A 57,671-nucleotide genomic window follows, 5' to 3' on the forward strand; every position below is an offset into this window, starting at 1 on the left:
CTCCCCTTGGCCACGCTGGAGCATTACCTCCAGCAGGCGCTGGTGGATGAGTTGCTGGCCGAGTCGCGCGACTCGGTGCCTGACTTTGCCGGTCTGACCCAGAATGTGGACAACAGCTTTTCGAGCATCCAGCTGGGCACGAACAGCAAGGATGTGCCGAAACAGATCATCGACGATGCGCAGAAAGCCTGGGTGCAGGCACGTCCATCGATTCGCCGCCTGGTTGAACAGGTGCGCGCCCAGCGCTTCAGTGGGGCGGTAGCCAGCGCGGACACGCGCACCGAGCTGGAGCGCGCCATAAAAGATATATCCAGCGCGCGAGCGAGCCTCTCCGGCGTGCTCAAGACGCGCTACGAAAATGCTGCTGCCCAGCGCAGCCGTCAGTTGCACTGGCTGACGTGGAGTTGGCTGATCACCTTGACGGTGGCCGCGGTGCTGATCGTGATCTTCCTGCGCTCTCTCCTGCGCCCCCTGCATGCGTTGACCCAGGCCGCCCGGCACATCGAGGAAGGTCAATCCGGTGTGCGTGTGGACGTCGACGGCCGCGACGAGCTGGCGGTGCTGGCCGACTGCTTCAACCGCATGACGGCCAACTGGGAGGCCACCCAGAGCCACCTGCAGACCGAGGTGATCAAGGACCCCCTCACCGGAGTGCTCAACCGTCGCGGCATTCTTTCGCAGTTGGGCACCGAGCTGGACTCGCATCGGCTTCGGCAGCGACCGCTGAGCGTGCTGGCGATGGATCTGGATCGTTTCAAGTTCATCAATGATCACTACGGGCACAGCACGGGTGATCGCGCGCTGACCTGGGTGGCCACCACCATGCGCGGCCTGTTGCGCGAACACGATCACCTGGGACGGCACGGTGGCGATGAATTCATCGCGGTCCTGCCGAACACGAGCCATGCCGTTGCGCTGGAAATTGCCGCATCAGCCAGCTCGTGCGCGAAGGAGCTGCGCGCGAAGCGGCCTACCCGGAGATAACCATCGGCGTCGCCACCGCGCCGGAAGATGGCGACCAGGCAGCATCCCTGCTGGAAGCCGCCGACGCCAGGCTTTACATGCAGAAGAAGCATCGCCGCACGACCGGGCCTGCGAGTGCAGCGTCTCCCACGACGGAGTAGCACGAGAAGATCAGTCTCGCATCGGCTTTCCGTCCGTCGCGGTGCGTGTCGAGACCGCAGAATGCCCAACTCCCTCCTGCCTGAGAACGTGTAGCAGAGCCATCGGTTTTGAGCGCATCGACGATGGTCTGGGGGAGATCATCAAATGATCGCAAAAGCATGGGTCGGGCTTTTGCCATACCACGCGATGGCCCAGAGGGCGCCAGCCGGCCACTGGCGATGACCAGAAGTTCCAGGCCTTTACGCACCTAGCTGGGAAGGGCCGTATACGATGGCTGCCTTCACAAACGGATGGTGGGTCGCACCGGGGCATGGAAGCAGCTTCGGGTGCGATTTGCTCAAAGTGGTCGCTGCCGACGAGGCGGCTTCCGTCGACTCAAGGACCTTTCATGGCAGATGTTCCCGTCGATCTTTATCGTTCCTGCAAGTCTTCCCACTGGGGCAAGACCGTGAGCAAGCGGGAACAGGCCTTCAAGTCCGCGCAGGGCAAGGGCAGCCTTCTCCCCGCCTATGTGGGTTTCACTCGCGGTGACGGCTCGTTCCGGGCGCCCGATGTCACGACGTTCAAGGACAGCGCCGGGACGGTCTGGGTACGTGGCGTCGAGGACAGGGACGCGCGCAATCGTGCCGAGGTGAGCTGGAAGGAAGGCGTCTCCGTAAGCACGTCGCCCGGCGGCTTCGGATACAGCGGATGGTTTTACTTCCTCGTGCCGGAGGGAACACCCGTACCGGATTCGCTGGACGTCAAGGCGACGCCCACGCGCAAGGACCCGGGCCATCACTCGATCCGGTGCCGCAACCTGATGCGCCAGGACGCCTACGAGGGCGCCCTGGATACGCTGGCCCGCGCGGCGCTGGCCAGGGCCGTCGAGGCGGGCAAGCAGTCGTTCTGTCATTCCTAAACTTCTATAGGGCAAGGCCTCATGCGAGCTATCAGTGAACGCGACCTGGCGGTGGTGATCCCGCTGCTGGCGGCCAAGATCCGCGACCTCACTCTCGAGTTGCGTGCGAGCCAGGCACGCGGAGGGGAGGCGTCGGATGATGTGGTGGAAGACCGCATGCAGATCCAGGAGATGCTCGAGCAGTACGACGGCATCCTCGATTCACTGCGCGACGAGTACGAAGAGGGCTTGAAGGAGGGCATCCAGTTGCCCGCGTTCGATGACCTGGTCCGGCCATTCCAGCTCTAGGCAGACTCAATGCAGGGAGGCTCCAGCTTCTTCAGGCCGGGCCAATGGGGGGCGTCTGGCCCACAAGACGAGCTGAGCAGACCCGCTGACCTCCGTGATGCGAGTTGAGCGTGCGCTTGACGCGCGTGATAGCGCTCGCTGATCAGTCAGGCGTCAGCGTGCGCGTTCCCGTCTGTCCCCTTTGAAAGTTCTGATCAATCTCAATGAGCCCAGCCAAGGCCATCGGGCGAGCCATCCGGATGCGCGAACCAGCGCACGCGATTGATGTCGTGCGGGCAGTCAATGCCCTGCACGTCGGTATCGATGGCACCGTCATGCGTGATCAACGCATGTTCGTAGCAGCTGCCCAGGTTGTCGCCGAAGCGAACCTCGCGGAAGCTTTTCCAATGGGTGTCTGGCGCGCCAGTCAAGAAATTTCGCGCGCGGCTCCCGCCGAACACATCGTCCAGGTTGGTGATGTACCGCACGAGTCCTGCCCGATAGTGGTCGCCATCGAGAAAGCGTCCTTGATGCGCCCCCATGCTGGCCTTGGTTGGTACAAGGAACGCGCGGTCGCCCTGGGCTACCGCGCCTTCCACTCGGTAACTAAAGCGCAGGGGATAGGACACGCGTTCTTGATCGAGGCTGATGGTTTTCCCGCCCACGGTGCGGCGGCTGGTGCGATGGACCGTGCTGGACAGCCAGATGTTCTGTTCGTAGAGGCGAGGAACCGACGATTCGTCCGGGTCTGCCAGTCCACGCAACAGGAAGACCTGCGTGTTGGAGAACCTTTGGCTCTCGGCGACGCTCGAGTGGACTTGCCCGTGCGAGGTGTTGACGAAGCCTCGGATCTCGAAGTCGCGGTCCAGCCGGGTGGTCACCCGGCCTCGCAGCACGTCGCCCGACGCACTCAACGTGTTGTTCACGGTTGGCGTAGCGCTGCTGCCGGCCAAGGTGTTGAGGGTGACGCCGCCGACGACGAGCGCGCGGCCAGGGTCGAGATAGAGCAGCAGCTGGCCATCGGCAGTGGGGTAGAAGATCTGCAACCCCAGCTGGCGTATGGCCAGCGTGTGGGTACCGGCATCGTTGAGCACGCCGGCAAACGGTGTGAGATCGACTCGATACGGCACGAAGCTGAGCATCTGCGACGGCGTGGTCGGCTGATTGACGGTGTTGGGCAGGGAGGGATTGAAATCCGCGCTCAACAACGGGAACGCGGGGACGATCCCGGCCGGGGTGCCGTCGATGATCACCTCGTGCTCCACATGGCTGACGCCGCTGCAGCCCTGTTCCCTGGCGAAGTTGCCCTGCCGCGGCAGGTCACCGGGTGCGAGCCGCGTGTGCAACGCACGAAAACGGTTGAACGATTGATCGGGCACGCAGGTAAACCACCACGGAACGGCGTTGAACACATCGAGATAGGCGCGCTCGATGTTGTGCGGCAGGTTCAGGGCGGTGGTGCCTGCATGGACCGCGAGGACAACATCGGGTGAGAGCGGCGCGGGCGTTTGCTCCGAGGCCCGGTAGAAAAGCAGTTTTGCGCTGCCGATGAATCGTGTCTCGGGAGAGGGTGATTCGTCGGAAAAGTAGTAGAAGATTTGCCCGTCGTTCGGCTGTCCCAGCAGCGAGACATCGTCGGTCAGGTCGCGCTCGACGTGCCAGCTGGCCTCAGCGTCGTATTTTGGTGATATGCCACGAAACACGGGGATGCCTGCCAGGTCGACGACCAGGCTGTACGCCGGTGCATGCCGCGAGCCGGATATATCCAACTGCAGGATCACTTTTGCCCAAGGCTTCGGACAGTCCGGTGGGGGCATGTAGGTGAAATGGAGCGGGCCGGATTCGTCCGGAAACGCCTGATCGTGGAAGAGCGTGACCGCGCACGGTGCTCCCAGGCCTCGCGGCACCGCTGGGTCGGCCGTGGTGATGACGGTTGCCGCTGGCGGCTCAGGTGAGGACGCTGGCGCCCGCGCGAGCGCGATTGCGGCAGGCAGACAAAACAGCAACGCCACAGCGAGTCCGCGACTCGCAGGTTGCGCAAGGTTCATGGTGCTTCTCCCATGCACTGTCCCCCGTCCGGGAGGGGACCATGAACCTCTGTCTGTTATCGACTCGCGATGGAACGGGAAAAATTTTTCGGCGAGGTGCACTTTCTGGCCGCGCAAGTCTGCAGAAAGGGCTTCAGAGTGCTACTTGTTGAGGCGAGGGTGGTGAAAGGTCGGAGCTGTCCTGTGCGTGCTCAGTCGAGCAAAGAGCAAACGAGGTCAGGTTCACTTATTCCTGGGTTGGAAGTGAACCCGACCTCGGTTGGTTTAGCCAACGCAGGGGCGGGGGGCACTGCCTTGAAGCGAGCGCGGTGAACGATTGACACGACTGCCTGTTCCGCGGGGAGGCAGCGAACCGGTGGCACTCAGCTCGCTTCTTCGCCCGCCGAGCGTGCGCGCGCCAGGCTCTCGACCCAGCCGCGGGTGGCGTGACAAGCGGCCATGGCACGTCGGTAGCCTTGGCGAGCGGTGCATCGCGCGATGTACGCGCGCTCGCTGTCGCCGAATCGGAAGCCGCCGCGCTCGGCGTACTCCAGCGCGTAAACGACCGAGATGTCTGCGGCGGTGAAATGGTCGCCTGCCAGGTATTGCGAATGCGTGAGTTGCCGCGTCACGAGCCCCAGCCGAGTCTCGAAGATCTCGCGTGCAAAGCGGGCGCCCCAGTTGTTCCTCTCGTCCGGCGGTGCCAGGTTGGCGCTGCAGTTGACCACGTACCACGCCATCGCGAGTCCGGCCTCGCCCAGGTGAAGGAATTGCTGGTAGCGGCCATAGGTCGGGTCGTGCGGGGGTGGTGCGAGGGGTGTCGGGCCGTGGCGCGCGAGGAGGAACTCGAGGATGGCGATGGACTCGACCATGGTGACTGCGCCGTCGACCAGTGCCGGAATGAATCCGGCCGGGTTGATCGACCCAAATTCCGGATCATGCTCCAGGCCCGACAGCAGGTCGACGTCGCGCAGGCGGTAGGGTAGGCCCATCTCCTCCAGCAACCAGATCACGCGAAAGCCTCGGCCTTCGCCATAGACGGTGATCATGCTCGACGTGTCCTCTTTGGCAGGGTTGCACGGGTCGACGTTCGAGCAGGCGCCTGTTCGACCCAACAGGGCAGAAGCTGGGTTGGATCTCACTTTCCTGCTGAGCGCGGTATCTGCGGTCGCCCCTGCCCCGGTTAGGTTCGCTGTTCCGATCCCTGCCGCCAAAGAAAGCGCCGCCGCGAGTCCTGTGAACTCGCGGCGGCTCATTACGACGTTTGCCCTCCGAACTTGCGTCAGTAATCCCACTGCACCGGCACGAAGCGGAAACTCTCGCCGTTCTTTGCCACGTGACCGATGGACGGGAATGCGATGTGCGCCGCGGCCAGCAGGGAGCCGGCTTCAGCGGCTTCGTTGAGCAGCGCGATGCGCGCGGCCATGGCCACTTCGGGCTCGTGCTCGAAGCCGTTCTGCCAATCGGGATGGTCGAAGCCCACTTCGAAGATCATGTCGCCGACGAATGTCAGCTTGTCGCCCTTTGAAGCAACGTCCACGACGCAATGCCCCGGCGTGTGGCCACCGGTCACGCGTGCGGTGACGCCAGCTGCAACTTCCACGGTCTGGTCGAACTGCACGATGTTTCCGCGGTAGAGCTCCATGAACCTTGCTGCCGCCTTGCGCAGCGCGGGCGGCACCGCTTCGGGCATCACCGTCCTGCTGAAATCAGGATGCTTCCAGAACTCCACTTCCGCCGCCGCCACGTGGATGCGCACGTCCGGGCGCAGCTTGGCCTTGACGCCATCCACGTTGAGCCCACCCACATGATCCATGTGCATGTGCGTGATCACGATATCGGTGATGGCGGCGAGGTCGATGCCAGCCGTTTCCAGCCGCAACACCGAGCGACCGGCGCGCGAGAAGTACTCGAAACCATCGCCCACGCCCGAGTCGATCAGTACCAGGCGGTCGCCGCTGCGCACCAGCGCGATATTCAACGCCCAATCGAACATGTCACGTTGGAGGAAACGATGGTCGAACCATTCGTTGCGGTCGGCGTCGCTTACGTTGGTGGACAGCGTCGAGGTGGGTAGCGGCAGAATGCCATCGCTGATCAGCACGACATCGAGGTCGCCAATGCGCACCGCGTAGCGGGAGGACACGAGTTCGCCAGAATCATCCTTGCCAAGGTTGGCGGTAACCGGCTGAGTATTGCGGAGTGTTGCGCTCATTTTTTGGAGTCCTGTGAATTGCGTGGGGGAGCCGCATGGAGGGGCGCGGTGCGCGAGCACGACCGCGAATGCCTCGCGTTTTTGTGGCGCTCGCGCTTTCGACTGAGCGTGATTGAGTCTAGTCAGGGGAGCGCACGGCAGAAGTACCGTGAAGGCGCTCAGCATGTTGCCCTTGCGGCAACAATCGACGACGGCCTGAAGCTAGCCGGGTCGGATTCATTTGATTCTTCGGGTGGAGGTGAACCTGGCGCCCGTTCGGCGCGGCGCTGCTGCGCCCTCGGTCAAGGTCCGAGCCCCATCACCCGAGTCCCACAAGCCACGCCCAAGGCCGGAAATCTGCCCGTCGAGCTCTCAGCGCTACCGCCGAGCTGCCAACTCAGCGCCCCGAGCTCCATCCACCGAACTCAGCACGCCCTCGTTTTTTTCTAGCTCGGCGATGGAGCCGAGAGGGCGTGCGCAGTACTTTCTCCATCGATCTGCTCTGGCTTCGGCTTCTCTCCGGCCTGATCAGATCGGCCGCCGCGGTCCGCACTACTTCAGGGGGAGCCACGGATCGAGCCATGGCAGACATCGTCGGTGAGAAAAAAGCAGCGATGAGGGTGCTCTTTTGCGTCGCCTCGGATGCGTTGGGGCTCTGGACAACGCAGGCGGGCGAGCAAAGTCGACGCTGATCCCCACTATTTCTTCATAAGGAGAGTGAGCATGTCGTTTCAGTCAATGGCAGAGGCGGGCACGGGCTTCTTCCATCCGTGGAGCCAGGACACGTATCTGAATACACAGGGCATGGAGGACAGCTCTGGAATCTGCTATGCGGTTTGCGCCATGTGGATTGAGCAGAGGTATCTGGCGGCCAGGAGCGGTGAATCTTCCCGTGACGCTTTCAAGAGACTGTTCGCGAGCACATCTGGCAAAAGGATTGCCACCGATTTGCAGGAGGAGCATCACGAAGCGCTTGCGCAGAACGCGGGAGCTGAGCCGAAGAAAATTGTTGCCGCCAAGATGACCCCGGCCTTCCGTTATCTCGGCAACTCGGGTCTCGTGCACAAGGGGGCGACGGTGACGGACGATCTGCGGGTCATGTCCGATTTCATTGAATCGTCCCCCGGCTTTTATTTCATCGGTGCGCATGGACCGCACGGGGGACATGCCTTCGCGGTTCATCATCGCGCAGCACCGATACGGTCCATGACGCTTTTCGATCCCAATCACGGCGAGGTGGCGTGGACCTCGGAGCTCTACTACAAGCAAGAGTTCTGCGCTTTTTTCTCGCTTGTCCGATCGCTTATCTACAAGGGCGATCTGGATGGATTGATGGTCGTGTTCAGGGTCGGCGCCAGCGGTTGACGCGCCACAAGGGGACCGGGAGTAGGGGGACACTTTCGGAGTTGGTTGGAGCCTTGCGCGGGATCCACGCCGAAATCAACAATCAGAACATCCCGAAACGACGCCGCTGGCATTTATCCATGGAGAGGTGATGGCTTCAATGAAAAGGATGGCGCTTATCCCGATGCTTTTTCTTGTGCTCGGCCCTGCCGCAGCACAACACGCCACTGTCTGGTACAACGACCGCGCGCTACGCCAACAGCTGGATACCTCCGTTACATCCTTCTTTGGAAGCGAGAAGGGGCAATTTGTCGTGCTGAGAGGCCATCATGTCCCGGGTGTCGACCGGGGGCTCCTGGCCACGCAGTTCCTTGGCGTCTTCGACGGCGTTCCGCAGGATCGCGAGGCCACTGGGCACGGCTACACGCTGTATGGCGGGTGTCAGCCGCACAATTGTGCGGTCACCGCCGCCGTGCTGACCACGCCGAACGGCACGGTGATCGACGCAGCGGCGTTGATCCACTGGCGATGCGGAAGACCGGATTTGCCGATGGATAGCCCTCAAGCAGCGAAGGGCGAGCCGTTCCGGGTAGGGGGCTGCGATGACCTTCAACATCCGACCGTCACGATGTTCTTTGCTCGCAGGGCCGCGGTAGATGAGCAAAAGGTCCAGGACCTGAAGGACTGGGCCGCGAAGCGGCTGTCTGATATCGGGGGCTACCGCAAAACCCGGTACGTGACCGTGGCTTTCAAGTGAGTCAGGGTGAGCTGCGCTTGTTTCGCCTTCGGAGCGTATCTGCACCAGTTCAGTCGTTCCCACGTCCAGCATGGCCACAGGGAGTTCGCGCCGTGATGATCCAGCGCACATGGATAGCCCACCCGTCGAAAAGGCATGTCGGGCACAAGTTCACAGTTGCTCGTATCGGTGCCCCGCTCGCCGCCGACTTAGTGCCACCAACCCAGGCTGTCCGGTGAACCGTCGGGGTGGGCAAACCAGCGCACGGAGTTGCGTTCGTCCGGGCAGCCGATACCTTGTGACGTCGCCCAAACCGCTCCGTTCAAGGCGCCAACCGCAGCGGTGTAGCAGCTGCCGAAGTTGTCGGTGAAACGGTGCACCGCGACGCTGCGCCAGTTGCTGTCGCGCGACGGACCCCGCAACAACGCGCCCCAACTGTCATAGGCGTGCGTGCGGGTGCCGGCAAAGTAGTCGACCATGCGGGTGGTGTAATGACGGCGCCCGGGCCGGTAGTGATCTGCACTCTCCACGCGGCCTTGCGTGGCGGTCACGGTGCCATTGCGCAGCGCGATGTACCAGCCGTCGGCTTCTCTTGCGTTGGTGGCCATGTGATAGCGGTACGTGAGGGGATAGCTCACGTGCTCCACGTCTGCGCCGAGTAGGGTGCCGCCGATGGCCCAACGGCTGGCGCGGGTCGTGGTGCTGCGCAGTGACAAGGTCTGCTGATAGAGCTTGTCCACCGCCGTCGGGCCCGGCTCGATCGGGCCACGAATATCGAAGGATTGCACGTTCTCGAACGCGCTCGACTGCCTGACCGCTGAGTCGACACGGCCCAACGAGCTGTTCACGAATCCACGGATTTCGAATTGTCGCGATTGCCGCGTGGTGATCTTGCCGCACAGCGCCTGGTCGCGATCGGTGAAGGCGCTGGCGAACGTGGGTGCCGCCTGTGCGCCGGCCAGCGTGTTGAAGGTGACGCCGCCGCTCACCGTGGAGCGCTTGCGGTCCAGATACACCAGCAGTACGCCGGGAACCGAGACCAGGTGCGGGCCGGCGGCATCGAGCTGGCCCGCAAAGGGCGAGAGGTCGACCCGATACGGCACGATGTTGAGCATCTGCGGCGTGGGCGTGGGCATATTCAGCGCGTTGTGAAAATAGTTGATGCTGGGGTCAGCCGGCAGCAGGGGAAACACGGGCGCGATCCCGGCAGGCGTACCGTCCACATCCACCGCGATCTCGCGGAAGCTGCCGCCGGGGCACTCTTGCTCGTGCGGAAAGATGGAGTTCTTCAGCCGGTTGCCGGGGGCGAATACGTCGAACAGGGCAGGGTGGCGGGCCACGTCCGCATCCGGCACGCAGAAGTACCACCACGATTGCGCGTTATCCACGTCCAAATAGGCGCGCACGATGTTGTGGGGAAGTGCCAGCGGCGTAGCGCCGTCCAGCGCGAATACTGCATCGGGAACGTCCTGCGTGGGCGCTCCGGCGGTCTGCGGGTAGAACAGCAGTCGCGCGGTGCCAGTGAAGGCCGACGTGAAGCCATCGGGGTCGCGGGTGTCTTCGGCGACGGTTGTCCAATACGAGCCGATATGCGGCGCGGTGAGCAGTGCACTGTAGTCGGTGAGATCTCGCTCGGCGTGCCAGCGGGTGGGAGCGTCATAGCGTGGCGCTGCCTGATGGAACAGGGGAACCCCTTCGAGCGAGATGCCAATGTCGTCCACCACCGTGTGGCGGGAGCTGGTGATTTCCACCTGCAGCACGACCTTGCTCCACGGTGGCTTGCATGCAGGCGGCGGCATGTAGGTGAAATGGTTGTCGGTCTGGTATTCGTCCTCGCCGGAGAACGGTTGGTTGTCTATCAGCTGCACGATGCAGGGGGTGCCGGTCGGGTGCGGCACGCGAGGATCAACGGTCACAATCTGCACGGGAGCACTGGCCGCCGCGGTTGTAAGCACGGTGGCCCCCGCGTGGGCGGTTCCGACGACTGTGAGGGCCAGTGCAACGGCTACCCGAGTGGGGATTTGGAGCTTCCAGATGCGCATGATCTTCTCCTCCTTGTGCTGTCTCAGAGGTTTGTATGCGGGAGGGGACTTCTACGCAGTCCAGCGCGTCAGCGATTGATCACGATCAACAAGCCGTGCCCGGTTTAGTCACCAAGGTTTATCCGGTGGGCGCGGAGCGACAGACGAGTCAGATGCCGGCCAAGCAAAACGGGGGCAGGTTCACCTTTCCGGCCTGCTGAGGATCTTGCGGGGCCGTCTGATCTTGAACGGCCCGGCCGGTCGGGCGAGCTGGGCTTCAATGGCGGCGCGGATGCGATCGGATCCGAATGCATGCTGGCTTTGAAGGTGTAAGCGGATCGCCTCGATGTCCTGATCGGAGGCCGTGCCTGACCAGCGGGTGGAAGTGGTTGTCCATCAGCGCGCCGGCATGGAGTGCGAAGCGGGTGTCGAGCAGTGCCTCGCCGAGTAAGTGCAGGTAACGGTGCCGGCCCGCTTCGTCGAGAAAGCAGGGCCCGCGGTTGTTGCCGCGCTGGATGAGTGCTGGGGAATGCCTGGAAGGTCGAGCACGAAAGGCAACAGAGCCGCTGTCGCGGAGCCGGCCGCCTGACTGGCTCAGGGGGTGCGCACAGTAACCTGCGCAAGACTGAACTTGATCCCGCTGTTGTGCACGGATCCTCCATGACCGCCACCCTCCCATCGTCCAGTGTCACCGGCTCGCTCGGCGTCCCCCATCTGAAGCGCCTCTGGGCGGCCGCCCAAGCTGCACGGAGTGGGCTCGCAGCCCGCCTGCACGACGAGGCGCGCCTTGATCGCCAGGTGCTCGATGCGCTTGGGCTGGGCTTGCATCAGACATGGGATCATCTGATGGACAAGGCGCCGACTTTCGAGGACTTCGAGGCGTGGGTGGTGGCCACGGCGGGGTGGCCCGATCGCCGCTGCGTGGAGCGGTTGCGGGCCGCGGTGGCCGGAGCGCCGCCTCCCGATGACGCGCGTTCATGGCTGGAGTCCGTGCAGGCGAGTCCGGCCGTGCTCACGGATGACGACCTGGCTTTCTGGGAGACCCATGGCTACGTGGTGCTGCGACAGGCCGTCTGCGAGGAGGTCCGGCGCAACGTGGAGCAGGTGATCTATGCCCACGTCGAGGCCACGCCGGACGACCGCGAGTCGTGGTACCGGCGCGGGGGACGACACAGGATCATGGTGGAGCTGATTCAGCATCCTGCACTGGAGGCCGCGCGACGCTCACCGCGCATCCACAAGGCTTTCGCCCAGCTCTGGAACACGGCCGACCTGTGGATAAGCGCGGATCGCTGCGGCTTTCATCCACCGCAAAGAGCGGACCACCCCTTCCCGGGGCCGGATCTGCATTGGGACGTGAACTTTGCCCAGCCGCTTTCGTTCGAGACGCAGGGCATCCTGTACCTGACCGACACCCCGGCGGAGCAGGGGGCATTGACGCTGGTGCCGGGGTTTCACAAGCGCTTGCCCGACTGGCTGGCGGCGCTTCCTCCCGGCGCGGACCCGCAGCAGCAGGATCTGCATTCGCTGGGATCGATGCCTGTGGCAGCCGGAGCTGGAGACATGGTGATCTGGCACGCCTGGCTGCCGCACGGCAGCCGTCCAAACCTGGGCGAACGGCCACGCGTCGTGCAATACATCAACATGATGCCCAGCACCTTCGCGGTGGCGTAACCCCCGAATGGTGACCGTGGTTTTTACCTCTCGCGCTCTCAGACGCGCTGACGTATGCCAGCGAAGGTCGACCAGGTGACCAGGCCATGTTGGCGGGCCATGCGCCGGTAGTAGATGGGGTTGGCGATGGCCATGCAGGCGGCGGTGAGCGGGGCTGCCCACCACAACATCGCGAGCGTCGACGGATACCGAAACGGGTGGAGCAGGGCCATCAACCCGAAAACCGAACGGGGTCAACCTGGCCCGGCTCGGTATGCGCACACCCCGGGCACGATGGTGCCCGGGGTGCACTCCCATTACCTAGCGACGCCGACCACGGTCGTCGAAGCGAGGGTGTTCAGATATGAGATCGGCTGCGTGTATGGGCCGTTGGGGTTACCCGGTGCGACACGGAAAACGTAGCTGGAACCGGCAGCGATCCAGTTCAGATTGGTGGTATAGGTGTTGCCCGGATGTTCGCACTGAACCACATGCGCATTCGGCTCCCCATTTCCGCTCACCCACAAGCAGCTGTATTGCGCTACCGGCTGTGATCGCGATTCGTCCCAGGTCCAGCGAATGGACACGCTCCCCATGCCGCCGGCGGGAGCGTAGACAATGGACGGCGATGCGCTGATGCTGCCGACCGGCAGGGGGCAGTTGTAGACACAGCCCGGTCCCGGAGACCAGTTGGCGACAGGCCCATTGGTCTGCATGCCCTGGAGTGCTTGGACCAGCTCCGCCTGCTGCTTCAGGTTCGGGGTCGATGCGTCGATCCTGCCGTCTACGGTCACGGTGGTTCCCTGCACCGCGGCGGCGAGCTGATGCGTGTTGTCGGCCGCATTGGCGACGCCAGTGAACATCATGAGCGCGGCGAGCGCTCCATAAACAATCTTCATCCTTGATCCTCTTTCGATATGTAGGTGAACTTCGGCTTTCCATGGAAAGACATGCCAACGCCGCACCAAGCCTGCTTGCGCATAGACAACGACGCGATGGGGCTGGCGTGCGAGAAAGTACCCGGAGTGATCCAACGCCGATATCGGCGAATTCTTCGGAGCGTGTAAGCCGAAACTCCCGGGACGAAAGGCATGAAGTGGTTTGCTTTCCCACCTTAAAAAGGGGGGGGCAGGTTCGAGCTCCCGATGCACTTCGGATTTTGCGGGGCGCCCGATCTTGAGCGGGCCCGACCGGTCGGGCGAGCGGGGCCTCGATGGCGGCGCGGAAGCAATCGGATCCGAGTGCGTGCTGGCGTTGAAGATGCAGCCGGATCGCCTCGATATCCTCGTCGGAGAGTGTTTCCAGTTCGATGGCGCGGTAGGCAGCGTAGCGATCTCTGCGCGTCGCGCCGAGGCTCTGGTAGATCGGGTGCGCATGGACGAGTGAGTTGTCGTGACCCAGGGCGCTCGCGCCGTGGCTAGACCAGGAAGTAGTCCGCCGGATCGGTGCACATGAGTGCGGACCGGGTTCAGCTCGATGTAGCGGTAGCAGCGCAACAGATCGGTATCGCCATCGATGAGAGAGGATCTGCAGCGTAAGTGGTTGGTCATCAGCACGTAGGCGTGGATGGTGCAGCCTTCGCGCAGAGCGATTTCCCTTAGATCCTGAAGATAGCGATGCCGGTGGGCATCGGTGAAGAAGCAGGGCTGGCGATCGTTGCCGCGTTGGACTACGTGCTGGGGAATGCGGGGCAGGTCGATGCGCGGCCTGCGTGTCATGGGTGGCTCCTTGCCAAATAAGCCACCTTGCCTGCGGTCCAACACGCTGTCTGTCGCTGCAAGCTGACGAGACACCTCGGAGAAGTGCACTCTGGCCCCGACTTTTCGCAGTTCTTTGCGCTGTGTGCGCGGCGCGCTGCATCCGGATGCCTCTGCGGCACGTACACGCCCTCGCCCCCGCATCGTCACGACCAGCGCAAGCATTCGCCAGGCACCGCGCAGCATCACAGGCGCGGAGTAGTCGGTGGACGCTTTTCAACGCATCGATACCCCGCACTGGCACCGGTGTCCCGTTTTCCCCTGATTGAAGGAACTGTTGTGGTCAAGCTCGCGATCCTGCATCAAACGTTGCCGACGTACATGGAACAAGATCCGCCCGAGGAGAGTAAGCATCTCGATGTGGTGCTCAAGGCATCGGATCTGGAGTCTTTTCGAGAGGGCCTTCGGCACGTGCAGCCGCGCGTGCTGGTGCTGGACCTGCCGCTGCTCGGCAGTGATCCGCAAGCCGTGGTGAAGGTGCTGGAGGAGACCGTCAGGCCCGAGCTGACGATGATCGTGTACGCCTTCGCCAAGTGGGATCTGGTGGAAGCATTGCGGGGCGACAAGCGGCATGTGCTGCGGGCACCCATCAGCGTGCGCGCCCTGCGCGCGAACCTGATCCACCTCATCGTTCGCAGCCTGCTGGGCGAGCCGGAAAAGGCACCCGAGCCGGCCCCGGTCGCCCGTCAGCCCACGCTACCCACGGAGCCGGCCCCGGCACGCCGTTTCGACGATGTGCAGCTGGCGCATCTGCAGGAGATCATTCCCAACGTCGACTGCGAATGCCCCAACCAGGTGGCGGACCTGGTGCTGGCCCTGAACGCGTTCGAAAACTATTCGAACGAATGCAAGAACCGCAACGCGGACGACGCCAAGGTGCACGCCATGCTCGCCCGCGCCACCGGGCATGCCCGCGCGCTCATGGAATTGGCGATGACCGAGCTTTGCGAATTCGAAAAGATTGATATCAAGCAGCTCTCACACCGCGAAAAGATCGCGCCGACGAACGGGAAGTAGCCCATAAGCGATCACCTGATCTGCCCCGGAAATCCGAGCAGGTTAGGTTCGACTTTTCGGCGCGCCAGGCGCTCGTCGTTTTTTCTGGCCGCTCGATCCTGAGCGGCCAGAAAAGCGCGTGCGTCGGGCATCGATGGCCGCGCGCAAGCGATATGCCGGAAGGTTCTTTGTCCGTATCGCTGCTGACCACGAGTCGCCGTGTTCCATGCGGTACCGGGACCACGCCGGTCACCTCGGCCGTCGTCCGCCTCTCGCGCTCTCAGACGCGCTGACGTATGCCAGCGAAGGTCGACCAGGTGACCAGGCCATGTTGGCGGGCCATGCGCCGGAAGTAGATGGGGTTGGCGATGGCCATGCAGGCGGCGGTGAGCGGGGCTGCCCACCACAACATCGCGAGCGTCGACGGATACCGGAACGGGTGGAGCAGGGCCATCAACCCGAAAACAAGCCAAAGGACCAGCACCAGCAAGGCGCCCGAGAGTGCCGATACGGTGATCATGGCCGGCAACATCAGAAACGGAGGCGGCGGCAGGAAGATGCCAAGGGACCACAGCGCCTTCCATATCGGGGGTGCGAAGTTCTTCCGCGGGACGCCGCGGCCGTCCATTTACTGCAGGTACGCCTCGATACGTTGCTTCGGCTGCATGTTTGGGTCCGGAAAGGAGCGATCCCGATTGCTGTGGTTGAACCGCGCGAAACCGCTCTCGGCCTCGGGATCGTAATGACCCGGCGGTTACTGCACAGGTCAGGCCGCCGCAGCATGAGCCTCGCCGGGTACTCAGAGGACGAAAGTGGTAGAAGAGTGCGGCAGCCTGCACGACCCATCACCCCTACCCGCATGAGGGCACATCCGTGAGCAGACAAATCTTCATCAACCTGCCGGTCGCCGACCTGCCTAGGTCCGTGGCCTTCTTCGCCGCGCTCGGCTTTGCGCCTAACCCGCAGTTCACCGGTGAAGGTGGCGGCTGCTTCTCCATCACCGACACGATCATCCTGATGCTGTGTCCCCATGCCAGGTTCCGTGACTTCACGCCGAAGGAAATCTGCGACACGAGCAAGGCGGTCGAGGTGTTGCTCTCGCTGAGCTGCGACAGCCGCGAAGAGGTCGACAGCCTTGTTGCCAGGGCGCTTGCCGCCGGCGGCACGACCTACGACGAGCCGGAGGATTTCGGCTTCATGTACACGCACAGCTTCGTCGACCCGGACGGCCACGGCTGGGGCGTTCTGCACCTCAGCGGCACGCCGGCACCGTAGTGCCCCGATGAAATCTCCTATCCGTTTCGCGTCGAGGACACCCATGAATTCAATCGCCCGTTCGCTGCGCGGCGCGGGGTGGAGCGTGTGCATGACGCTGGCGCTGGTCCGGCCGGCGAGCGCTGCCGACGCCACCGACACGCGCTTGCAGCAGGTTCTGGCGCATCTGGCCAAACAAGCCGAACCCGGCGTGCTGGGCGTGACCGTGCTGGATCTGGATACGCACGCGCGAACGCGCATCCACGCCGATCGCGCCTATCCCATGATGAGCGTGATCAAGGTGCCGGTGGCCGCGGCGGTGCTGGCACAGATCGATGCCGGGCATATCCGCCTGCAGCAGGAGGTGACCATCCACCGGCGGGACGTGGTGGGCGGCGCCGCCGTGCCGTCCATCGGCGCGCACTTCACCGGCGAGCAGATGCGCTTCACGGTGGATCGCCTGCTGGTGGCCACCGTGAGCGAGAGCGACAACACCGCGGTCGATGCGCTGATCCGGCTGGTGGGCGGGCCACAGGTGGTGACGGGCTTTCTGCGTGCGCACGGCATCGAGGGTATGCGCGTGGATCTCGGCGAGGCCGGGGTGGATCGCATCTTCGAAGACACGGAGCACGGGCGATCCATTCCAACGGGAGAAAACGCCCAGGCGACGCTGGCGCGGGAACGGCGCGGCTATCAGGCCTATCTGCGCGACCCGCGCAACCGCAGCACGCCGGATGCGGCGGTGGAGCTGCTGGACAAGCTGTGGTCGGGCCAGCTGCTCTCCGCCGATTCGACCCAGCGCTTGCTTGGCCTGATGTACGGGCAGGCCGTGCCCAATCGCCTGCGCGCTGGGCTGCCTGCCGGCGCCCGCTTTGCGGACAAATGCGGCACCTCGTATTCGCTGGAAGGCCAAACCGCCGCCTACAACGACATCGGCATCCTCACCAAGCCGAACGGCCACACCGTCATCGTGGCCGCGTTTCTCACCGCCTCGCAGGCCGACAAACCGGCACGCGACGCGCTGTTTGCCGAGATCGGCAAAGTGGTGAGCGTGCCGTGATCATGCCGGCCGTGCATGGCAATGCTTCAGCCTCGTCGCCAAGGCTCTCGCCGCGGGTGGTTCCACCTATGACAGGCCGGAAGATTTCAGCTTCATGTACTCATACAGCTTCGTCGACCCGGACGGCCAAGGCTGGGGGCTGCTGCACATGAGCGCCATGCCGGAACAGTAGGGTCGACTTTCCGCACTCCCCGGCCTGGGGAACGTCGGACAAGCAGCGGCCAGGCACTCCCTTGGCTCCCATTCAAACGACAGTCAGAAGGGTCGGGCAGGCTCACTCCACCCCCTCATTTTCGGCGGCGAACCGGTGCTCCTTGTCGATGGCGTAATAGGCCTCGGCGAGCTGCGCCCCGGCGCGCTTGAGGCTCGCCTCGGATTCCCCGGCGTAGCTGAGCACCAGCGTGACATGATCGGGTGGCATCCGGTGGAAGCGTTCGGCAGAACGGATACGCACACCGCGTGCCTGTGCCTCGGCCATCAAGGCCCCGGTCGCGCTGCGTGGCAACCGGGGCAGGTGCACGAACAGCGACCCTCCGGCCACCGAGTCGGTCACCGCCATGGCGCTGCCGAGGCGCGCCCGCAGCGCGTCGTGCAGGGCCCTATGGCGGGGCGCCAGGCGGTGGGCAATACGCCGCAGATCGCGCAGGTACTGGCCGCTGGCGATGCATGCGGCGAGCACATGCTGCTGCATCGATATGCTGCCGCGATCGGCCAGCCACTTGATCGCCAGGAACCGCTCGCGCAGGGGGCGGGGCACCAGCATGTAGCCCAGCTGCAGCGCGGGGAACATCGAGCGCGCGAAGCTGCTCAGGTGGATCACCCGGCCGTAGCGATCCAGCGACCACAGCGACGGCGAGGTACGCACGCCGAAGCGGTGCTCGCAATCGAAATCGTCCTCCACCAGGCATGCGTCGTGCGCATAGGCCCATTGCAGCAGGGCCCGGCGCCGCTCCTCGGGCATGACCACTCCGGTCGGGAACTGGAAGGACGGGGCCACGTTGACCAGCCGCACGCCGTCCAGCGCGGCGGCATGCCGGTCCAGGTCGATACCGTGCGGGCCCACCTCGCACGGCACGACCCGCGCGCCCATCGCTTCGTAGGTATGGCGCACGCTCCAGTGGCAGGGCTCCTCCACCACCACGCTGTCGCCTTCGTCGAGCAGCACGCGGGCTATCAGGTCGCGCGCCTGCTGGGCACCGCTGACGATCAGGATGTCGTCCGGGTCGACCTCGATCGCCCGCTCGACACGCAGATAGCCGGCCACGGCCTTGCGCAGATCGATGGCGCCCTGCAGTTCGGGGAAGTGCGGGGTGTTGCGACGGCGCAGCAAGGCCATCAGGTTCTGCTTCCAGGCCTTGATGCTGCGCGTGTCGGACCCGACGCGCGGCTGCGCGAGGTCGATCACATCTCCCTGAAGTGCCGGTGCCTGCGCTTCGGGCAGGGCGGGCAACACGGCCCGCCGGGCCAGGCGGGACAGCCGCGGCTCGCCCGGCGCCACGATCTGTTCCTCCGCGTGCGTCTCGCCCGCGGATGCGCCGACGGGGCGCGTGCCCACGTAGGTGCCGCTGCCCGAGCGCGAGTCAAGGTAGCCCTCGCTTTCAAGCTGTTCGTAAGCCATCAGCACGACGGTGCGCGACACCCCCAGCGCCACAGCCATCGAGCGGCTGCCGGGCAGGCGTGCGCCGACCTGGACGCGCGCCGAATCGATATCCCGCCGGATCGACTCGGCGATCTGCGCGTACATCGGTTCGTCGGTTTGCCGCCTGTTTGCCATCCATGTTCTCCGGGGCGGCGCAAAGTGGTTACATCGAAAAAGCCGGCGACCGGTCATTTACGGTCCTGGCCCCCTGACGAATGATCATGCCACGGCTTGTCGGACGCCCATCAGGCGCGCCCGCCGCCGCGACCGCCCGTTTCGGGCAGCCCAGCAGGGGAGAACCGCAGTTGATCATTTCAGACCACACCGGGCCACGCTCCCGGAGGCTCCGTGCGCCCACGGGCGCCGGCAGCCGGGCTAAAGGGGGCCGCCACGCCATGACGCAAGGCGTGGCGGGAGCGGCGCGAGGCATGTGCCCGGCCTTGCCACTACTGACCGAGGAGGCATCACGATGAAGCTCTTTACGTTGTCTGCACGCAAGCTGGTGGTGCTGATCGGTTGCGTGGCATGCCCGGGGCTGGTTGGCGCCCACGGTGCGGGTGTCGACGATCACAGCAGTGACCCGGCCTACGCCAGGTACTACCAGCAGCAGGTGAACTGGGGTGACTGTCCGCCGTCGCTGTTTACCGACGGCAGCACCATCCAATGTGCCCTGGTCACCGTGCCGGTCGACTGGGCCGACCCGAGCCGGGGCGACATCACCATCGGCATTTCCCGGCCGCTCAATCCAGGGCCTTACTCCCGTCTGCTGCTGGTGAACGCGGGTGGCCCGGACAACTCCAGCGCCTCCCAGGCGGAGATGCTCGAGCAGTTGCAGCCGCAGGTTCAGGTCGATCATCTGGTGGTGGGCGTCGACCTGCGCGGCATCAGCGATGGCCTGGGCACCCAGGTGAGCTGCGATTACGCGCCGCGCAGCGGCGCCGAGAACTTCATGGACGGCGACAGCCGCAATCCCACGGACGAGAGCCTGCGGGCGCAGCAGGATTGGTGGAATCGATCCATCAGCGCCTGCCTGCAGCAGCACGCGACGTTCCTCAAGGGCATCACCACGCCCAATCACGCCCGTGACCTCAACCTGGTGCGTGCCATCCTGGGGTTCCGGCACGCCGATCTGTTCGGCGTCTCCAGCGGCAGCAGCCTGATGGCGTATGCAAGCCGCATGTTTCCCGAGCAATTCGAGCGCGTGGTGCTCGACAGCAACATGAACTGGGTGCATCTGGACTGGCAGCGACAGGCATTGAGCCGGATGTCGATGGATCAGCTGAACGTGCAACAGGCGTTCATCCCGTTCATCGCCAGGCATGACGACCAGTTCCATATGGGGACGACGCCGCAGCAGGTGATGACGACCTTCCAGCGCATCTACCAGGCCACGTCGGAGCATCGCATGGGCAGCGTGACGCCGGACCAGGCGCTGGGCGCCATGGACGGCACGGGCATGTGGGTGTTCTGGGATCTGCTGGTGCAGCCGGCGCTCGGCGCCATGTCCCAGGCGCTGGATGGAAGCCCTGACCACATCGCCAACGCCGAACAGATCGCCGCATTCACCATTGCCGATCTGCGCAATCGGCCCAGCTTCAACCCCATGGCCGACGTGCTCCAGTGCAACGATTCCGGCTCCACCGATCCGCGCAGCATCGCGCAGAAGATCGCCGACGTCCGCACCTACTGGGCCATCGGCGCATCCACCCTGGTGGACAAGTGCCAGCACTGGCCGTGGCAACCGGCGCTCGACCGCACTCTGGAGTCGCGCACCCGCGTGCACGCGCTGATGGTGCAGAACGAGTTCGATCCCTCCACGCCGTACTCGCAAGCGCTGAAGGACCGGCTCGTCAACGGCCATGACTCGCGGATGGTGCTTGTAAACAACGCCACCACCCACGGCGTCATGTTCGACGACAACGCCTGCACCACCAACGCCGAGTTTGCCTATCTCAACTTTGGCGTCATGCCGGCCCGGGACGTGGTCTGCCAGGCCAAGCCGATGCACTCATTCGCCATGCAGGACACGGTGACCTACGAGTACGGCTACCCGGCAGCAGGTTCGTGGCTGCCGCCACCGCCGAACACCCACGAGGTGAGCTGGCTGCTGGTCCCCTGAGCCTCTGAGCCGCGGGCGCAATGATGAGGCAACCCGGCATCGAGGTGGTATACGATCGCGATGCCGTCAGGGGAGACACGGACGGTACTGGTCTCGCCTGGCGAGCGTTGCATGGAGGCAGCTCAATTTTCGCGCTTTCGAACCATGTGCTCTTGTCCGGTGGGATACATCCAACCACAGGGGAGAATTGCATGTTTCGCAAATTGATCGCGTTTGGTGCGTTGTCAGTGGCTCTGCTCATGAGCGGCTGTGCCAGTGTGCCGATGGCAAGCACGTCGGCCGATGCCCAGGCCAAGACCTTTACGCCGATTCCCGACAAGGCGGTGCTCTACGTCTACCGCAACGAGACCATGGGAGCGGCAATCAAGATGCCGCTTCTGGTTGATGGTGCAAGCGTTGGCGACTCCGCCGCGCATACCTATGTTCGCAAAGAGCTGGCGCCAGGTCAGCACACCATCACCTCGAAGACTGAGAAGGACTCCACGCTCACCATCGACATGATCGCCGGCAAGATCTACTACGTCTGGCAAGAAGTGAAGATGGGCATGTTCTCCGCCCGCTCCGCGCTGCACCAGGTAGATGCGGCAAAGGGACAGAAGGGCGTTGAGGAGTCCAAGCTGGTCAACTGATCGTTGTGTAGGTGCGAGAAGGGCGGCCTAGGGCCGCCCTTCTTATCTTTCTGCTTTCGCCGCTCCCGGTTTTACTTACCGTCACGAATTGGCGGCACCTCAGGTTCATTTCATGCGGTTAGTTTGGAGCGCGCTGGCCGATAGCGGTTCGGGGACCGGCGAAGTGTCGAGTATTGGCTTCGAGCGTAGCTTCGAAGTCGTCGCGCCCTGGTGCGCGTCGCTGTCTGAGGTAGGTCCGGATCTCGGCTGGATCGTCGTCGGACAGCGTTTTGCGCAGAAGCTGGTGATGCGTCACTGTCTGGAGCGCTGGTTATGCCGCTGTACGTGCCTGGATGGCTGCAGGCAGAAAGTGCACTCTGATCTACGGTACAGCTCTCCCCCGATTTCGATGACATCGCCAAGCCCGCACAGCTAAAGTGTCGCCGGTTTGCAGGGGAGTCCCACGGAATGCATCGACTGGCCAGCACGCTGGTTCTGGCTGCGCTGGCGTGTGCCGGCGCGAGCGGCGTACACGCGCAGCGGGGAGAGCCGCGTTACCCGCCGGCCAACGGCATGCCGCCCCCGCCACCGCCGCCGGGCGTGCCGCCGCCCGACGGGCGCTTCGGGCCGCCGCCACCTCCTCCGCCGCCGCCGCCGCGATCGTTTCAACAAACCGCTCCGGTGCCCGCGCCGACGGCGACCTTGCCCAGCGTGGTGCCGATCTCCACAGCCCCGCCCGCGGCACCGGTGGCCGCGACCCAGGCCAGCGAGAGCGACCCTGTGCCGTCGCCGCCCGCACGGCCGGCCACGCCGTCAACGGCCGCTGCGCCTATCGTTCTGCCGGACCGGGTGACGAGCGCGCCCGCGCCCACGGCGTCCGCCCGTTCGCTGACCTGGCTGTGGTTGCTGGCGCTGGGCGGATTGCTGCTGGCGTGGTGGACGGCGTGGCGTCACAGTCAGCGCCTGCGCGAGGAAACCGAGCGGCTCGCGCGCCAACAGCGCGTGCTGAAATCGGCGCACAGCCATCTGCAGCGCAAGTCACAGGAGCTGCAGCACCTGTCGATGCACGATCCGCTGACGGGGGCGCTCAATCGCCAGGCGTTCGGCGTTGAGCTGCGCGACCGTATCGATCATCTGGCCAAGTACAACCTGCCGCTCAGCCTGATCGTGTTCGACCTGGACCACTTCAAGCAGATCAACGATCGCCACGGGCACCTGGTGGGCGACACGGCGCTCGCGCTGGTGGTGGGCGTGGTGCGCGAGCATCTGGTGAGCGACGACGTGTTCGGCCGCTTCGGCGGCGACGAGTTCATGGTGGCCTGTCCCGGCCAGACGGCAGCTCAGGCGCTCGTCCTCGCCGACACACTGCGCCAGGCCGTGGTCACCCGTGCACCGCTGGCCGATCCGCCGATTCCCGGCCTTACCCTCAGCCTCGGCGTGGCCCAGGCCGATCCGGAGCAGGGCTACGACGTCGACGACCTGTTCGCCCGCGCCGACGCCGCGCTGTACCTGGCCAAGCAACGCGGACGCAACGCCTGCGTTGCAGCGGACGGCGGCACGGTGGCGCAGGCGGTGCCGGGGTCGGTGCGACGGCATCTTTAGGGAGGGTCTGATCTTGCTCGTCATCCCGGCGCAAGCTGGGATCCAGTGCCTTCAAGCTACTGAACGCCAAAAACATGGGATGTCCGGCTAGACGCGTTGAGAAGCACGTCCTGTTTGTAGCAAGTCGACTCTGACCTCTGATGGCGGCGTCCACGGCGGCTCCACGCCGAGTCCCGCTCAACGACGCGGACAGGTGACCAAGTCCGGCCCCTTTCCACGCACTGAACTAAAGACGGCCGTGCCGGCGCTGCCGGGCAGCGGATGGGACGAAGCCGCCCGACCGGGCTATCCGCATACTTCAGGGAGGAAAAGCATGCCCAGGCAGATCCAGACCCGCTCCAAGACCGGAGTGATGCTTTTCAAGAACCGCGCCCGCAACGACTGGATGAAGCGCAAGGGTATCGAGCGCGACAACATCCAGCTCGGCAAGCGAATCCGCAAAAAGACGCGGTTCTACACGCCCGGCGAGATCCAGCCCTTCATCGAGATGTTCGACCTCAACGGGCAGCAGCGGCCGGGCCTGAATCCGGGTACCCACTATCGGCGCGCGGTGCACATCGCCTACACCGGCGGCCGGCTGGGCGATTTCGCGGTAGCCAATGCCGCCGCCGGATACAACCAGACGCCCGCCGGCCATGTATGGCACCACTTTCACGACTGGACGCCGCCGCTGGTCCACGGCGGCAACGGCTACGGCACGCTGTTCCTGATGACGACCGCCGAGCACGGCATCTACCACTGCGGCGGCGTGCTGCAGATGGAAACTCATCTCGGCGTGCCGTATCGGCCGTGAGGGTGGCGCGAGCGGGGCGACGGGCGCGATCGCCGCGCAGCATCGACTACGGGGCAGGCACCGGTCGGCGCTTGTCCCCTGCCAGCTCCGCCACCGTCTGCGCGATGTTCTTCGCCGCGAAATAGCCGAAGTAATCCCAGTCGCTGTAGGTGGGCTTGAGCTGCGCCAGCACGTCCTGCGTCAGGACGTCGCCGTGTTCGCCCTTGCTCCGCGCCGTGGTGATCGACTGGCGCAGCGTGACGAGATAGTCGCGGAAGGCGCGCACGTCGGCGGCATGCGCGACCTCGCCGTGGCCGGGCACGAAGGTGGCAGCGGGGTAGTCGTTGAGGAAGGTGGCGTTGGAGGCGATTTGCGCCGCGGTGTCGGCGTCGATCAGGTTGGGCAGGTTGTGGTTCCAGAACATGTCGCCGGTGAACACCACGTTCGCGTCGGGCACCACCACCACCGAATCGCCGCCGGTGTGCCCGGGCATCACCCGCACGATCACCATGCGCTTGCCCAGATGCAGCTCGATGCCGTCTCGGTACACCACGCTGGGCAGCACGTAGGACTGCACCATGGCCTTCTGCGCGGGGGTGATCTTGCTGCCGAAGAACTTCAGGTTCTCGGTGCGCTCCCACGCGCGCACGTTGCGCTGCGCGAGGATCACCGCGCCGGCCTTGTCGAACACGCCGTTACCGGCCACGTGATCGAGGTGGTAGTGGGTGTTGACCACGTAGCGCACGGGCAGGGCGGTTTTGTCGCGGATGGCCTTGAGCAGTGCCTGCGCGGCGGCGGGGTCTTCGAAGGTGTCGATCACCAGCACGCTGTCATCGCCGATGACGAAGCCGGCATTGCTGCCGGCGCTGCTCGGCGTGGGCGAGACGGCCGCCCAGACGCCCTTGCCCACTTCGTGCAGGGTGAACAGCGGCGGCGCATCGGCGGCGTGGACGGCCGCGCCGCTCGCGGCCAGTACGAGCAGCAGCATCAGGTGTTGCAGACGGCGCATGGATTACCTCGTGGCGATCTAGTCGGGCGCGCGCGGGCGCGGCGGTCGAGAACATCGCCGAGCATGCACGGTTTTCGACCGTGTGGGCTGGAAAGCCGAGGGGTGCGACAGAGTGCGCCCGCCTCTGTCGCGACAACCGGCATTTCCCACGCGGTTCTGGGACGGGCTGCTACGAGGGCCGGTTCGCCAGCTCAGCGGGCCTTCACGGCACAAGTGTCGAGCGCGGACGTCGCCGATGCGGCTGTTCAACCCCGACGCATCTGCCCGCGATCCATGCGCCGCTCATGCCGCGGCGGCCCGATGGTGGCTCACTTGATCGGTGCCATCAGGTGCTCGTAGGGCGTGTCGGCCCACATCACGTAAGGGGCGCCGGTGTCCGGAGCGGCGCCCTTCGGATAGTCCGCGTAGAACTCAGGGTCCGCGCCCACGATCATGATGTGCGGGCCGGTCTTGATCCAGTGATTGGCGGCATCCGGCTTGGTCGCGAACGGGTCGGTGTTGCTCGCATCGGTGCCGCCTTCAAGCATGTACATCAACCCGAGCTTGCCGGCCGGAGGTGGCTGGTGGGCCATCCACGCCTGCGCCCAGGCCAGCGCGTTCTTGTCCATGCACATCGGATCCGGGCCCGGAGTGGCGGGACTGTCGGGCATGCAGGTGAACCCGTTGGTGCCCTCACGCAAGGTGCGCATGGTGCCGTCGGCACCGGCCACCACGATGGTGGCGTTCTTCGATACGTGCGCGGGCGCGGCGCGCATGGCGCTCTTGATCAACGCGGCGTCGCTCGGTGTCTTCTTGTCGGCCGCCTGCGCGGCACCCGACAACATCAGCAACCCGATGAGCAGCGCCAGCGGCGCTTTGGGAATGGCTGCGTACATGACGAACCCCTCCTTGATGGACGGCGGGTCATCCGGGCATTCCCAAGTCGGAGTCTGTGCCTTCGTCCGGGCGGGGTCAAACCTTGCCGGGCGCGTGCCCGCCGGGGTCGGCGCAGCGGTCGGGCGCTCACGGATGCCGCGTGAAGATTGCCTTGGGCAACATCACGTGCACGCCCTTGTTGTGGTCCACCAGCTCGGTGATGTCGATGTCGCCGGCCACGCTGATCAGCATGTAGGCGTCGTCGCGGCTCAGGTGCTGATGCTGTACGAGAAAGTCGATCATGCCGGCGACGGCCTTGTGCGTGGCCACGGTGAGGTCGTCGTCGAAGCCCATGCTGATGAAGTGGGTGGGCGTCTCGGCGCGGGGGTAGGGGCCGGTCTTCATGCCCTTGTGCACGACGAACTGCACGGTGCCGACCAGCGAGGTTTCCATCGCGGTGATGTCCACCTCGCCGTTGCCCTGACCGGCGTGGCCGTCGCCGATCTGGAACAGCGCCCCGGGCACGAACACCGGGTAGAACACGCGCGAACCCTGCACCAGCTCCTTGTTGTCCATGTTGCCGCCGATGATGGTGGGCGGCGCGCTGTCGTAGCGACCGAAGTCCGGCGGCGGCGCCACGCCCATGCTGCCGAAGAACGGGTGCAGCGGAATCTCGATGCCCGGGCCGAAGTGCGCGGTGCGCCTGGTCAGGTCGAGCGGGATGATCTTGATGCGCGAGTAAGGGAAGTCGTCGGTCTGGAAGCCGAGCCCGTAGCGGAAGCCGTTGTAGGCGTAGGGAATGGCCAGGTCGATCTGCTTGAGTCGGATCTCCAGCGTGTCGCCGGGCTCGGCGCCGTCGATGTACACGGGGCCGGTGAGGATGTGGCCGCCGGGGCCGCGGTCCCTGGCCGGCACGCCGTTGAAGAGATCGCGCAGGCTCTGCTCCACGTCCTTCGGCGCCACGCCCGCCTTCTCCAGTCCGCTCGGACTGTTGGTGAGCACGGTGTGGAACACCACCGTGTCGCCGGAATGGATGCGCAGCACCGGTCGCGTGGTGGCGTCGTAGTGGCCCCAGGCGACCGTCTTCGGCGTGGCGGGCAGGGTGTAGGTGGTGCCGGTTTCGGTCGCACCCGCATTGCTGGCCTGGGCGTGGATTGCCACAGACAGGAGGTATGCGCAGAACGCCGCCGCGAGGGCGACGCGCCGTTGGGTTCGAGCGAGAGAGGTCGGCATGATGGGTGTGGCCTGGTGGCGTCCGGCGGCGCCGGTGGATCGCTCGATACTCGCCACTGGCAAGGGACCGCGCAAGCCAACCAAGGTCGCAGGGGGCGGGATTTCCGCAGCTGCGCGGCGGAGAGGGCGAGCGTGTGTCGGGATCATCGCAGCCGCCATAAAAGCGTGGGCCGCAATGCGCCCAATCCGGTGCGCAATTGGCATGGCGGGCTGCACGGTTTCACTTCGAGACCGGGAAGGGTTCACGCCTGGGCAACGACGGGCGGCGTAGACCGGAACGTCCCCCCACCGACCCACGAACACATCCATGAACAGAAAAGTCAACGATGGCCAGGTACGCGAACTCCTGCTGCAGGCGCTGGAGACCGAGCGAGGCGGCATCCAGGTGTACACCGCGGCGCTGAAGGCGGTGCAGAACAAGGATCTCAAGCAGGAGTGGCAAGGCTATCTGGACGAGACGCACACCCACGAAGAAGTGCTGATCCAGGTGTTCAAGGATCTGGGCATGGATACCGAAGCATCCAGCCCCGGCCGCACCGTGGTGGCGCATCAGGGCGCGTCGCTGGTGACGGCGATCGAGATGGCGATCAAGAACGCGGGTGCCATCGGCGCGGAGCTGGTGGCCTGTGAGTGCGTGGTGCTCGCCGAAACCAAGGACCACCAGAACTGGGAGCTGATCGGCAAGGTCGCCGAGGCGGGTGGCCCGCATGCCAAGGTGCTCAAGGCGGCGTACGAGGCTGTGGAACAGGACGAAGACCATCACCTGTATCACACCAAGGGCTGGTGCCGGGAGCTGTGGATCCAGAGCCTGGGCATGCCCGCCGTGCTGCCGCCGCCGGAAGAGATCAAGCACGTGCAGACGGCGATTGGCGCAGCCAGGGCCGAGCAGTTACGCAAGCAGCTCATGTGAGGTAGCGACACGTCGGTAAAGGCCGGCCGCCGGCGGGTTGCGGGCTGGCCATGGGCTGTACGCCCTGCGCCGTGGCGGCCGCCTCATCAAGCGGGTGTTTGTTTCGCGGCGTGCGCTGCGCCGCCGCGGCTCGGGTCGCGGTGGCTGCGGTCTTCCCTGCAACGTGCCGTACGGCAGGCGTCGGGCGGCCGGTGATGTGCTCCCATGGGTGCGCGGTCCGTGGCACAACGCCCGTCGGACCATCGCACGGAAGGGCACGCCATGGCATCACCCGCGAACGTCACCTCGCCGCAGATCTACGCCCGCCTGGGCGGGTTGCTGTATCTCGTCATCATCGTCGCCGGCGCGTTGGGCGAGCTGTTCGTGCGCGGATCGCTGGTGGTGCCCGGCGACGCCGCGGCCACGGCCCATCGCCTGCTGGCTTCGCAGGGGTTGTGGCGCGCAGGCATCGTCGGAGACCTGGTGATGCACCTGTGCGATGTGGTGGTGATGTGGGTGATCTACCTGCTGCTGCGGCCGGTGCACCGCCCGCTCGCGCTGCTGACGCTGCTGTTCAATCTGATCCAGACGGCGGTGCTGGCGGCCAACAAGCTCACCTTGCTGGTGCCGCTGGTCCTGCTCGGCAGCGACGCTTACCTCGCGGCGATCGCGCCGGCCCAGCGGGAGGCGTGGTCGTACGCGGCGATCACCCTGCACGAGTACGGCTTTGCGGTGGGCCTGCTGTTTTTCGGCATGGTGTGCCTGGTGGAGGGTTACCTGATCCGCCGCTCGCGCTTCCTGCCGGGGTGGATCGGTGCGCTGATGCAGCTCGCCGGCGCGTGTTACCTGGTGAACAGCTTTGCGCTGCTGCTGGCCCCCGAGTTCGAGGCGCGACTGTTCCCGGCAATCCTGATGCCGTGCCTGGTGGCCGAGCTGTCGTTCGCGCTGTGGCTGCTGCTCAAGGGTGTGGACGTGGCGCAGTGGCGGATGTGGAGCGACGGCGAAACGCGCTGAGTGCAGCCGCATGTAGTAGGTCGGCCGGGTCGTCGCCTCGACCTTCAGCGAGGCGCCGAAGTGCTTTGACCTTCAGCAAGAAACGGGCACGATGGCATGCATCCATCGCGCCCGTGGGTCGTGTTTCAGCGACGCCTTACAGGCCGATCGCCGAGATGCGGGTGGCCCAGTTGCTGAGCGCGCCACGCGTGCCGCCACACTGGAACAGGGGCGGGGTGAGGTACTCGCTCAGGGTGCAGGTTTGCGCGATGTATTCCGAGGCGGTCCAGATGGTGTTGCCATCGGCCGCCGCCGCGCCGTAATCGCCCCAGCGCGGGCGACCACCGCCCAGGTAGGGGATGCCGGTGAAGCCGTCCCACGGGCCGGCGCCTGCGGCCGCGATGGTGACGTCGCCGGCACCGGCCTTGGCATCCAGGCTGGCATAGCCGGCGCTGGGATAGTCGTTGGGCCCCACCACGGTGAACGCGATCACGCCGCGCCCGCTTTGCGTCACGGCCGCAGCGCCGTAGGTGAGGTTGGCATCAGGCAGCGCCAGCGTGCCGTTGGCGAACACGCCGCGGGAGCCGGGATTGATCACGAAGTAGTTGATGCCCGACCCGTGACTGCCGTCGGCGAGCAGCACATCGGTATCGAGCGTGCCCCACAGCTTGCCGTTGGCGTAGCTGACCTGCTGCATGCGCGAGTCGTTCACCGCCATCGGCCTCGGCGTCGGGTAGACGATATTGGGATAGCCCAGGTAGGTCGGGGCGCAGCCGGTGAGGGCAAAGCAGTCGCGCAGCGGAGCGCTGCCGGGCTTCTGCTGGACCAGGCTGCTCGGTACGGCGTAGTCCTGCACAGTGACGGGCGCCACGTTCAGTGCCAACGCGGCCGGCGTGGTGTCGATGGACTGTGTGTGCGTCACCGACCAGAGCCAGATCGTGTTGGACGTGCCCGAGTCGTAGAACACCGCGTCGGAGCTGAGCAGGTATTCGGTGCCGCCGTTGGTGGTCACGAACTGGCCGCCCGACGAGATCGCCGGCCACACCGTGAAGGCCGGTGCCGGCACGTTCGGATCACCGCCGTTGAACTGCACCACGTTGACCGTGGCGGAGGCGTTGACCAGCGCGCGCTTGGAGATGGCGTAGATCTGCGCGCCGTAGAAACCCGAGCCGAACAGCGCGAACTCGTTGGTGGTGAGGAAGATCGCGTTCGCGTCGGCGCCGATGTGCGGGTAATCGCCCAGGCAGAATCCGCCGGCGCAGCCGTGATCGGGCGTGCCGTCGCTGCCGTTGTTCTGCACCGGCAGCGAGTAGACGGTCCAGGCCCCGGTGGGGTCGGCGGTCTGGCTCACTGCGATGTCCAGATGGTTGGTGCCGGCCAGCGTGGACGAGGTGCCCACGCGATCCAGCGTCAGCACCACCTGGAACCAGCGTTTGGTGGCCGCGTCGTAGTAGCACGACGGATCGGTGATGCTCGGTCCGTAGGCGCCGGTAGTGCGATTGATCGCCGCGGTATAGCCGTAGAACGTGTTGAGATCGACGGGACCGACCAGCCGGTTGCCCGCGGTGTCGTAGATCGCCAGCACGTCGTTGACGCTTTCCATCACGAAGCCGTTGCCGGCGCACAGGCCCTGGTCGGGCGGTTCGACCGAGAACTGGTTGCCGCCGTTGGCGTAACGCTGATCGTAGAAGTTCAGGCCGTCGAAACCGCCCAGCAGGTTCGGATGTGACTTGGCCCGCTTGGCCTGGCCCATCCGCTGGCTACCCGCGTGTCCGCGGGCGATGGTGCGGTTCACTACCGGCGGCGGTCCGAGGTCTTCCTGGTCGCCCGAATCGGCGTCGCCGGCGGTCATCGCCGGATCCTGTTCGAGGCTGGTCAGCGGCGCGCCGCCGACGGGTGTGGTGACGGGTACGGTGGTGCGCGCCTTGTGCAACGTCAGGGTGGTCTGTGGTGCGCTGAGGGCGCACGTGGCAAACGCCATGGCCGCAACGGCGATGAGCAATCTGATCTTCATGACATCGGTCTCCCAATCAAGTGAGGTGACCGCGTCCCCCTGGATGCCTTGATCGGTAACACCGACGGGCATCGACGCAAGTACGCGCATGTTGCATGCGCGTCCGGGGAGGCTACTCGCCTGTCTGCCGCTCTGCCATGGTTCCGCGATCCGGACGGGACGCAGGAAGAGCGCCTTGAAATCTGAGTGATCGCGTCGAAGCTCATGCACGCGGTATTCACCCGTGGACCGGATACTCGACAGGCTGGTGTCGAGCGCGGCCACGCCGAAGCCTCCCCGCCAGTACGCCTCGCCAGCTTCACTCGGCGAGCGCTCCCTCGAATCGCAGCGGCATGCGCCGCCCCGATACTTGCTCATTGCCGGCATGCCATGCCGGTGCTCCTGCGGCTTCCACTTCTGCGCGACCCGTTCCGGGGCGCGCGTCGGCGACGGCTGCACTTCAGACCAGTTTGCCTCCGGGGTGATACGCCAAACGGGGATGTCGACTCATTGCACCCGCTCACCCAGAGCGAGTCACACCACGTTGCCCAAGGCATTCCATGAAAAACCTGAAAAAACAGATCTCCCTTTCCGTCCTCAGCTCGGCGATGCTCGCCTGGCTGCCCATGGCCGTGGCGCACGAAGTCGTCGTGCTGCCGGGCGTGGTCGGGCCGGTCGGCGTCGCCACGGGTGTGCAGACGCAAGGCCCGGGCCTGCTGACGGTCGGCCAGCAGGACATCAACACCCAGAACGAGGCCGGCGGCGGCATCACCACCGATGCGGCGAACACGGCCCGCATCGCATTCATGAACAGCTCGACGGTGACCGGCTTCGTCGGCAGCTCGGGCTCGACCTTCCTGGACATCTCCGCAGGCACCGTCGGCAACACGGTGACCTTCAACGGCCCGGTGTACTCCACCACGTTCTCGCTGGCCGGCACGGGCACCGTGAACTTCAACGGTGGCTACACCAGCAACACCGGCTCCACCATGGATTTCGGCGGTGACGGCTTCATCAACGTGGGCGCAGGGCAGACCGTCAAGGCGGCCGTCACCAACACGGCGGGCGCCGGAACCGGCACGCTCACGCTCAACGCCGACAGCATCATCGATGGTGCGGTGGGCGCGGCGAGCGGCCTGAGGCAGATCACCCTCACAGGCGGTAACGCGCTGATCACCGGCCAGGCGCAGGCGGCCAGCTACACGCTCGGCACCAACACCTTGAACGTGGGCGGCGCATTCGCGGTCCCCACCGCGGGCACCATCAACACCACCATCTTCAGCGAAAGCCTGTACGGCAAGATCGTGCCGGTAGGCGCGGCCAGCATCGGCGATGCGCTCAAGGTGAAGGTGACGGTGACCGGCCCGATCCCGGTCGGCAGCATCTTCAACATCGTCGATGCCACCAGCGGCACCAGCGGCAGCACGGTGACCGCCACCAGCAACACGACCCGCTATCTGTTCTCCGCGGCTCCCACCACCAACGGCCTGGTGCAGATCATCGCCACGCAGATCCCGCTGGTGGACGTGGTCACGCCGGTGGGCAACCCCACTGCACCGGTGATCGCGCCGGTGATCGACGCGCTGCCGCTGACGCCGGCCAGCGTGCCGTTGCTGACGGCGATCACCCTGCTGCCCACCGCGGCCGAGGTGGCCGATGCGCTCGCGCAGCTGCAGCCCGACGCGGTGAGCCTGGCGTCGCCGCAGGCCAGCTATCGCGCCACCCAGCAACTGGAGCAGCTGTGGGCTTCGCACCTGGACGCCACCCAGCAGAGCTGTGCCCTGGCCAGCACCCGCAACGATCGTGCGCCCGCGCATGATGGGCAGGAATCGCCCTGCGTCACCGACAAGCGTCCGCAGCTGTGGGCCGCCGGCTTCGGGTTCGCCGGCACCCAGCGCGGTGCCAACGGCTATGAAGGCTATTCGGACAACAGCGGCGGCCTGATCCTCGGCTATGACATGCCGCTGAGCCCGTCGCTCACGCTGGGCGGCAGCCTGCGCTACGCCCGCTCCGCGCTCGATGGCCTGTCGCAGCGCAGCCATGGTGACGTGCGCTCGCGCCAGGCCTCGGTGTACCTGGGCTACGCGCCGGGCAACTGGTTCTTCAATGGCGACCTGGTGGTCGGACACGACGACTACGCGAGCTCGCGCCAGGTCAGCTTCACGGGCATCAACGAGACGGCGCGGGCCGACTACAGCGGTCGCCAGTACACCGCCTTCGGCACCGCCGGCTATCACTATCGCCTGGGCGATGGGCGCACCGTGTTCACTCCGTTCGCCACGATCCAGCACACTCGCATGAAAGTCCGAGGCTATACCGAGACAGGCGGGAACTCGGTGGATCTGCGGGTCGACCCGCGCGACCAGAATTTCACCCAGTCGGGCCTGGGCGTGAAGCTGGCGCGCGACCTGGTGTCGTCGGGTGCGCGAACGATCCGTCCGGAAATCCATGCCACCTGGCTGCACGCGTTCGATGGGCAGGCGGCCGGCAGCACGGCTGCGTTCGTCAGCGGCGGCCCGCAGTTCAACGCGAGCGGCGTGAACACCGGGCGCAACATCGTGGACGTGGGCGCCAGCGTGCTGGTGGCCGGCGAAAGCGCCTGGTCGTTCGAAGCCGGTTACGACTATCAGCACAGCCAGCGCTTCAGCGCCGGCCAGGTCATGCTGCGAGCCACCATGCGCCTGTAATCCCTCTGCGGAGTGCGTGAGGATGGCGTCGACCGGCACCGCCCTGACGCGACCTCCCCATGGCATCAAGTGACGCCGGCAGAACCCATGCCGGCGTCTTTGTGTCCGGAGTTGTGTACAAGGCGCGCCCGCGCGGCAGCAGAAGGCCCGTTATCCGGCGGCCGGTTGTCGGCTGGTGAATACCGCCAGCTGCGCATCGAACGCACGCTTGAAGGCCGGCCGCGCCTCACCGCGGGCGACGTAGGCGGCGAGATTCGGGTATTCGTCGAGCAGGCCCGAGGGGCGCAGCCGGCGCAGCACGCCGATCATCATCAGGTCGCCCGCGCTGAAGGCGCCGTCGAGCCAGTCGGCGTCGTCCAGACGCTCGGAGAGTTGGCCCGCGCGCTGGCGAATGCGGTCCAGCACGAGGGGCATGCGCTCGGCGGCCCAGGGCTTGTCGCCTTCCTGGAACTTGGCGTTCTGCAGGTCGAGGATGGGCGGCTCGATCGTGTTGACGGCGGCAAACATCCAGGCGACCGCACGAGCCCGGGCGTTCGCATCGTCCGGCAGCAGGCCCGCGTGGCGCTGCGCGATATGCAGCACGATGGCGCCCGACTCGAACAGCACCAGTTCGCCCTCTTCGTAGGTGGGAATCTGCCCGAAGGGGTGCCGCGCCAGATGCGCGGGTTCCTTCATCGCGGCGAACGACACCAGGCGCACCTCGTAGGGCTGACGCACTTCTTCCAGCGACCAGCGCACGCGCATGTCGCGCGCGAGGCCCTGGCCGCGGTCGGGGGACGTTTCAAAGGCGGTGATGGTGGGGGTCATGGGAGGGTTCCGGATGCTGGGGCGTCGTTGTGACGCTGATGGAAGATGTGGGTCACGAAGAGGTTCTGGAAAGGTCGATGCGGCAGCGGCGCTCACCCGCGCCGCGCCGCCTCGATCGCCGCGATGTCGATCCGGGTCATCGTCATCATCGCCTCGAACGCACGCTTGGCGGCGGCGCGATCGGGGTCGGTGAACGCGGCGGTGAGGGCGCGCGGCGTGATCTGCCACGACAGGCCCCACTTGTCCTTGCACCAGCCGCAGGCGCTGGGCTGACCGCCGTGGTCGATGATGGCGTTCCAAAGGCGGTCGGTTTCGGCCTGGTCGTCGGTGGCCACCTGGAACGAGAACGCCTCGCTGTGCCGCATGCCGGGTCCGCCGTTGAGCCCCAGGCAGGGGATGCCCATCACGGTGAACTCGACCGTCAATACATCGCCCTGCTTGCCCGCGGGGTAGTCACCCGGCGCACGATGGACCGCGCCCACGGCGCTGTCGGGAAAGGTGGCGGCGTAGAACGTGGCGGCGTCCAGCGCGCTGCCGTCGTACCAGAGGCAAATCGTGTTCTTGCTGACCATGCGGGTTCTCCTTGTGGGGCGGCGGGCGCGCTTTCGTATTCCCGACGAGCGGCGGCCGGGTAGATCGACACGATCCCGTGCACCGTGACGAATCGGTGGAACGGCGCCGGGCGTGCCGACGCCGCGACCATCGGCGCCCACAGGTTCGTTTTCGTTTCGGCGCGCGCTCCCAGCTTCCCGCCATCATCTGACGCCGGGCCGCATTCATCGACAGGACACCCGCGATCACCCACATTCTCTCGTTTGGACGATCGGAGCGATGATGGGCGACAGTCGGGCAACGCGTGGCCTCCGTGCCGACCATGGCGGATATCTAACGCAGCTGCGCCACGTTCTGGCGATGTTGCTTTGCATGCTGGGCGCAGTCGTCAATGTGGCTCACGCCGGGAGCGACCGGCTAAACATCCACGTGCTGAACGATCGGCTGACCCTGGCCGTGGCCCGACACCCGCAGGTCTATCTCTATGGGCGCATCGATCCGGATGCGCCGAAGCGCTTCGCGAAGCTGATGCAGTCCGGCCGCATCGCGCCGGGTTCGGATGTCTATCTCAGCGCGCGCGAGGGCGACGTCGCCGCCGGCATGGCGCTGGGGCGACTGATCCGTCAAAGCGGCATGGCCACCCACCTGGGCGCACCGCGCAAGAGCTTCCCCCGCGCCACGGCCAGCCGCACGGCACTGTGCGTGGACGCGTGCGCGTATGCGTTCTTCGGCGGGCTGTACCGCTGGGCGCCGAGCGGCAGCGACCGCCTCGGATTGACGCTGGCGGCACAGGGCAGCTCGGCCACGGCGCCGCTCCCCGCTGATGCCAGCGCCTACCTCAAGGCCATGCAGATCGATCTCGGCCATCTCACGCCGGCACCGGGCGCGCCCGCGGGAACGGTCCTCTGGCTCACCGCCGAGCGCCTGGAAAAGACCGGCGCCACCAACAACGGCCGGCTTCCGCCTGTCGCGCACTACGACATCACCTCGGCCGCACCCACGCTGGATCTGCGCCAGCTCGACCGCAAGGGTGAGCACCGGCTCACCGTCACCTGCCGCCCCGGCCAGACGCTGGTGGCGGCCTACGAGCGGGTGGGTGCGCTGCGTGCCCGCCAGGTCGTGGCGCGCGGGGCGCGGTCGTACTTCGAGCTCAATGGCCGTCCCATCCTGGCATCGCAGGACGCTGTCAGCGCCGAGGGCGACATGCTGGTGATCCGCCGCAATTACCCGCCGTCCGACCTGGTCGACCTGTTGTTCGCCGGTTCCATCGGTGCGTGGGTCGATGGCCGCAGTGCCGCCTTCCGCGACGGCTTCGAGCTGCATCCGTGGGGTGCCTACAAGCAACTGAAGGTGTTCTATCACGCGTGCTGGAAGGCAGCGCCGTGGCCGCCGCGGGCGAACAAGGCGGCATCCGGGCGGTGACTCCGCTGTGCCGGAGTCGGGCCGGCCCACGGACACGGCGCCGTGGGGGCTCGGCCCGGCTCCCTGCGCTCAGGCCAGCAGGCGCAGCTTGGGCTCGCGATCCCACTGGCGGGTCTTCGCTGCCTTGATGAAGCCGGCGCTGTCGGTGGCGTCGAGCACGCCGGCATCGTTCCTGATGCCGCCGGCTTTCAGCACGGCCTGCGCGCCGCTGTCGGCCGCGATGGCCTTGAGATGGCCGAAAGCGTCGCGCACGAAATCGACGGCGGCGGCCTCCCGGGCGAGCATCTTGCCGGCTGCTTCGGACAGCACGAGGGCGACGGCATCGAACATCACCGATGGCGTGCCGGCCAGTTGCCCGTCCGCGGCGAGCGGCTTGCCGTCGCTGAGCCGGGCACCGCCGAGCCTGGGCGCAACGATCTTCACCGTGGCGCCGGCCGCTTCCGCTGCCTTGCGCAGGGCCTTGATGGTGGCGGCATCGGAGTCGTCGTGGATCAGGATGCCGATGGCGCGGCCTTTCAGCGTGTCCTTCATCTTTCCGATGATCTGCAGCGGCGGTGACGCCGGTTGATCGGTGGCCGCCACGGCCGCCGGCTGTGCCGGGGGCAGGGCGCGCATGCCCAGACCGTCGGCGACGCGTTGGGCGAGGTCGTCATCGATGTTGCGCAGGTGGCCCACCATGGCCTCGCGCACGTGCGCGGTTTCCACCTTGGACAGTTCAAACACGAGCGCCGAGGCGATGTGCGCCTGCTCGGGCCGGGTCTGGCTGCGGTAGAACTGTCGCGCCTGGCTGTAGTGGTCGGCGAAGCTCTCGGCGCGGATGCGGCTCTTGCTGCCGTCGCCGGCCAGTTCGGCGAAGCTGCGGAAGCCCGCGGTGGTGGCGCGGGCCGAGCCGGGCTCCAGCGAATTGGGTTCGTACGAGGTGCGCCCCTTGGGCTGTGCCATCTGCATGTGGCCGTCGCGTTGCTGATTGGCGAACGGGCACTTGGGCGCGTTGATGGGGAGTTGGTGGAAATTGGGTGAACCCAGCCGCGACAGTTGGGTATCCAGGTACGAAAACAGCCGCCCCTGCAGCAGCGGATCGTTGGAGAAGTCGATGCCCGGCACCACGTGCGACGGACAGAACGCCACCTGCTCGGTTTCCGCGAAGAAGTTGTCCGGCCACCGGTCGAGGGTCATCTTGCCGATGACAGTCAACGGCACCAGTTCCTCGGGGATCAGCTTGGTGGCGTCGAGGTGGTCGAACGGAAACGCATCGGCTTCTTCCTGCGTGAACAGCTGCACGGCGAGATCCCATTCCGGGAATTGGCCGGTCTGGATCGCCTCGAACATGTCGCGGCGATGGAAGTCCGGATCCGCGCCGGCAATTTTCACCGCCTCGTCCCACACCGTGGACTGCAGCCCCAGCCGCGGGCGCCAGTGGAACTTGACGAAGGTGCTGTCGCCACTGGCGTTGACCAGGCGGAAGCTGTGGATGCCGAAGCCTTCCATCATGCGCAGCGAGCGGGGCAGGGTGCGGTCGGACATGGCCCACATCACCATGTGCATCGCCTCGGGCGTCAGCGAGATGAAATCCCAGAACGTGTCATGCGCCGTAGCGGCCTGCGGGAAGCCGCGGTCCGGTTCCATCTTCACCGCGTGGATGAGGTCGGGAAACTTGATCGCGTCCTGGATGAAGAACACCGGGATGTTGTTGCCCACCAGGTCCCAATTGCCCTCCTTGGTGTAGAGCTTTACCGCGAAGCCGCGCACGTCGCGCGGGGTGTCTACCGAGCCGGCACCGCCGGCCACGGTGGAGAAGCGGGCGAACACAGGCGTCTTCACGCCTTTCTCGGTGAGGATTTTTGCCGTGGTGTACTTTTCGAGCGACCTGGTCAGTTCGAAGTGACCGTGCACGGCGGTGCCGCGCGCGTGCACGATGCGCTCGGGGATGCGCTCGTGATCGAAGTGGGTGATCTTCTCGCGGAGGATGAAGTCCTCCAGCAAGGTGGGCCCGCGCGGCGTGGCCTTGAGCGAGTTCTGGTTGTCGCTGACCGGCAGGCCCTGGTTGGTTGTCAGCGCAGGCTGGTTGCCGTCGGCCATCTGCTGCAGTTCGTCGCCATGTCCGCGACGGGGCGTTGCGTTGTCCGATGAACGTCCTTTGGAAACGGGAGATGTCTTGGTCTTGGCCATGGGGTGCTCCGGCGGCGGCGTGCGAGGGGGGAGTGGAATCCTCCCCTGCCGGGCGTGAACACCACGTCCGTCCGGTTGCGCTGCAAAGCCGCCCGTGCGCAGGCCTACGCCTGGTTGATCGGAGCATCCCTATGACAGCATGCCGGCGGGCTTGTTCGCGCTTTCCGCCCATGCGCGGGTGCGGTTGCGACCCATCCGCTTGGCTTCGTACATGGCCTCGTCGGCATGCGCGATGGACTGTTCGACACTGTAGCCCGGTTCCAGTCGTGCGATGCCGAATGACATGGTGACGCGGATGGGCTCATGCCCGCCGGGGGCGATCTCCTGCGCGGCCAGCCCTTCGCGCAGGCGTTCCACCAGCGCGTGACCGGTGGCCAGGTCGGTATCCGGCAGGCACAGCAGGAACTCCTCGCCGCCGTAACGGAACAGCTTGTCGTACGGCCGGAGATTCCCGATCAGATACTGCGCAGTGGCCGCCAGCACGCCGTCGCCGGCCGGGTGTCCCCAGGTGTCGTTGACGCGCTTGAAGTGGTCGATGTCCATCATCACCACGCAGCACGCCTGCACACCCCGGTCGACCAGTGCCTGCTGCTCGCGCAGGGCACCGAGCATGCCGAGGCGATTGCCTGCACCCGTGAGCTCGTCAAGGCTGTACAGCGCGTTCTCCATGTCGCCACGAAGCGTGAAGATCTGCAGCCGCAGGCTCTCCAGTGCGCGGGCGAATGCGTCGAAGTCGACGGCGGAGACGGGCTGCCCGGTGTCCAGCGACCCAAGCAGCTTCGCTGCCAGTCGATGCATGCGGTGATGCTCTTCCTCGATGGCGGCGAAGCCCGGATGCTGACGCAGGACGGGGGACGCGTCCTGGTAGTACCACAAGCCGAAGCGGCACCGACGATGCGCGTCCGGGGCGATGTCGTTCGTCTCGTAGGGCAGCCGGCAGACCAGGGTGCGGATGATCGTGTCGTACCACTGGTTGTGCCGCCGGACCGCAAGGTCGAGTTGCTGCAGGCCGGCCTGGATGGCGGCGCGGTCGGTGTTGCTGGTTGTCTGCCCCACGGCCCGGTCTCATCGGTGGTCTGCGTACATGCGATGGCGGGTTATCGGCAGCGACCAGGCCAAACTGAAAGAAGTGCCGCCGGCCGCGCCTTTGCCCCGCCGCCAGCCGGCTGCCACAAGGCGGGGACGGGGCTGCCCGGAAGGCTCCGCCTGTGCTCGGCTACGATGGCCGCCACGTCGCGTTCGACGGCGAGGAATTCAATCGATGCAGGGCATCAGCCACATCACCTTTATTGTGCGAGACCTTGACCGCATGGCGGCCTTCCTCTGCGAAGGGCTCGGGGCACGGGAGATCTACGACAGCGCGGAGCGCAACTACTCGCTGTCGCGCGAGAAGTTCTTCCTGCTCGGCGGCGTCTGGCTGGCGGCGATGGAGGGGGCGCCACCGGCGGAGCGCTCGTACCAGCACGTGGCGTTCCGGGTGGATGAATCGGATCTTCCAGCGTATCGGCAGAGGCTGGAGGTCCTGGGTGCGGAGGTCAGGCCACCCCGGCCGCGCGTGGACGGCGAGGGACTCTCCCTATACGTGTACGACTTCGACAACCACCTGTTCGAGTTGCACACGGGAACGCTGGAGCAGCGCCTGGCCCGCTACGGCGCACCGCGCTGAGAAGCCGCCACTGGCGCCGCTCGGCGCGCTCCGGGTTGTGACCGGTGAGGAGTCCGGCCCACGTGATATCGCCCAGCCGGGATCGCAGATGTCGTTTGGCTCGTGCGGCGGCGCCCCGACGCGATATCGCCACAGCATTTCGTGACACCGAAAGAACGCATGCCGGCCCCCTCCGGGAGTGTGTGCAAGGCGGGGCGGAGGCAGAAACAGTCGGGCCGAGTGCATCTCTGGATGTCTCGCCCTGACAGGGGAGGCCCCGTGATCCGGGGTCTCCCCGGTGGGTGTCACCAGAGCAGTTTGGTCCGGTAGATCCCGGCCCATCCGGCTTCGTCGGTGGCCATCGAGGCGTTGATCACCAGCTCGTCGCCGCGCAACCCCTCGCGCTCGATGCCAAGGCTGGTGATCGGCAGGTGCCCGCCTGTTTCAGCGTCCACTGCCTGCGGATCGAGCAGGGTGCCATCCGTGCCCGTGGCAGCCAGGGTGCGGAGGGGCGATGCGAACGGTCCGTTCCTCAGGTAGATGCCGTCAACTGCGTTGAGGTATGCGCCGTTGTTCAGCGTGCCGGTGCTGGCCTTGAACGCTGCGCGGAACAGCCCGAGGCTCGCAAGCAACGGGTTGGCTGGCCGCGACACGGCGACGAATGCCGTCGAGCGCCAGCGCGCCGGCTCGCCGTCTTCTTCGGTGGTGGAGCCCGGCACGTGGCCGGAGAAGTTCCAGTACACGAAGCTGGTGAAGTTGTTGGGTGACTTGGCGATGGCCCAGGTTCTTCCGCGCACCAGGTCACGCACGAACACGCCCTGATGCACCGGCGTCTGCACGGCGTGCCCGTCCGGGTATTGCTGGTTGCAGTAGGCGACGATGTCGGCGTTGCCGTCCTGCGGGCAGCGCAGCAGCAGCGATTGCGTGCCCTCACCCCATGCGCCCCAGAACGCCACGAAGCGGCCGTCGAAGGAGAGGCCTTCGCCGATCTGGGTGAAATGTTGCGAAGCGTCTTCGCCGGGTACGTGGTCACCGATCCGCACCAGGGTTTTCAGTGGCGGCTGCGACCGGTTGAGCGTGGCCAGGTAGATGCCACCCGCCGTCGGGTGATCCTCGTTGTCCAGGCCGACGAACACGGCCTGGTTGCCTGCGGCGCTGGGCGGCGCGGTGGAGCCGAAGTGCAGGCTGGTGCCGGGAATGTAGCTGTCGGTGTTGGCGATCAGCACGGTGGGCAGGGTGCCGCTGGCCGGGTATAGCGACGGCCCGCTGGACATCGGGAAGGGCGCGTTCATCAGCTTGCGGTAGTACACACCAGTTTTGCTGGTGGTACCCACGGTGTAGTTGCCCTTGAACACGACGATGTCGTGCTGGGTGATCGCCGGTGAACCCGGGACGATGTCGAACGCTGTGCCCGGCCTCTCCGGCACCTGAAAATAGGAGAACACCGGCACGCTGCCGAGGCGGCTCTCGGCGGTGACCAGATCACGGAACGGGTTGGCATACACGCCGTTGGTACCCACCTGCTCCACCACCTCGCCGGCGTCGTTCACCACCTGCCACACCGGCGGATGCGCGCCGCGCGTGGCGACGGTGGACGAGTTCATGTCGATGCGCGGAAACGACGGCGTCTCCTGGAACGTGGTGCCGCGGTTGTTGGGCTGCGGCACCAGTGTGTCGCGATCGAGGATGCGCACGATGGGGCCGCCCTTGGCCATGTCGCGGGTATAGACGCCGTGCAGCGGTTCCCCCTGGCTTCCGCCACCCTTGCTGCGTGCGCGGAACACCACCAGTCCACGGGTATTCACCGACGGCTGGTTGAAGCTGTTGAACAGCCGGCACGGCGGTGCCGTTGGCGCAGGCCCATCGGGCACGCACGTTGCCGAGGGCATGAAGCGCCCGTTGTTCGCCACGGTTTGCCACCGCGCGCCGACAGTTGCAGTGGGCGTGGCGCCCCAGGCGAGGCCGGGCACGAGCAGCGCGAGCGGCAGCACGCAACGCACGAAGGGATGCGCGCGCGACGCGCCGCACGCGGGAGTGGATAGACGATGCATGGGAACCTCCGAAAACGGGTGGATAGCGAGCGGCCGCGAGGGCAGGTGCATCGTCAGCGTCCCCGCCGCGCGCGCATTTGAGCGATATCAATCGCGAGCGGGGGGCGTGGCGTTCGCGGTCGCGAAGGCGCGCTGTTTCTGACGGCATGCGACAACGGGCCGCATCGAGCGTCCGGCTCTCTCGCAGCGGCAGGCGCGCGGCGTGGACCAGGGAGTCGGCCATGCGGCATGCGCGTGCGGGACACGGGGCGCTCCGGGGCGAGCCGGTGCCGGTCCTCGGAGAGCGACTTGCGGCCGACGGTGCGGCAGGCATCATGGCGGGCTCGTCACCCGTGCCACGGAACTGCCATGTCGCTCTCCGATCAAGCCCTCAAGCAGGCCTGCCGTTTCGTGCTGTCCCGTCCGCCTGCGCCGCCGGTGGCCGAGACCATGGCGCGGCTGGCGGCGCATCCGTCGGCGCACGATGCGGTGGACGACTACGGTGCCGGCGGCGCGGTGGCGCAGCTGGAACGGGCGACCGCGGCGAAGCTGGGCAAGCCGCGCGGGCTGTTCTTCATCAAGGGCGTCACCGCCCAGCTGTGCGTGCTGCAGGCGTACGCGGACGCTCGCGGCTGTCGCAACGTGGTGATCCACCCGATGAGCCACATGGACATGGACGAGGCCGGCGCGGTGGAGCGGGTGACCGGCCTGCACGCGATCCGCCTCGGCCGCAACCGACCATTCACGCTCGATGCGCTCCAGGCGCTGACCGAGCCGCTGGCCGCGGTGGTGGTGGAGCTGCCGCTACGCCGCGCGGGCTTCCTGCTGCCGCCGCTGGACGAGCTGCTGGCGATCTGTGCGTGGTGTCGCGAGCGTGCGATTGCCGTGCACTTCGACGGTGCGCGGCTGTGGGAGGCGGCCGCCGGCTATGGCATCAGCGAAGCGGAACTGGCAGCGCTGGCCGACAGCGTCTACGTGTCGTACTACAAGGGGCTGGGGGGCCTCGGCGGCGCGCTGGTGGCCGGCTCGGCCGACTTCATCGCGTCGCTGGCGCCGTGGAAAAGCCGCTACGGCGGTAATCTCGTCACCGCCTGGCCCTACGCGATCAGCGCGCTCGACGGGCTGGAGCGGCTGGCGCCGCGCATGCCGCAGTTCGTGCAGCGTGCGCGCGATCTCGCCGCGGCGCTGGCGGCGCATCCATTGCTGCGCGTGCATCCGGGGCGGCCTCACACCAACGCGTTCCAGCTGTGGTTCCCCGGCACGCCGGCCGAGCTCGCTGCGCGCCATCGCGCGCTGGCGCAGACCGGTGAGTGGTGGTTGTTCGACGCGTTTGTCGACGCGCCGCTGGACGGCTACACCATGGCCGAGATCCAGATCGGCCCCGGCTCCGACGGCTGGACCGTGGAGCAGGCCGCACAGGTGCTGCTGCAGCTCGCTGCTGGCTGAAGCGGCGACGGGGCCGCGATCGAAGCCGCCGCTCAGGCCGGCACGGCATCGGTCGGCGGGCACCAAGCGTGCTCGGGGTAGTAGCGCTGCATCATTCGCGCGAGATAGGCGACGAGGTTGCCTCGCGCCTCGACCGCGCGGCGCAGCGGCGTATCGAAGAACGGCGTGGCGACGCAGGCGAGCATGCCCAGCGCGGTGGCATCCACGGCGCTGGGGTGCTCGCCCATGAAATACGGCCGCTCGCCGAGCAGCCGGGCCAGCGCGTCGATGGAGCGCTCGCCGAGCGCGGCGATCTGCGCGGGCGTGTGGCGGCCGATGCCTTGCGCGTGCAGGTCGGCCCGCTTGCGCGCCTGCATGGCCTGTCGCGTCTGCGCGCGCTCGTCCTCGCTGGCGCCGCCGGCGAATTGTGCAGGCCCCTTGGCGAAGTTTTCCGGATCGATCCAGCGGAACCAGACCATGGCGAAGTAAAGGTGGTCTTCCAGCAATCGCTCGATGGCCCAGCTCTCGGCGCGCTGGTGCGCATCCAGGCCGCGGTCGAGATCGACTCCCCGGGTGCGCTCGATGTGTGCGCGGATGAAGGTGGAGTCGCTGATCGCCTCGTCGCCGTCCTGGATGTACGGCAACTTCCCGTTCGGCGCCTGCGGCGGGATGGCGGCGACCTTGCGGTAGGGCAGGCCGGCCATCTTCAGCTGCACCTCGGTCTTGAGCACGAAGGGGCTGGCGTCGGGCAGGCCGAAGCCGGCGCGGGTGGCGTACAGGGTGATGGGTGTGGCGGTCATGGGCAGTCCTTGCTGTGGTCGTGGCGCGTACGGTGCGCCTGCGCTGCTGACAGCGTCGTGTCAGCAGGGCAGGCGCAGTACCTCCGGCGGTGGCTGCAGCACGAATGCGTGCTGCACGTCCGCGTACAGCGCGCGCTGCCCGCCGAAGGGCAGTCGCTCGATCGCCTCGGCGAACGACAGCCACGCGTGGTCGTCGTGCTCGTGGTTGAGGCGGACTTCGGCGCCGGCGTCGACAAAGGCGACGAAGGCCGGCACCACGGCGATGCACTCCTCGCCGGCGTCGTAGAAGGTTTCGCAGCGGTCGGCCGAATACAGGCTGGCAGCGCGCAGGCCGGTTTCCTCGAGCAGTTCGCGCAGGGCCGCCTGCCAGGCGGTTTCGCCCGCTTCGAGGTGCCCGGCCACGTAGGTCCACAGCCCGTGCAGGTGCGCCGTGGCGCGGTGCACGAGCAGGGTGCGGGTCTGCTCACCGCTGCCGCGCACGACCACGACCGAGACCATCGAGCAGCGCAGGGAAAGGTCGGGCATGCGGGTTCTCCGTGGGCGGGCGCGCGCCGGCATCATGCCTGCAATCCGCCGGCTGGATTTGACCCGCATCGCACGAGCGGCGATCGCAGGGCGGCTCAGTCCGCCTCGCCGCGATGGCGTGCGTAGGCAATCGGTGCCGGCACGATCAGGCTGACCCGGGTGCCGCCGGCGTCCCCCGGTTCGATGCCGAGTCGGCCGTGCAGCGCCGCGGCGCGCTCGCGCATGCCGGCGATGCCCCAGTGGCCGGGTCGCCCGCCGCCGTCGAGCAGCGCCGGGTCGATGCCCTTGCCGTTGTCCTGGATGCACATCGAGAAATCGGTGGGGCCGTAGGACAGGTGACAGTGGATGGTGCGCGCCTCGGCGTGGCGCACGGCGTTGAGGATCGCCTCGCGCCCCACCTGGTAGATCTCGTCGCCGGCCTCCGGCGCGAGCGGGCGCACCCGACCCTCGACGATCATGCTGAATTCGATGCCGCACAGTTGGTCGTCGGCCAGCCTGGCCAGCGCGGCGGCCAGATCGAAATGCTTCGGCGCGGCGGCACGCAGTTCGCCCAGCCGGTCGCGCCCCTCCACCAGGATCTCCTCGGCCTGGTCCAGCGCGCGATCCATCGACAGGCGCGCGGGATGGTCGTCGGCCAGCTTGCCGGTGGCGGCGTGCACGCGCAGGATCAGCCCCTGCACGCCCTGCAACAGGGTGTCGTGGAGTTCCCGCGCGATGCGCTCGCGCTCGCCGTGGCGGGCTTCCATCTGCATGCGCAGCAGCGAGCGGATCTGCTCGGTGCGCAAGCGCAGCACCAGCAGCACCAGGCCCACGCCCGCGGCAATGCACAGCAGCAGGAACCATCCGGTCTGATAGAACGCGGGGCGGATCTCGAACGCCATCTCCGCGCCCTGCATGTTCCACACGCCGTCGTTGTTGCTGGCGATCACGCGGAAGATGTAACGGCCCGGACCGAGGTGGGTGTAGCTGACGTCCCGGCGTGTGCCGGCGTCCTGCCAGTCGCTGTCGAATCCCTCGAGCCGGTAGCGGAAATTCACCCGCTCGGGCACGGCCAGGCTCAGCGCGGTGTAGTCCACGCGCAGGTTTTCGGTGTCGGGCGGCAGAGTGAACGACGCATCGGGCGCGTAGTGCGTGCCGTCCGCCACCAGCTCGTGGATGTACACCGGCGGCGGCAGCGTGTTGCGCCGCAGCCGGTCGGGCGCGAGCCACGCCAGGCCGTTGTCGGTGGCGAACCACAGACGGCCATCGCTGGCTTCCACGGCAGAGGATGAGCACCAGTTCATCTGCGTGGCGCCGGGCAGGCCGTCGAGGTAGTCGAACAGTTCCGCCCTGGCCACATGCGCGGGATCGGCCACAAGCGCGCGCACCTCGGCCGCGGCGATGTGCACCACGCCGTGCAGCTCGTTCAACCACAGGTCGCCCGAGCGTGCGGGGATGATGCCGCACACGGTGCCCAGGGGCGGCACGCCGGTCACCGCCACGGTGTGGAAGCGGCCGTGCGAATACATCGCCAGCCCGGTTTCGCCGCCCAACCACATCGGCTCGCCCTGGCCGCGGATGACGCGGATGCGGCCGACGTCCAGCCCGTCGCTCGCGCCGTAGGCATGCAGCACGCCGCCGGCGAGCACGGCCGCGCGGTTGTCGGTGTAGCCGAACCAGCGCTCGCCCGTTGCGGTGAGAAAGCTCGCGCTGGGCACGCGGGAGAGCATGCCTGGCGGCGTGGCGGGCCGCTCCCAGCGGCCCTCGTCGTCGATGCGCCAGACGCCGGTGTCGCCGTAGCCCACCCACAGCTGGCCGTCGCCGCCGCTGGACATCACCTCCCATGCCCACTCCCGGGTGGGGCCGGGGAAATGCACGAAGTAACCGTCGCGCTGGCGCCACACGCCGCCGTCGCCACCCCACCACACGGTGTCGCTGCCGGCCTGCTCGCCGGCAAAGACGCTGCCCAGCGCGCCGGGCGTGCCCGGCAACTCGCTGGCCGCGGCCAGGCCGGTGGCGATGCGATCGTCGATCCGGTCCACGCCGGTGGCGGTGGTGCTGCCGACCCACAGCGCGCCGTCATGGTCGGCGACCAGGGTGAAGTTCTGCTGGCTGGAGGGCAGCGCGACCGGTACCAGCTGGCTGTGCCGGAAACGGTTGAGCCCGCGCAGCGTCGACACCCACACGCTGCCCTCGCGATCTTCCAGCATCAGGCCGATGGCGTCGGAGGTCAGTCCGTCTTTCTGCGAGTAGGTGTCGACGTCGGGCGCGGTACCGTCGCCCATCCGTTCGGGATGGCGGATGCGCCGGATGCCCCCGCGGTTGAGGGTGATCCACAGGCTGCCGTCGCGATCAAACAGAATGTCGCTGATCTGGCCAGCGTCGAGCGCAGGGTCGGTGATAGGTGTCGCCGCGTAGCTGTGCGGGTCGTATCGATCGATGTGGGGGTGGCCCTCGTCGGCAATCCACACGGTGCCATCGGGGGCCTGCAACATCTTGTGGATGGCGCCGCTTGTGCCGGCCACGCGGCGGAACTGCCTGGCATGCGGCGCCAGCACATAGATACCGGCCGTGGTGGTCACCCAGAGGGCACCTTCGCGAGTGGTCAACAGCGCCCACACGCGCGCCCGCGGGATGCCCCGGTCGGGGCCGATGTCGACCCAGCGGGTACCTTCGCGCACGGCAAGCCCGGCCTGGGTGCCGGCCCAGATTCGACCCTCGCCGTCCTCGGCAAGGGTGAACACCACCGACGGCGGAATCTGCTGGCCGCCGAACAACTGCAGATGGCCGTGGGCGTAGTAACCCAGGCCAGAGGGGCGGAACGCGATCCACAGCCCGCCCTCGCGGGTGGCTGCCAGGGCATAGACGTTGAACGAAGGCAGCGACTGCCCCGCAGGCGGCTTGAGGCTGTCGAAACGCACGCCATCGAAGCGGTACAGGCCGCGCGCGCTGCCGATCCAAAGGTATCCGTCGCTGGTCTGCACCAGCGCCGAGATCTGGCTCGGTGCGCCGTCGCGGGCGGTCCAGGCGGTGTGGTGAAGCTGCGCCACGCTGCGGTCGCGATCCAGCGCGCCGGCCGGTGCGGCGACCGCCAGAAGGAGAAGGGCCAGCAGCCGTGACAGCCGATTGAGCATCCGCAAATAGTGCCTGAAAGCGTTGTCAGGCGAGCCCGGGCATTGTCGCGCCCGTGGGTGCGTGATGCCGCGCCGGCGGTCAAAACGCAGGCGGAGCGGAGGATTACACTGCCGCGCAGGCCAGCGCCCGGGAGGGTCAGTCGATGCAGCAGGCTTCCGTCACGATCCGGTCGGGCGAACTGGTGGCGCTTCGCCTGTTCGATATCGCCTATGCGATCGATCTGGCCACCGCCGAGACGGCGTGGCTGTCGCATGCCGGCGGCATCGGCCGCCGCGGACGACTGACCACGGCCTCGCCCAAGGCGCTGTCGTTTGGTGTGCCACCGCTCGATTTGCCGCTGGAGCCGATGGCGCTGACGCTGGACGGTATCGCCATGAGCGCGCGGGTGAGCGTGCGGCTGTACGACTTCGGCGTGGCTGCCTTCGCGTTGCACGTGGCCGTGGCGGATGCGGCGTGGCCGGACTTCGTTGCGCGCTTCAATGCGCTCGATCGCGCGGTGGGGCCGGCGTCATCCGACGCGATGTGGGTGGCGCTGCGCGACCGGCTTTGCGCAGCGGTGGCGCCGGCGCTGGATCGTCCGGCCGCCGATGCCAGCCTGCAGGAGGATTACCTGCTGGGCATCGTGCACGCGCTGGACCAGCCGCTGGATGCCGATGCGCTGCGCCTTCGCGTGGATCTGGCCGCGCTGCTCTCGGGCGAGACGCGGGCGTTGTCCGACGGTGCGCGGCGCGAGCTGCTGGCGCACAGCCATTCCTACTTTGCCGACGACCTCGTGCTGCTGACCTGGGACCGCGCCTTCATTTACGAGCCGCGCGGCGATTCCGACGTGGCCGACGTGATCGAGGTGGCGAACGCGCAGCTGCTGGAATTCCGCTACTACGACACGCTGCTCGACGACGAGCTGCCACGCATGTACGCCCGCGTGCAGGCCGCGCGCGGCGCCGGATCGCTGCTGGCGGCACGGCGCTTCGCCCACCTCGCGCGCGGGCTGTACATGCTGGTGGCCGAGGCCACCGAACTGACCGAGAAAGTGGACAACGCGCTGCAGGTGACCGAGGACGTCTACCTGGCGCGCGTCTACAGTGCGGCGCTGGGCCTGTTCCGCGTGCCGGCGTTGAGTGCCTCGGTCGACCGCAAGCTGGCGATCGTGCGCGACACCTACGCCGCGCTGTACGAGGAGGCGTCGAGCCGGCGCTCCGAGTGGCTGGAGATCGCCATCGTGCTGCTTATCGTGCTGGAGGTGGTGCTCACCCTGCTGCGTTACTAGCCGCGGCGCGTACCGCGCTGACTCGTGCACCGCATGTTCCGCCCACGACTGCCGGCGCATCGTCGCCGGCATGACGGTTCAGGCTTCGACGAAGCTGCTGTCCGCGGCGTCCGCCACCACGCGATTGCGGCCCGCGCGCTTCGCGCGATACAGCGCGGCGTCGGCATCGCGGCACAGGCGCTGCAGGTCGTGGCCGGAGGTGGCGGTGGCCGCCACGCCGATGCTGGCGGAGATCGCCACCTCCGCATCATTCAGCACCATCGGGGAGGCCTCGATCGCCAGGCGGATGCGATCGGCGATGGCGATGGCCTGCTCGCGCGGGCAGTCGTCCAGCAGAATGCCGAACTCCTCGCCGCCGAGGCGGCCGAACAGGTCGCCGGGGCGAAGATGCTGGCGACATACCTGCACCGCATGCCGCAGCGCGAGATCCCCGATGGCGTGGCCGTGGGTGTCGTTGATCTGCTTGAAGTGATCCAGGTCGATCCAGATCAGGCAGGCGTGGGCGGAGCGTGTCTCCAGTCCGCGAAGCAGACGATCGCATTCGCCCATGAAATGCTGGTGATTGAGAGTGCCGGTGAGGGCATCGCGGGATGCCAGGTGCTTGAAGTGGAGCTTCGACCGCAGCGTTCGCGCCAGCCAGACCGCAATGGCGGCGAGCATGAGCAGCAGCAGCGCGATGTACAGCCGGCTGGTTTCCACGGCCTTGGCGTCGAGGGCACGCTGCAGTTTCAGCACGCTGTTTTGCCTGGCCAGCTCCTGGGTTTCCAGTTGGTGGGTGAGAACCTGTTGCTGGACCGTTTGATAGGCCAGTGCCTGGGCCGCGGCATCGTCCAGCGCCCCCTGATTCTGGGCGACATATTGCTTGTAATAAGCAAGCGCCGCGGCGGGTTGTCCGCGCCGCTCGGCGAGCCGGTAGAGCAGTTCGTAGATGTCCGTCAGGAATCCGTTGATTTCGCCGGAGTGAGCATTTGCCAGGACGGCGAGGGCAGTCTGGCGCGCCTCATCGTCGCGGCCGAGTTGTTCGTAGGCCTGGGCGCGCTGCGTCTGCGCCGAGAGGAGGTGCGGGTAGTAGCGGTTGGCCCGCAGGCTGGGTGCGATGCGATCAAGCAACGCCAGCGCTTTGCCGGGCTGATGTTCCTGCAGGTCCAGCGTGCTGATGATCAGCTCGGTGGCAGCTGCAATGATGGGTTGCCCGGCTGCCTTGCAGAGGTTGACGGTGTCTCGGAGAGCTGTGCTGGAGGCCGTCAGCTTTTTCGCGCTGTAGAGCGCGGCCATCTGCTTGAAGCGGGGGTCGCACAGCGTCGTGCCGGTTGGAACGGCGTCTTCCATCATTCGCGCGTACTGCAGCGCCAGATCGGTCTGGCCGGCGAAGTTCAGCATCTGGGAGAGATTGGCGAGAACCATGAATCGGGTGGCTTTATTCCGTATCGAGGGCAACTGGATCGTCAACCTGTGGGCCAGCCGGAAGGCATCCTCGTAGCGGTGGCTGATGGCCAGGTTGCTCAGCAGCACGGCCGAAGCCTTGGCTGCGAGCATGGGATCGCCTGATCGATCGATCACTTCCCTGAGCGGCTTCTCCGCCGCCACGTAGTCGCCTTGCAGCGTGGTCTCGAAGGCGTCCAGATAACGCAGGTGCCACTGTTCGGCTGGCGACAGCGGTGGCGCCTCGCGATGGATCTGCGCCAGTCGCTCGGCGAACTGGCGGTGGTTGCGGATGCGCAGGTGCTCGGTCTCGTCGAGAAAAGCCCCCGGATCGGTGATCGTTGCCATCGCCGGTGCTGCGGCGACGCATGCGCACAACGCGGCGGCGGCCAGCGCTGCCAGCGACATGGCCCGGCGCTGGCGTGCCCTCACGCGTCTGCCCCGTCGATGCAGTCCATGCCCGCCGCGCCCTGCTTGCCAAGACCGTGGCAAGCACCTGGCACCCGCTGGGCGACGCCCGCAGGTAGCGCGGGCTGCATGGCAACGGGTTCGCCGTGGGGGCAGTCCTCGCTCATGTCCTGTCTGCGGGCGTGGTTCGGCATCGTCGTGGCGGGCGGTGGCGGGCTCACGTTGTTACCCGCGCCCGGACCCATGCAGGCACGTTGACGGCAGTGGCGAGAAAACATGAAGCGCGTCTGGTGCTGCCATCGATCAGTTCAGGACAGGCACGGCAACGGTTTCGGTATCAGGCGCAGACCGCATCGCGGTCATCGGCGTCCGCCACCACGCGATTGCGGCCCGCGCGCTTGGCGCGGTACAGCGCGGCGTCGGCATCGCGGCACAGGCGCTGCAGCTCGTGGCCGGAGGTAGTGGTGGACGCCACGCCGATGCTGGCGGAGATCGACACCACCGCCTCGTCCAGCACCATCGGAGAGGCCTCTATCGCCAGGCGAATGCGATCGGCAATGGCGATCGCCTGCTCGCGCGGGCAGTCGCCCAGCAGGATGCCGAACTCCTCTCCGCCGAGGCGGCCGATCAGGTCGCCGGGGCGCAGTTGCTGCTGGCAGATCGCCACGCTGTGCCGAAGCGCTGCGTCTCCGATGGCGTGGCCGTGGGTGTCGTTGATCTGCTTGAAGTGGTCCAGGTCGATCCAGATCAGGCAGGCATGGCCGGGCCGTTTCTCCAGCGCGCTCAGACGTCGCCCGCATTCGCCCATGAAGTGCTGGTGGTTGAGCGTGCCGGTGAGTCCGTCGCGGGTGGCCATGCGCTTGAAGCGCAGTTGCGAGCGCGTGGTGCGGAACAGCCAAAGTGCAATACCGGTCAGTCCGATCAGCAGCAGCGCGATGTAGAGCCGGCTGGTTTCCACGGCCTTGGCATTCAGTGCCTGCTGCAGTTTGAGGATGCTGTTCTGTTTGCGCAGGGCGTCGGTTTCCAGCTCTTTCAGCGTCATCTGTTGTTTGGCCAGCTGGAACGCCAGGCTGCGAGCACTCACGTCGTTGAGGTAGCCCCGATCCTGCTCGACGTAATGCTCGTAGTAATCCAGCGCGGCGGCGGCATTCCCCTTACGCTTGGATACGCGATAAAGCACGCCGTAAGCATCTCGCTGCCATTCGCTCACGCCATCGAGGCCACCGATTGCCAAGGCCTTGCTGGCGGCTTGCATGGCTTGGTCGTCAAGTCCCAACTGCTCGTCCGCGCGCGCGCGCATGGTCATGGCCGAGATCAAGTGAGCCTTGTAATTGTTGGTCTGGATGCTGGCTGCGATGCGGTCTAGCGTGGCGATGGTCTTAGCTGGCTGCTTCTCCGCGAGAAAGCGATCGCCCTGGACCAGCCGGAGCGCATTGACGGATACCGGCTGTCCGGCACTGGTGCAAGACTCGATCGCCGATCTCAGTTCGTTGCTGTCGGACGCGAGCGTTTTGCCGCCTGAAAGCGCGAAGACCTCCAGCAATTGTGGGTAGCAAGTGCTCTCGCCCGCCGGGGTACCGCTCAACATCATGCGGGCATATTTTAGCGCCAGATCCGTATGGCCAACGAAGTTGAACGCTTGTGCCAGAAAGCCGAGCACCTGCTGACGCGTATCCCCTTCGGGAATGTCCGGCAGTTGGGCCGAGAGGCGATTGGCCAGTTCGACGGCTTTCCCATAATCGTGGTTGACCGCATAGCTCATGGCCAGCAGAGCGGAGGACTTCGCTGCCAGCGAGGGGTCATGGGAGTCGCGGATGATCTGTTGGAACTGCTCCCTGGAGGCGGGATAGTTGCCCTCGAACATGGCCTCCCATGTATCGAGGTAGCGCAGATGCCAGCGGTCCTTGTCGCTCAGGGCGACGGCCGATTGATGGATCTGCTTCAGCCGTTGCACAAATTGAGGATGATCCTTGGTGCGGATCGCCTCGGTCTGATCGAGGAAGGCGTGAGCATCGGTGATTTGGTCGCCGGTGCTGGCGGCCGCCGGATGCACGCAAAGAAGCAAGGCCGCCAAGGCAGCCAGCAACCAGCGTCCATGTTTTCCCGTCGGCGCCATGGCGGTCCGGAGGCGTGGTGGACTAGGTCTTGTCCGGGGAGTCAGGACTGGGATTGGGCTCGTCGCCTTCGTCCTGATCGGGATCTTCTTCGCGCTGAGGCATTTGAACTCCCTGCATGGCCTGCATGGGCTGCGCCCCGAGCTCAGCCCAAAGCTCCCCTCGCTGGCCGCTCAGGATCGCCATCTTCAGCGCGTCAGACGCAGCGTCGAGAGCGGCATCGGAGGCCAAGGTTTCCCCGTCGGCATAGCGCAGCGATGCGTCCTTGCCGATGGCCTCAAGCATGTCGATGGTGTCGTGCATGGTAATTCCCCCTGTGGAATGGATGTTAGCAACGAAGCGTGGGACAAAGTTGAGCGATCAGGCGACTTGCTCCGCGTCCAGTGCGGCCAACCGTGCGGTCAGCTGCGCATTGCGCTGAAGCGCCCTGGCCGGCGGCAGAACCACGGTTTCCTCGGCGGGAATGTCCGCGCCGGTGAGTTCGCGCAGCGTCATGCGGCGCACCCGCGGCTGCTCGATGGGCAGCGTTGCGCAGCGATAGATAAGCAGTTCGTGGTCCAGCGGATAGTCGCGCGCCAGCACCTCGACCAGCAGTTCGCGGTAGGCGACATTCTGGTCCGGACGGGCGATCGAAGGGTTTCCCACCACGCCCACCTGCCACAGCACCAGATAGGCCGTGGGGTCGATCCGGCGCTCGTAGAACAGCAGCTGGCTGGCCTCGAAGTGCTGGCAGCCGAACCGGCCCGGGTCGATGCCGAGATCCGCGTAAAGACAATCCTCGGCCGAGATGCCCGGCTCCATGTGGGCCGGGAAGCCCTCCGCCCGGGCCGCCTCGATCACCTTGTGCGGCGACCAGGCGAATACGCCTGGGTGGCCATAGAACACGGCGCATACCCGCTTGCCGGCGCGCACCTCGGCCATCATCACGGCCACCCACTCGCGGTAGGTCTTCAGTCGCGACTTGCCCTGGGCGTAATAGGGCTGAAGGCTGCGCACATCCGGATGCATGCGCTCCAGCCAACGCTCGACGATGCCGTCGGACAGGGCGGCGAACACCACGTCGGCCTGCTCGATATGGCTGCGCGCCAGCGGCGTGAGGTGGGAGCCCAGCGTCATGCCCAGGCCGACGCAGGCGATGCTGCCGCGGGGTGCGGAAATAGTGACGGTGGGCGCGGAAGGAATCATCCGCCGATGGTAGGGCATCCGTGGCCGTTGTATAGAGCGGGTGAAGCGGCCCGCGGCACATCTCAGCGGGCGACGGCCGGCCGCCGAAACAAAAACGGCGCGCCGTGTCCGGTGCGCCGTCGGGTCTTGCGTACGGGTGGGCTTACTTCGCCTCGAGCGCCTTCACCGCGGCCAGCGTCTCTTCCACGTGCTTGTTCGGATTGAGCGCCGAGTAGACGTGGGTGATCTTGCCGCTGGAATCGATCACGTACGAGGTGCGGTCCGACCAGCCCGGGCGCATCAGCAGCGTGGCGTCGTATTCCTTGGCGATGACGGCACCCTTGTCGGCGGCCACCGGGAACTTGCCGCCGCAGTGTTCGGTTTCCTTGGAGAAGTCCGCCAGCTGGTCGAGATTGCCGGCCGTGACGCCGATCACCGTGGCGTGCAGCGCCTTGAACTGGTCGATGGCCTGGGAAAACAGGTGGGCCTCCACGTTGCAGCCGGAGGTGTGCGGGGCAGGGAAGAAGTACACCACCACCGGGCCGTTCTTCAGCGCATCGGCGAGCTTGAAGGTGAAGGGCTTGCCGGCCAGGTAGGCGGGGGCACTGAAGTCGGGCGCCTGGGTGCCCTCCTTGAGCGCGGCAAAGGCGGGCGAGGCGACGGTGGCGGCGCCCACGAGGGCAAGGGCGGCTAACTTGAGCGAGGACTTCATGGGTGCGGCTCCTGTGGGGGTGTACGAAATTCCCCGGTTATACGCCACCACGGTGCTTGTGGATGCCGGCTTGTTTGCCGGCGGCCGCAAGCGAGGCTCCCGAGGCGTGTGCCGGCGCCCGACCGTCGCGTGGAAAAAGGAAAGCCCCCGGGCGGGGGCTTTCCTCGGGACAGGCGATGCGACGGATCAGTGACCGTCGCTGCCGGCCTGCGCGTCCGCGTTGCCGCCGGCCTGAGCGGAGGCCGAGATGCCGCTGCGGCTGGCCGAGCCACTGGCCTGCGCGTTGCCGGAAGCCGCCGCGCCGTTGCTGCCGCCCGCGTCGGACGAACCGCCCGCACTGCCGCTGGCGTCGCCACCCACGCTGCCATCGCCCATCGCGCGGGTCTGCGAGACGGCGGACTTGGCCTTGCCCAGACCCTGCTGGCCCGCCGTGGCGGCCACGCCGGTGGCGCGATCCAGACCGTTGGACACGCGCTGACGCGCGCTGGCGGCGGTGTTGCGACCCCGCGCGGCGGCCGTGGCGGCAGTCTGCTGCGCCGTGCTGCGAATCGCGCCGACGTCGCTGCCGTTCATGGCGCTGCCGGCCACGTCTGCGCCGCCGGAAGCCATGCTGCTGGCACGACCCGAGACCGCCTGGCTGTCGATCGAGCCGGAGGCATCGATCGCACCGTTGGCTGCACCGTTGGCGCTACCGGTCGGCACGCGACTGGAGGCGCGATCGAGCGCGGCGCTGGCGGTGGACGTGCCCTTCTGCGCCGCCTGCGAGGCGTGGCTCTGCACCGCGGTCTTGGCGCGATCCAGGCCGCGGGTGGTGCGGTCGGTCACGTCGCGGGCGCGCGGGCCGACCTGATCCATGACGTGCGGGGTCGGCGCATCGAGTCGGCCGGCGAGGCCGCCGTTCAACGCACCGCCAAGCACCTGCGCATGCAGCGTGGCCGTGGAGGCCAGGGCGAGCGCGCTGGCGATCAGGGTCGAGCGAAGGGAGCTGAGCGAACGGTTCGAGAGCTTCATGGTGGGACCTCCGGCCGGCGGGGAATCCGCGGCTTCCAGGGTCCAGTACGCCCGGTGCCGGGGAATCCTTCCCGGCCGCTCCGGCCGTGTTGCGGAGCGGTTCAGTCTTGCGGCACGAGCAGGCCGTAGCCGTAGCGCGTGTCGCGCCCCGGGCGGCCGAGGTCGATTGCCTCGCCGGCGAGCTGCCGCATCACGTCGGCGGCGGCACCGGGATGGGGCGCAGGCAGCTGGCGGGCGGCGCGCCGGGCCACGATGGGCGAGGCGAACGAGGTGCCGCGCAGCGCATCGTGGCCGTCGCCCACCACGCCCAGCGCGCAGAAAGCCACCTGCGGGCCGGCGCCGGATTCGGGCAGCGCGTGTCGCCGGCCATCCACGCCGCTGACGCCGATCACCCCGGCGTACGAGGCCGGGTACAGCGGCGGCGCAGCCGGCCCCTCGTTGCCGACGGCGGCCACCAGCACGTGGCCGCGATCGATCATCGCCTGCACTGCGCGGGCCAGTAGCGGGTTGTCCGGTCCGACCAGGCTGATGTTGACCACCGGCACGTGCTGGCGATCCATCCACGCCAGCGCGTCGATCAGGGTGGAGGTGGCGCCGCCGACGGCGTCACCGCACCACAGGTCGGCGGCGTACAACTGGTCGGTGTCGCCGGCCACCAGGCGCGAGGCGACTACCGTGCCGTGGCGCGAGGCAGTCGGTCGGGCGCAGCCGTGTGTGACGAGCCGGGCGTGCGCCAGCGACGGATCGCTGCCGTCCACGCCACCGTCGATGAGGCCGATGCGCACGCCGCCGCTTTGCGTCGCTGCGGTGTTCGTGGCGGCCGTCGACGTTGCGCTTGCCGGCGTCGATGCGGCCGGCAGATAGAGATGCTGGTAGGTGAAGGCCGCGCCCGGCGCGTGTTGCTGCAAGGCGCGCAGCGCCTGCGCTTCGTCGCGACGGCGCGTGTCGCGCACGATCGCCACGCCCAGGCCGAGGCTGTCCGCGTCGGACGGCGTGCGCTCGATGGTGAATCCCTCGTGCTGCAGGTCGGCCATCTGCGCATCGGTCAATCCGGTGGCGAGAAATTCGCCGCGCAGCACCGGGTCGCCGTGCGGGTCCAGCGTCACCCGCTGCGATGGGTCGCGCAGCAGCGCGCGGATCTGCAGCGTGCGCGGAATGCTGGCGGTGGCGCGCAGCAGCTCGTCGATTCGCGGTGTCTGCACGCGTGCGGCCACGTCGATATTTGCCGGCAGGCGCACCGGAAGGGCGGGCGGCTCCGGCAGCGGGTGGCCACCGAGCAGTTGCGCACGTGCGCCCGTTGTCGCGGCCAGCGCAGCGCAGGCCATGAAGCACAGGCAGGTAAGGCGCGAG

General features: G+C 66.6%; 47 protein-coding genes and 1 pseudogene (2 of these 48 only partly in view). 21 read left to right on the forward strand and 27 right to left on the reverse strand.

Annotated elements, in window-relative coordinates; translation table 11 throughout:
• The 3 genes and pseudogenes from ISP17_RS15095 to ISP17_RS15105 all read left to right on the forward strand — a co-directional run.
• Window positions 1–1,124: pseudogene (locus ISP17_RS15095) on the forward strand (diguanylate cyclase domain-containing protein); it begins 42 nt to the left of the window's first position.
• 389 nt (window positions 1,125–1,513) lie between these two features.
• The gene (locus ISP17_RS15100; protein ID WP_404634638.1) at window positions 1,514–2,026 is read left to right on the forward strand and encodes a Tse2 family ADP-ribosyltransferase toxin; all 513 of its coding nucleotides are present in this window, start codon (window positions 1,514–1,516) and stop codon (window positions 2,024–2,026) included.
• A gap of 21 nt (window positions 2,027–2,047) precedes the next feature.
• Entirely contained in the window at window positions 2,048–2,314 is a 267-nt protein-coding gene (locus tag ISP17_RS15105) for a hypothetical protein (RefSeq protein ID WP_404634640.1), read from the forward strand.
• Window positions 2,315–2,514: 200 nt separating this feature from the next.
• On the opposite strand, the gene ISP17_RS15110 is transcribed toward ISP17_RS15105, so the two are convergent.
• The 3 genes from ISP17_RS15110 to ISP17_RS15120 form a co-directional block, all read right to left on the reverse strand.
• Entirely contained in the window at window positions 2,515–4,341 is a 1,827-nt protein-coding gene (locus tag ISP17_RS15110; protein ID WP_404634642.1) for a hypothetical protein, read from the reverse strand.
• Window positions 4,342–4,703: 362 nt separating this feature from the next.
• Window positions 4,704–5,369, reverse strand: a complete 666-nt coding sequence (locus ISP17_RS15115; RefSeq protein WP_404634644.1) for a glutathione S-transferase family protein — start codon at window positions 5,367–5,369, stop codon at window positions 4,704–4,706.
• Between the two features lie 233 nt (window positions 5,370–5,602).
• A complete protein-coding gene (locus tag ISP17_RS15120; protein WP_404634646.1) occupies window positions 5,603–6,700 on the reverse strand; it encodes an MBL fold metallo-hydrolase in 1,098 nt (365 codons plus the stop codon).
• Between the two features lie 537 nt (window positions 6,701–7,237).
• On the opposite strand from ISP17_RS15120, the gene ISP17_RS15125 reads away from it, so the two are divergent.
• Both ISP17_RS15125 and ISP17_RS15130 read left to right on the forward strand, forming a co-directional pair.
• The gene (locus tag ISP17_RS15125) at window positions 7,238–7,879 is read left to right on the forward strand and encodes a YopT-type cysteine protease domain-containing protein (RefSeq protein ID WP_404634648.1); all 642 of its coding nucleotides are present in this window, start codon (window positions 7,238–7,240) and stop codon (window positions 7,877–7,879) included.
• A gap of 130 nt (window positions 7,880–8,009) precedes the next feature.
• A complete protein-coding gene (locus ISP17_RS15130; protein WP_404634650.1) occupies window positions 8,010–8,615 on the forward strand; it encodes a hypothetical protein in 606 nt (201 codons plus the stop codon).
• Window positions 8,616–8,803: 188 nt separating this feature from the next.
• On the opposite strand, the gene ISP17_RS15135 is transcribed toward ISP17_RS15130, so the two are convergent.
• The gene (locus ISP17_RS15135; RefSeq protein WP_404634652.1) at window positions 8,804–10,636 is read right to left on the reverse strand and encodes a hypothetical protein; all 1,833 of its coding nucleotides are present in this window, start codon (window positions 10,634–10,636) and stop codon (window positions 8,804–8,806) included.
• A 639-nt stretch (window positions 10,637–11,275) separates the two neighbouring features.
• Between ISP17_RS15135 and ISP17_RS15140 the strand changes: the two genes are divergently transcribed.
• On the forward strand, window positions 11,276–12,289 hold the full coding sequence (locus ISP17_RS15140) for a phytanoyl-CoA dioxygenase family protein (RefSeq protein WP_404634654.1): 1,014 nt from the start codon (window positions 11,276–11,278) through the stop codon (window positions 12,287–12,289).
• Between the two features lie 38 nt (window positions 12,290–12,327).
• On the opposite strand, the gene ISP17_RS15145 is transcribed toward ISP17_RS15140, so the two are convergent.
• Together ISP17_RS15145 and ISP17_RS15150 are read right to left on the reverse strand one after the other, a co-directional pair.
• Complete coding sequence (locus ISP17_RS15145; RefSeq protein ID WP_404634656.1) at window positions 12,328–12,501, reverse strand: hypothetical protein; 174 nt, start codon at window positions 12,499–12,501, stop codon at window positions 12,328–12,330.
• Between the two features lie 84 nt (window positions 12,502–12,585).
• A complete protein-coding gene (locus tag ISP17_RS15150) occupies window positions 12,586–13,167 on the reverse strand; it encodes a hypothetical protein (RefSeq protein WP_404634658.1) in 582 nt (193 codons plus the stop codon).
• Between the two features lie 277 nt (window positions 13,168–13,444).
• Between ISP17_RS15150 and ISP17_RS15155 the strand changes: the two genes are divergently transcribed.
• The gene (locus tag ISP17_RS15155) at window positions 13,445–13,654 is read left to right on the forward strand and encodes a hypothetical protein (protein ID WP_404634660.1); all 210 of its coding nucleotides are present in this window, start codon (window positions 13,445–13,447) and stop codon (window positions 13,652–13,654) included.
• 650 nt (window positions 13,655–14,304) lie between these two features.
• Entirely contained in the window at window positions 14,305–15,042 is a 738-nt protein-coding gene (locus ISP17_RS15160; RefSeq protein ID WP_404634662.1) for a hypothetical protein, read from the forward strand.
• Window positions 15,043–15,301: 259 nt separating this feature from the next.
• Here ISP17_RS15160 and ISP17_RS15165 read toward each other — a convergent pair whose 3' ends face one another.
• Complete coding sequence (locus tag ISP17_RS15165; protein WP_404634664.1) at window positions 15,302–15,649, reverse strand: DUF6404 family protein; 348 nt, start codon at window positions 15,647–15,649, stop codon at window positions 15,302–15,304.
• 245 nt (window positions 15,650–15,894) lie between these two features.
• On the opposite strand from ISP17_RS15165, the gene ISP17_RS15170 reads away from it, so the two are divergent.
• Together ISP17_RS15170 and bla are read left to right on the forward strand one after the other, a co-directional pair.
• Window positions 15,895–16,296, forward strand: coding sequence for a VOC family protein (locus ISP17_RS15170; protein ID WP_404634666.1), 402 nt, complete (start codon window positions 15,895–15,897; stop codon window positions 16,294–16,296).
• 43 nt (window positions 16,297–16,339) lie between these two features.
• The gene (bla, locus tag ISP17_RS15175) at window positions 16,340–17,335 is read left to right on the forward strand and encodes a class A beta-lactamase (RefSeq protein ID WP_404634668.1); all 996 of its coding nucleotides are present in this window, start codon (window positions 16,340–16,342) and stop codon (window positions 17,333–17,335) included.
• 274 nt (window positions 17,336–17,609) lie between these two features.
• Here bla and pdxR read toward each other — a convergent pair whose 3' ends face one another.
• Window positions 17,610–19,079: a MocR-like pyridoxine biosynthesis transcription factor PdxR gene (gene pdxR / locus ISP17_RS15180; RefSeq protein ID WP_404634670.1), complete on the reverse strand. Its 1,470-nt coding sequence runs from the start codon at window positions 19,077–19,079 to the stop codon at window positions 17,610–17,612.
• Between the two features lie 364 nt (window positions 19,080–19,443).
• Between pdxR and ISP17_RS15185 the strand changes: the two genes are divergently transcribed.
• The 4 genes from ISP17_RS15185 (at window position 19,444) to ISP17_RS15200 (ending at window position 24,096) form a co-directional block, all read left to right on the forward strand.
• Window positions 19,444–21,093, forward strand: a complete 1,650-nt coding sequence (locus ISP17_RS15185) for an alpha/beta fold hydrolase (protein ID WP_404634672.1) — start codon at window positions 19,444–19,446, stop codon at window positions 21,091–21,093.
• 191 nt (window positions 21,094–21,284) lie between these two features.
• The gene (locus tag ISP17_RS15190; RefSeq protein ID WP_404634674.1) at window positions 21,285–21,722 is read left to right on the forward strand and encodes a DUF2846 domain-containing protein; all 438 of its coding nucleotides are present in this window, start codon (window positions 21,285–21,287) and stop codon (window positions 21,720–21,722) included.
• An 828-nt stretch (window positions 21,723–22,550) separates the two neighbouring features.
• On the forward strand, window positions 22,551–23,303 hold the full coding sequence (locus ISP17_RS15195; protein WP_404634676.1) for a GGDEF domain-containing protein: 753 nt from the start codon (window positions 22,551–22,553) through the stop codon (window positions 23,301–23,303).
• Between the two features lie 313 nt (window positions 23,304–23,616).
• Complete coding sequence (locus tag ISP17_RS15200; RefSeq protein ID WP_404634678.1) at window positions 23,617–24,096, forward strand: hypothetical protein; 480 nt, start codon at window positions 23,617–23,619, stop codon at window positions 24,094–24,096.
• A 46-nt stretch (window positions 24,097–24,142) separates the two neighbouring features.
• On the opposite strand, the gene ISP17_RS15205 is transcribed toward ISP17_RS15200, so the two are convergent.
• From ISP17_RS15205 to ISP17_RS15215, 3 genes are all read right to left on the reverse strand, one after another.
• Complete coding sequence (locus ISP17_RS15205) at window positions 24,143–25,084, reverse strand: MBL fold metallo-hydrolase (RefSeq protein ID WP_404634680.1); 942 nt, start codon at window positions 25,082–25,084, stop codon at window positions 24,143–24,145.
• A 308-nt stretch (window positions 25,085–25,392) separates the two neighbouring features.
• Window positions 25,393–25,959: a hypothetical protein gene (locus ISP17_RS15210; RefSeq protein WP_404634682.1), complete on the reverse strand. Its 567-nt coding sequence runs from the start codon at window positions 25,957–25,959 to the stop codon at window positions 25,393–25,395.
• A gap of 127 nt (window positions 25,960–26,086) precedes the next feature.
• Entirely contained in the window at window positions 26,087–27,100 is a 1,014-nt protein-coding gene (locus ISP17_RS15215; protein WP_404634684.1) for an acetamidase/formamidase family protein, read from the reverse strand.
• Window positions 27,101–27,479: 379 nt separating this feature from the next.
• Here ISP17_RS15215 and ISP17_RS15220 point away from each other — a divergent pair, with 379 nt between their 5' ends.
• Together ISP17_RS15220 and ISP17_RS15225 are read left to right on the forward strand one after the other, a co-directional pair.
• The gene (locus tag ISP17_RS15220) at window positions 27,480–28,082 is read left to right on the forward strand and encodes a hypothetical protein (protein ID WP_404634686.1); all 603 of its coding nucleotides are present in this window, start codon (window positions 27,480–27,482) and stop codon (window positions 28,080–28,082) included.
• A 261-nt stretch (window positions 28,083–28,343) separates the two neighbouring features.
• Window positions 28,344–29,075 carry a DUF4386 domain-containing protein gene (locus ISP17_RS15225; RefSeq protein WP_404634688.1) on the forward strand — a complete coding sequence of 244 codons (732 nt, stop codon included), beginning with the start codon at window positions 28,344–28,346 and terminating at the stop codon, window positions 29,073–29,075.
• 136 nt (window positions 29,076–29,211) lie between these two features.
• Here the strand turns inward: ISP17_RS15225 and ISP17_RS15230 are convergent, their stop codons facing one another.
• Window positions 29,212–31,068 (reverse strand): hypothetical protein, encoded by a 1,857-nt coding sequence (locus ISP17_RS15230; RefSeq protein ID WP_404634690.1) that lies wholly within the window; start codon window positions 31,066–31,068, stop codon window positions 29,212–29,214.
• 539 nt (window positions 31,069–31,607) lie between these two features.
• Here ISP17_RS15230 and ISP17_RS15235 point away from each other — a divergent pair.
• A complete protein-coding gene (locus ISP17_RS15235) occupies window positions 31,608–33,734 on the forward strand; it encodes an autotransporter family protein (protein WP_404634692.1) in 2,127 nt (708 codons plus the stop codon).
• 150 nt (window positions 33,735–33,884) lie between these two features.
• On the opposite strand, the gene ISP17_RS15240 is transcribed toward ISP17_RS15235, so the two are convergent.
• Window positions 33,885–34,541: a glutathione S-transferase family protein gene (locus ISP17_RS15240; RefSeq protein WP_404634694.1), complete on the reverse strand. Its 657-nt coding sequence runs from the start codon at window positions 34,539–34,541 to the stop codon at window positions 33,885–33,887.
• A 92-nt stretch (window positions 34,542–34,633) separates the two neighbouring features.
• Entirely contained in the window at window positions 34,634–35,113 is a 480-nt protein-coding gene (locus tag ISP17_RS15245) for a VOC family protein (RefSeq protein WP_404634696.1), read from the reverse strand.
• Between the two features lie 352 nt (window positions 35,114–35,465).
• Here ISP17_RS15245 and ISP17_RS15250 point away from each other — a divergent pair, with 352 nt between their 5' ends.
• Window positions 35,466–36,515: a hypothetical protein gene (locus ISP17_RS15250; protein ID WP_404634698.1), complete on the forward strand. Its 1,050-nt coding sequence runs from the start codon at window positions 35,466–35,468 to the stop codon at window positions 36,513–36,515.
• 69 nt (window positions 36,516–36,584) lie between these two features.
• Here the strand turns inward: ISP17_RS15250 and ISP17_RS15255 are convergent, their stop codons facing one another.
• On the reverse strand, window positions 36,585–38,594 hold the full coding sequence (locus ISP17_RS15255; protein WP_404634920.1) for a catalase: 2,010 nt from the start codon (window positions 38,592–38,594) through the stop codon (window positions 36,585–36,587).
• 219 nt (window positions 38,595–38,813) lie between these two features.
• Window positions 38,814–39,740: a diguanylate cyclase gene (locus tag ISP17_RS15260; protein WP_404634700.1), complete on the reverse strand. Its 927-nt coding sequence runs from the start codon at window positions 39,738–39,740 to the stop codon at window positions 38,814–38,816.
• 205 nt (window positions 39,741–39,945) lie between these two features.
• On the opposite strand from ISP17_RS15260, the gene fosX reads away from it, so the two are divergent.
• Complete coding sequence (gene fosX, locus ISP17_RS15265) at window positions 39,946–40,350, forward strand: FosX/FosE/FosI family fosfomycin resistance hydrolase (protein WP_404634702.1); 405 nt, start codon at window positions 39,946–39,948, stop codon at window positions 40,348–40,350.
• Window positions 40,351–40,634: 284 nt separating this feature from the next.
• On the opposite strand, the gene ISP17_RS15270 is transcribed toward fosX, so the two are convergent.
• A complete protein-coding gene (locus ISP17_RS15270; RefSeq protein ID WP_404634704.1) occupies window positions 40,635–42,380 on the reverse strand; it encodes a hypothetical protein in 1,746 nt (581 codons plus the stop codon).
• A gap of 348 nt (window positions 42,381–42,728) precedes the next feature.
• Here ISP17_RS15270 and ISP17_RS15275 point away from each other — a divergent pair, with 348 nt between their 5' ends.
• The gene (locus ISP17_RS15275) at window positions 42,729–43,805 is read left to right on the forward strand and encodes a threonine aldolase family protein (protein ID WP_404634706.1); all 1,077 of its coding nucleotides are present in this window, start codon (window positions 42,729–42,731) and stop codon (window positions 43,803–43,805) included.
• Between the two features lie 32 nt (window positions 43,806–43,837).
• Here the strand turns inward: ISP17_RS15275 and ISP17_RS15280 are convergent, their stop codons facing one another.
• From ISP17_RS15280 to ISP17_RS15290, 3 genes are all read right to left on the reverse strand, one after another.
• A complete protein-coding gene (locus ISP17_RS15280) occupies window positions 43,838–44,584 on the reverse strand; it encodes a glutathione S-transferase family protein (RefSeq protein ID WP_404634708.1) in 747 nt (248 codons plus the stop codon).
• Window positions 44,585–44,644: 60 nt separating this feature from the next.
• A complete protein-coding gene (locus ISP17_RS15285; protein WP_404634710.1) occupies window positions 44,645–45,109 on the reverse strand; it encodes an NUDIX hydrolase in 465 nt (154 codons plus the stop codon).
• Window positions 45,110–45,204: 95 nt separating this feature from the next.
• Window positions 45,205–48,222: a sensor histidine kinase gene (locus tag ISP17_RS15290; RefSeq protein WP_404634712.1), complete on the reverse strand. Its 3,018-nt coding sequence runs from the start codon at window positions 48,220–48,222 to the stop codon at window positions 45,205–45,207.
• Window positions 48,223–48,365: 143 nt separating this feature from the next.
• Here ISP17_RS15290 and ISP17_RS15295 point away from each other — a divergent pair, with 143 nt between their 5' ends.
• Window positions 48,366–49,490, forward strand: a complete 1,125-nt coding sequence (locus ISP17_RS15295; protein WP_404634714.1) for a hypothetical protein — start codon at window positions 48,366–48,368, stop codon at window positions 49,488–49,490.
• A gap of 78 nt (window positions 49,491–49,568) precedes the next feature.
• On the opposite strand, the gene ISP17_RS15300 is transcribed toward ISP17_RS15295, so the two are convergent.
• The 7 genes from ISP17_RS15300 to ISP17_RS15330 form a co-directional block, all read right to left on the reverse strand.
• Window positions 49,569–51,320: a tetratricopeptide repeat-containing diguanylate cyclase gene (locus tag ISP17_RS15300; RefSeq protein ID WP_404634716.1), complete on the reverse strand. Its 1,752-nt coding sequence runs from the start codon at window positions 51,318–51,320 to the stop codon at window positions 49,569–49,571.
• A 337-nt stretch (window positions 51,321–51,657) separates the two neighbouring features.
• A complete protein-coding gene (locus ISP17_RS15305; RefSeq protein WP_404634718.1) occupies window positions 51,658–53,436 on the reverse strand; it encodes a tetratricopeptide repeat-containing diguanylate cyclase in 1,779 nt (592 codons plus the stop codon).
• A gap of 22 nt (window positions 53,437–53,458) precedes the next feature.
• The gene (locus tag ISP17_RS15310) at window positions 53,459–53,737 is read right to left on the reverse strand and encodes a hypothetical protein (RefSeq protein ID WP_404634720.1); all 279 of its coding nucleotides are present in this window, start codon (window positions 53,735–53,737) and stop codon (window positions 53,459–53,461) included.
• Between the two features lie 57 nt (window positions 53,738–53,794).
• Window positions 53,795–54,619, reverse strand: coding sequence for an SAM-dependent methyltransferase (locus ISP17_RS15315; RefSeq protein WP_404634722.1), 825 nt, complete (start codon window positions 54,617–54,619; stop codon window positions 53,795–53,797).
• 142 nt (window positions 54,620–54,761) lie between these two features.
• Window positions 54,762–55,310 carry a peroxiredoxin gene (locus tag ISP17_RS15320; protein ID WP_404634724.1) on the reverse strand — a complete coding sequence of 183 codons (549 nt, stop codon included), beginning with the start codon at window positions 55,308–55,310 and terminating at the stop codon, window positions 54,762–54,764.
• 186 nt (window positions 55,311–55,496) lie between these two features.
• Window positions 55,497–56,321, reverse strand: a complete 825-nt coding sequence (locus ISP17_RS15325; RefSeq protein WP_404634726.1) for a hypothetical protein — start codon at window positions 56,319–56,321, stop codon at window positions 55,497–55,499.
• A 101-nt stretch (window positions 56,322–56,422) separates the two neighbouring features.
• On the reverse strand, window positions 56,423–57,671 hold the 3' portion of the coding sequence (locus ISP17_RS15330; protein ID WP_404634728.1) for a S8 family serine peptidase. It continues 8 nt past the right edge of the window; the window shows 1,249 of its 1,257 coding nt (coding positions 9–1,257); its start codon lies beyond the right edge, outside the window; the stop codon is at window positions 56,423–56,425.

The sequence above is a fragment of the Dyella ginsengisoli genome (genome assembly GCF_044904665.1).
Taxonomy (GTDB): domain Bacteria; phylum Pseudomonadota; class Gammaproteobacteria; order Xanthomonadales; family Rhodanobacteraceae; genus Dyella_A; species Dyella_A ginsengisoli.

Coding starts and splice junctions, on each gene's coding strand:
- ISP17_RS15100 (WP_404634638.1), top strand. CDS start 1,514: ATGGCAGATGTTCCCGTCGATCTTTATCGTTCCTGCAAGTCTTCCCAC.
- ISP17_RS15105 (WP_404634640.1), top strand. CDS start 2,048: ATGCGAGCTATCAGTGAACGCGACCTGGCGGTGGTGATCCCGCTGCTG.
- ISP17_RS15110 (WP_404634642.1), bottom strand. CDS start 4,341: ATGAACCTTGCGCAACCTGCGAGTCGCGGACTCGCTGTGGCGTTGCTG.
- ISP17_RS15115 (WP_404634644.1), bottom strand. CDS start 5,369: ATGATCACCGTCTATGGCGAAGGCCGAGGCTTTCGCGTGATCTGGTTG.
- ISP17_RS15120 (WP_404634646.1), bottom strand. CDS start 6,700: ATGCTGAGCGCCTTCACGGTACTTCTGCCGTGCGCTCCCCTGACTAGA.
- ISP17_RS15125 (WP_404634648.1), top strand. CDS start 7,238: ATGTCGTTTCAGTCAATGGCAGAGGCGGGCACGGGCTTCTTCCATCCG.
- ISP17_RS15130 (WP_404634650.1), top strand. CDS start 8,010: ATGGCTTCAATGAAAAGGATGGCGCTTATCCCGATGCTTTTTCTTGTG.
- ISP17_RS15135 (WP_404634652.1), bottom strand. CDS start 10,636: ATGCGCATCTGGAAGCTCCAAATCCCCACTCGGGTAGCCGTTGCACTG.
- ISP17_RS15140 (WP_404634654.1), top strand. CDS start 11,276: ATGACCGCCACCCTCCCATCGTCCAGTGTCACCGGCTCGCTCGGCGTC.
- ISP17_RS15145 (WP_404634656.1), bottom strand. CDS start 12,501: ATGGCCCTGCTCCACCCGTTTCGGTATCCGTCGACGCTCGCGATGTTG.
- ISP17_RS15150 (WP_404634658.1), bottom strand. CDS start 13,167: ATGAAGATTGTTTATGGAGCGCTCGCCGCGCTCATGATGTTCACTGGC.
- ISP17_RS15165 (WP_404634664.1), bottom strand. CDS start 15,649: ATGGACGGCCGCGGCGTCCCGCGGAAGAACTTCGCACCCCCGATATGG.
- bla (WP_404634668.1), top strand. CDS start 16,340: ATGAATTCAATCGCCCGTTCGCTGCGCGGCGCGGGGTGGAGCGTGTGC.
- pdxR (WP_404634670.1), bottom strand. CDS start 19,079: ATGTACGCGCAGATCGCCGAGTCGATCCGGCGGGATATCGATTCGGCG.
- ISP17_RS15185 (WP_404634672.1), top strand. CDS start 19,444: ATGAAGCTCTTTACGTTGTCTGCACGCAAGCTGGTGGTGCTGATCGGT.
- ISP17_RS15190 (WP_404634674.1), top strand. CDS start 21,285: ATGTTTCGCAAATTGATCGCGTTTGGTGCGTTGTCAGTGGCTCTGCTC.
- ISP17_RS15200 (WP_404634678.1), top strand. CDS start 23,617: ATGCCCAGGCAGATCCAGACCCGCTCCAAGACCGGAGTGATGCTTTTC.
- ISP17_RS15205 (WP_404634680.1), bottom strand. CDS start 25,084: ATGCGCCGTCTGCAACACCTGATGCTGCTGCTCGTACTGGCCGCGAGC.
- ISP17_RS15210 (WP_404634682.1), bottom strand. CDS start 25,959: ATGTACGCAGCCATTCCCAAAGCGCCGCTGGCGCTGCTCATCGGGTTG.
- ISP17_RS15220 (WP_404634686.1), top strand. CDS start 27,480: ATGAACAGAAAAGTCAACGATGGCCAGGTACGCGAACTCCTGCTGCAG.
- ISP17_RS15225 (WP_404634688.1), top strand. CDS start 28,344: ATGGCATCACCCGCGAACGTCACCTCGCCGCAGATCTACGCCCGCCTG.
- ISP17_RS15230 (WP_404634690.1), bottom strand. CDS start 31,068: ATGAAGATCAGATTGCTCATCGCCGTTGCGGCCATGGCGTTTGCCACG.
- ISP17_RS15235 (WP_404634692.1), top strand. CDS start 31,608: ATGAAAAACCTGAAAAAACAGATCTCCCTTTCCGTCCTCAGCTCGGCG.
- ISP17_RS15240 (WP_404634694.1), bottom strand. CDS start 34,541: ATGACCCCCACCATCACCGCCTTTGAAACGTCCCCCGACCGCGGCCAG.
- ISP17_RS15245 (WP_404634696.1), bottom strand. CDS start 35,113: ATGGTCAGCAAGAACACGATTTGCCTCTGGTACGACGGCAGCGCGCTG.
- ISP17_RS15250 (WP_404634698.1), top strand. CDS start 35,466: ATGCTGGGCGCAGTCGTCAATGTGGCTCACGCCGGGAGCGACCGGCTA.
- ISP17_RS15255 (WP_404634920.1), bottom strand. CDS start 38,594: ATGGCCGACGGCAACCAGCCTGCGCTGACAACCAACCAGGGCCTGCCG.
- fosX (WP_404634702.1), top strand. CDS start 39,946: ATGCAGGGCATCAGCCACATCACCTTTATTGTGCGAGACCTTGACCGC.
- ISP17_RS15270 (WP_404634704.1), bottom strand. CDS start 42,380: ATGCATCGTCTATCCACTCCCGCGTGCGGCGCGTCGCGCGCGCATCCC.
- ISP17_RS15275 (WP_404634706.1), top strand. CDS start 42,729: ATGTCGCTCTCCGATCAAGCCCTCAAGCAGGCCTGCCGTTTCGTGCTG.
- ISP17_RS15280 (WP_404634708.1), bottom strand. CDS start 44,584: ATGACCGCCACACCCATCACCCTGTACGCCACCCGCGCCGGCTTCGGC.
- ISP17_RS15285 (WP_404634710.1), bottom strand. CDS start 45,109: ATGCCCGACCTTTCCCTGCGCTGCTCGATGGTCTCGGTCGTGGTCGTG.
- ISP17_RS15290 (WP_404634712.1), bottom strand. CDS start 48,222: ATGCTCAATCGGCTGTCACGGCTGCTGGCCCTTCTCCTTCTGGCGGTC.
- ISP17_RS15295 (WP_404634714.1), top strand. CDS start 48,366: ATGCAGCAGGCTTCCGTCACGATCCGGTCGGGCGAACTGGTGGCGCTT.
- ISP17_RS15300 (WP_404634716.1), bottom strand. CDS start 51,320: ATGTCGCTGGCAGCGCTGGCCGCCGCCGCGTTGTGCGCATGCGTCGCC.
- ISP17_RS15305 (WP_404634718.1), bottom strand. CDS start 53,436: ATGGCGCCGACGGGAAAACATGGACGCTGGTTGCTGGCTGCCTTGGCG.
- ISP17_RS15310 (WP_404634720.1), bottom strand. CDS start 53,737: ATGCACGACACCATCGACATGCTTGAGGCCATCGGCAAGGACGCATCG.
- ISP17_RS15315 (WP_404634722.1), bottom strand. CDS start 54,619: ATGATTCCTTCCGCGCCCACCGTCACTATTTCCGCACCCCGCGGCAGC.
- ISP17_RS15320 (WP_404634724.1), bottom strand. CDS start 55,310: ATGAAGTCCTCGCTCAAGTTAGCCGCCCTTGCCCTCGTGGGCGCCGCC.
- ISP17_RS15325 (WP_404634726.1), bottom strand. CDS start 56,321: ATGAAGCTCTCGAACCGTTCGCTCAGCTCCCTTCGCTCGACCCTGATC.